Here is a 57,671-nt window from a genome sequence, read left to right on the forward strand (position 1 = left end):
GGGTCATTTTTTAACGTTATATGCTTGCTATGTAAGCATTATAACCTATTTTTATCGTATTTTATGTTTAAGTCCCGTTAGAGAGTATTGAGCTGGAAGTGGCGATCGAGGAATTATATCGCGGTGTGAGTTTCGATCGATTGAGCAACGGGTAATTTTGACGTTCGATCGCAAGGTGCAAAATATTATATCCCTTGCTGCTTCTGGACCCACCGCTTCCATGCCGCCTCTGATGCTTCTCTCACAACTAAGCTCAAATCACACTGATACAAGGCTGAACACGATAGAAAATTAATCTCTAGAACGTAAGCCAAATTACCAGAACAACAGAGATCTAGAACCCAAATTGGGTCAGGCTGCCATTGTTGTTGCGCCACCGCTTCGGCTACTTGTCGCACAATCTCAGGCATTCCGGATTGATAGTAAGGTTTCTCAATCTGCCGATATTGAGAAGCACACAAGATTTGCCCTTGGGCAATAATCACTCTCCATTCTGCTTCAATGGACTGTTCCGGTGCAACCACCACCAAAATGTTCGGGTCTTCGAGGTAATGGCGTTTCATAAAACTGTCTAAGTCCGTCACTTCTCTAGGAGAATACAGACTACCTGCAAAAGGTTTAAGTGGACTGTTGGGACGGATAAACAAACGTTTACTCTCCTCAAGATTGAAAAGTAATTTAGGCTTTTCAACCACAGAGGAAGACAACTCTGATAATGGCAAAATATAACCCCCTGCATTCAACAGCCAACGTTTAAGATGAGGATAATAGGCTGTGCAATGATAATGTTCAATAGTCCCGATAATTCCTGGTGTCCAAGACAAATCCCAACTGAGAATCTGTTCAGCTATATAGAGTGACCCATAGAAGATGACACACTCTGTTTGGGGAAAGAAGCGTTGATAGTCTGTTATGCCTCTGGTATAGTCAACAATCTTAACATTGTGTCCTTGCTTGCGAATCTCCGTTGCAAGTGGAGTCATAGAGCAGCCAAATACACCATCTTCTAGAATCCAGCTAACCATCTAGCTACCTTCGCCCAAGTCATATGGCAGATGAATTTATTATTGTAGCGCCAATTTCGACTAAAAACCAGGAGCGATCGCCCACACCAGTCTTGTTATCATTAAAATCAATGGCTGCAACAGGAAGCTTAGACTATGTTTGCCCTCGTCTCACCCGAAAAAATTCAATTGCCTGCCGGTTCTCTAGTGCGCTTACCTGCAACCTGGCAAGATTATCAGAGTTTGTACGATCGCCGAGGAGACACCTCTATTTCGCCTATTAATGAAAGGTGAATGCCATGCAAGCCAAACTTCAAGAACAACTTTCTCCTGCTGATGCCGAAGTCATCTTGAGACGCTTGCCAGAACGAATTCAAGCGGCTCCGATCGCGCGTGCTGCGGAAATTGAATATCCGATCGAAGCTGCGATCGCCATTTCGATCGCCAGTTTTCTCGACACAGAAGCATTAGGTTTCGTAGATTGCAAACCAGGACGCGGGCAGTAAAATCAAGAAGTCCCAGGCGATGAAGTTCGAGATAAGGTGAAAGCCCGATCGCTAAAATGATGAATAGATGTTGCTGCCAAGATAACCATGACCACCATCACCCTCAACCTCTCTCCCGAACTCGAACACCAGATCCGCACTGAAGCATCTCGACAGGGCGTTGAACCCGATCGCTACATTCTCAACACCCTGCAAGAACGCCTCCAGCCTAGACTTCCAACCACCCAACCTACAGAAGCCGACTTGCTGCAACAAATTAACATCGGCTTTAGTGCACAAACCTGGGAAGAATACCATACCCTCATCGCCAAGCGTCATGCCGAAACCCTGACACCCGAAGAACACGAGCAACTGATCCAAATGAGCGATCGCCTTGAACAACTCAATGTTGCCCGCATTCAAGCCTTAATTCAACTCGCAACCTTCCGCAACCAACCTCTGACGGAGCTCATGCAAACCCTCGGCATCAATCCTCATCCCGAGATCGTTGATTATGCCTGAATCCCGCCTCACACAGCAGCAGCGACAATTCATTAAACAACGCGCCAATGGTTGCTGCGAGTATTGTCTCAGTCAAGCTAAATTCTCTCCAGACCCCTTCTCCATTGAACACATTATCCCTCGCTCCAAAGGTGGCACCAGTGACTTGGATAATCTGGCGATCGCTTGTCAAGGGTGCAACAATTTCAAATACAGTCATAGTGAGGCGATCGACCCCGTTACAGGTGGCTCTGTCCCACTTTATCATCCTCGACAGGATAACTGGAGCGAACACTTTACTTGGAGCACCGATTCGACTCAAATGTTGGGTTTAACACCAACTGGACGCGCTACCATCGATCGGCTGCAACTCAACCGAGAAGGAGTAGTCAATCTTCGAGGAGTCCTGCATTCTATCGCTCTACATCCACCTCACAATGATTCGTAATTGAATATCCGATCGCAGCGGCGATCGCCATTTCGATCGCCAGTTTACTCGACACAGAAGCATGAGGTTTTGTAGATTGCAAACCAGGACGCGGGCAGTAAAACCGAGAAGAGGTGTCAAAGTTTACGGTATACTTCGTTAACGCACCCTACAAGAGCAGCGATCTATCTCACGTTAAGCTAGAAACAGACAACAGAGAGCCAACCTACGCAAAAGGTTAATATCAATGGTTGCCATCGCCCAAAAAACCCTTTCCTTCGAGGAATTTCTCAACTGGGATGACGACTCAGGTAGGTCATTCGAGCTAGTCAATGGAGTTGCCATGCCCCTGAGTGAACCCACAGCCAAACATGAGGATGTCGTCGATGGTTTATGTCGTCTCTTGGTAGATCATTGCCAATCCTTGAACCTTCCCTACGTTCCTCGACAAAGTAAACAAGTCAGATTGAACGCACCCCCGGGCGAAAGTGAATCGAGTCGTAAAGCCGACATTGTGGTGTTTGCCAAGGAAGAATGGGTCAGAATGCGTCAAAGTTCTGCCTCTGCTGCTGCCTATATTCCACCTCCCTTGGCGATCGAAGTTGTCAGTACGAATTGGCGGGATGATTACCGCATCAAATTGAATGAGTATGAAACTTTAGGAATCTTGGAGTATTGGATCGTTGATTATGCAGGGTTGGGAGGCGTTCAGTATATTGGTTCTCCAAAACAGCCTACGGTGACCATCAACCGCTTAATCGATGGTGAATATCAGGCACAGCGATATCAAGGAGAAGCCATTATTGTTTCTCCAACGTTTCCTCAGTTGGTATTAACCATCGCTCAAATCGTTGCGATGACAGAAGTTTAGTCTTTGCAAATTATTAGACTTGCAATCGTTAGTTGACGAAATGTACGAGCAATTGGGAGCCAATTATTTCATCGATTACGATAGCAATCCACCATCCCCTTGGTTAAAGTCAGAGATCCCGGAGGTCTGGTCCATTGATGGCGATCGCTATTATTTTAAGTTGACTGAGATTCTAAGAAACCGGGTTTTTGAGCAAATCTGCGGGCTGCAACGAAATATCTTCCTCAAAAACCCGGTTTCTGAACCCCCAAATTAATTCGACTGAATTTGCGAATTCAAAACCTTAGAAATCCGATCGCGCGTTTCCTCCAAATGAGCCCGCGTATAAGCATCCGCATTCCGATCCAAATTCCGAATACTCTTGCTCAAACCCTCCCGCAACTGCCGCAACTCGTACCAAGCCAAACTTCGCGCATCCTCTGGAACACTCGTTTTTCGCAGCACCATTCCGATCAAAAGCCCCAAATGTTCCCGCTGCAAAGAACGCCGAAAAGTTGAAATTTGCATCTTCTTTTCCGGCTGCAAAACCTCTTTCCAGATATCCTTTTGCACAGTATCCAACACTTCCGGCAACCTCAAAGCAGTTTCCGGCGCCGATTTTAACTCGGCATCCCGCAGCCTCGCCAGCCGCGTCGGAGATAGCAAAACTCGCAACACAAACCGCTGCAAAAAAGTAATTCGATCCCCGATCGGGTAATCTAGAGGAAACACCAAAGCCGGACTTCCCCAGTGCTCCCAGCGCGACGGCGCCAATTTGTTGAGCAATTCCGGCGCAAAACTAAACGCATCCGGGGCAAAAACGTACTTCTCTAATGTTGCCAAAGCTTCTCGCTGCTGAGAAAGTTCGATCGGCACAAACGGCAACTTCGCATTAGTATCTCCAGGGCGAATCCGATTAAACGACTGTCCCCCCACATACAAAGTCGCATTCATCACCTGCTGAAGATAATACCCGAACACCGAATCAAACATCACCCGCAGTTCGTTATAACCGTCTTCCCCAACTGGAGTTCGCTTTTCTAAACGCTTCCACATCGCCCTCGCATTATCCAATTGCCATTGCGAATACCTCAGCATATTGGCGCTGAGATCAAAGGTATTTGCAGCGGGATCGAGAATATCAACAGAATCCTCATCCGGCGCGTAAGCTAATTGCTGTTCCGCAGCGCGGCTGGCAATTTGTTGCAGCGCTGGTAAGTCGCTGTTCGGATTTGCGCCGCCAATCACCTTGTAACCGTACTCGATCGCCCAATCGTCATAAGGCCCTACAATCGTTGGATAATAGTCGCCCTGCACAGTTCCCTGCGGTGCCAAATTAACCGGCACATAATCCATCACCGACGCAATCATACCTTGCGTGCGAGTTAGCTGAGTATTGTTCAAATCCTCCGGTTGCAGCATCGTACTCCCGTGAAAATTGTGTCTCAAACCGAGAGTGTGGCCGACTTCGTGCGCCGTCAAAAATCGGATATATTCATTAACATAATTGTCAATCGTCCCACTGCTAGGCGCTGCATTTTCCAACAGATCCATCGACATTGCCCCGATCGCAAACTGTCGGCTCGATTCCAACCCAAAACACATATCCGAACTCGACATCAACCGCGATAAAGAGGAGCGCTGTTGCTCTTGGTATCTTTCTACCAAACTCGGCAAATCATCAGCAATTCCACCTTGACCATTTTCCCCGCTGCTTTTTCCTAAATCCCCATTTTCTAGCACCTTCAAATAGCGAGAATACATCCCGAACTGACACGGATTAGTATTAGAACCGTTTCCTCCTTGAAAACTCTTAGATAGCGATCGATTTTGTTCCACCAAAGACCGATAGCCCTGTTTGATTTCCCGGACCACATTAGCATCCAAAAGAATGTCAGCATCCAAAATTTCCCCCGTCAGCGGGTTAGTGCGAGACGGCCCGATGCCGGCAAACTGAGGCTCAAAAGAACTAGACCAGCGAATAGTATTGTAGCGAACGTCAGCCGGGTCCCATTTAGCATTGTCCGGCATTTGTTTGACCTGAATTGCCTCGGTAAAACCTGCCTTTTCAAAAGCTTTGTTCCACTCCAAAACGCCCTCGCGAATAGCGTTTCGGTATTCGCGAGGCACATTATTTTCAATCCAAAAGACGATCGGCTGCACCGGAGGCGACATCGGCGCTGTCGGGATTTGCTTTTGCAAATGCCAGCGATTGATATAGCGCACAAAAGGCTCCCGGCTGCTATTGTCAGAAAAGTCCTTATATGCTGTAAGAAAATAGCCCACTCGCTCGTCCGCAAGTCTGGGGCGGTAGCCGTTATTTAGCGGCACTTCCGAGAAACTGTAGTGAATGCGGAGGTTAAAAGCCCGACTGTCAGGAATCGAAGGTAAATAGTTAAGTTCACTGTCATTATCGCTAGAAAAACCGTAAATAGAAGCAATTTCCACATTCAGCGGAAACGCTTTAACATCTTTAAAATAAGACTTGTCTTCATCGATTGAGTAAGAAGCGCCCAAAATCATCGGCAAAATCGCTTTTACCCCTGGTAAATCTCGCTTTTGGCTCATCAGCAAATCGCCTAAATCGATCAGCAGAGTTTGTCTTTGCGAATGAATGCTTTTGAGCGGCAAAGAATAGAGAATCGACTCGCTAAATCCCCGTTCTACCGAACCTGCTTGCGGGTCGCCCGGCCTTGTGCGAAAATTTATATTTGGTATCACAAACTGCACCTTATTTTGGACGCGCCGCAGTTGAAATAAGAAATCGCCGATCGGCATTCCGCTCAAAATGCCCGCTTCCCCCAAACCCGATGCCAATGTCACAAAGCACAGGAACTTTTTGTCTAGTTGTTGCGGTGTAATTTCCAGATAAACTTTATTAGTTGTTTGATTGCGGTAAAGAGTAAATAGTCCCTCTAACTTTTGCGCGTCTTTGACAACCTCTTCAAAGGGTGCCATAGTTTGCTGTTCGCTACTTTGTTCGTTGCTGGGCGGCCCAGATGATAAAGCTAAAGGTAACCAGAAACCTTTATACAAACTGAAACAGAAAAATGCTAAAGATAATATAAAAAATATCAAAGGCAGATTTTTTCTAGGATTTTTTATCTGTGTATTTTTGCTATTTTCAGGAAATATCAATCTTTTCATTTTCAGTATTTAGCCGCAGCAAAGAATAGTTTTGAGATAGTCGCGCCGCACTCGCAACGTTGGGAGCATTTAACTTCTAAAATAACTCAAAACTCAAAAATTAGAACTATTGTTTCGCCGGCCAGGGAATCATGGGATCTTGAGCCAACCGCTTAGACACTGCAACAGCACCGTAACGGTTGAGGTGGCTGGGGTCGGAAAAAGATTCCCGCGCCTGGGGCCACAATAAACTATTATCTAGGAAAATTAGTCCGCTTTGGGCTGCTAATTCTTGCATATATTGCCGGAATTCTTGTTCGTAACCTGTCCGCACCGGGTCTAAATAATCTTCAGTCAGAGGCATATTCACAAACACGAGATTGATGTTGCGAACCTTGGTAAATTCGATCAGATTTTTGAGTGCTACAGTTTGTTCGCCTACCAATTTAAAATTTTGATAGTCGGAGTCGTAATAACCAGATACTTTCGGGTGCTTCTGAAAGTAAGTCTCGGGATTGAAGCGGATATCGATCGGCAAAAAGCCATTTGGTTGATACTCGCTGACTGGTTTACTCACAGCAGCGGGCTGGGCATTTTCCTTTGTTTGTTCCTCCAGGGCTGCGGGTTGGGGGCTGTCTATTGCAACAGGGGCTGAGGGATTAACGATCGATCGCAAAAACCCTTTAAGTCGATCGCGCTTTTTGTAAATTGCAGAACCCTCAACCAACTTTTGACTCACCAATTGCTGAACGTTAGCTTGAGTTTGTCCCAAATTGTTCAGCAATTCAGTGGCAGTCGCCACCGGATTGTTGGCGCTTTCGTTCGATGTTTCGGATTCTAATTGATTGGTGCGGATCAGAAAACTACCCCGGCTCAATTGCCTGTAACCTTCCGAAGAAGCGATCGCGCTAAAAGTCAAATCCGGCCGCCCGCTGTTGAGAGCCCTCGCCCCGTCCGCCAACACCAGCAATTTCGGCAGTTGTTGCGGTGGCAAAATCCGGCGGATGATTGAATCTACAACCTGGAGAGTAGCTCCATTAACCCCAAAATTGTAAGCCCTCAGCCCCGGGTAGCCCGACGCTGCCAAAGCTGTTTCCAAAACCGCCGGGTCGATGCCCCGCAGCGCCCTGGAACTACCGACAATTAAAATATCCGGCGGTTTTTTGTGCAGGTGAATGTACTCTTGATAGCGCGCTATCTGCTCGTCAAGCTGCTGGCTCCTCAAAGTTGGGAACACCGCAGGAGCAGAAACATCAGCTACAGGAACACTAATATTTCCCGGTTTCGTAAACCCAGAGCCATTGAAAGCCTCTTGCTGGTGCGCTTCCGGCGACGGCTGCAACGGAATTTGAGGCAAATTCACCTCCTCAGCAGGGGGAACAGGGTTCGGGGTTTCCTTCGGAACAGGGGCTGTAACGTCGTCCACAGCCTTGGGAGAGGGATTTTGACAGTTTGAACCCTTACAAACTTCGGAGGCGCTAGGAGCTTGACTGACCGCCACAGATTGCAGAAATAGACCCAGCAGCCAATCGGTATTGAAAGTCAGCAGACAGCCGGCGATCGCCCAAATCAAAGCCATTCCCGCGACGCGATCGGCTCTCACGCCTCCCGGCGCAGCAGCATTCGTTGATAAACCATCGTTGGGAACAAACAAACCCGAAGCGACAAGCGGTTGCACTGCAGCTTGAACTAATTGCTCGCCCAGATTGTATCCGGGGAGTCTGATTTTGAAACGCGGTCGCCAGGAATTGGGCATCGGAGCATCGAACACCAAATTCTCGCCCAAACCCGAAAAACTCCCATCCTCTGCCGGTGCAAACTCCGGCATCGGTTCCTTTTCCAAGACAGCGACTTGCGAGGGAGCAGGTGCCGGTGCCGTCCTTGATTCCTCGTCAACGGCCGTTCTGAGGTCGATTGCGTAGCGCCACAGGGGCAGCTTCTGGCCCGCGCGACGCCCGTAGACTCGCACCCCTGCCACTCCCGGAATTTGTAACTGCCGCAAGAATTTAGCCACCGGCGGCCCTACCTTCGACTGAGAAGGGCAAGTCAGAGCTTCAGTCATGACGTGCAGCACGTCGGCTTTTTGCAGCACGACAGCCCGAATCCCTCCTGTTTCCAGCTTGCGCCTGAGACTGGGGTTGAGCAACCTGTTCAATAAAAAAGTCAAAGCCAATTGGTCGCCCTCGGCCGCCAGCGTTCTGGTGCTCGCAGCCAAGTCGGGGTGGTGGGCGGCAGGCAAGTCCACCCAGTCTATCCAGACCGGCGACTCCGGCGCCGCCTGAGAGTCCTTGGATGGTTCTACGCCGTAGATAGTAGCTGCGCGGAGGCCTTGGGGTGCGAAGGAGGCTAACAAAGGGGCGATCGTGTCGGTGGTTTGCTGCTTGTCGGGGTATTCTTGCCGTTTAGTCTTTTGTCCTTTTTTGGCAGTTTTGCTGCAAAACAGATGGAGGGTTGCTTCTTTGAGGGTGGCCCGCACTTCGACTCTCGATGCAGCCAAGTGTTGATTTAGCAGTTTGGCGATCGCAGGTACGTCGCCCCACCTGGCCCATTCCTTGAGAATTTTGTCCGGCGAAGTCAAATCCACCCGCAGCACCCAGTCCGGCTTCGCTTCGCCGCTGACTTGGCTGCCGATTAATGCTTCCCGGAAATTCTCTAGTTGCAGTTTCCGCAGCCTGCCGGCGATGGGTTCTGCCAGCAATGAGGGGTCGGGGCTGTAAGCTGACTCGCACAGCACCAGCAGTCGGCGTTCTTTAGGCTTGATATTTTCCGGCGCCTGAGCCGGCACGGTTTCTCGGCTGCTTTTGAGTTCTTTTTCGCGAATGCTTACTTTCACGGAAACTCCCATCGGCCCGAGGATTTCGCTGAGATAGCTGGCGATCGCCTCTGGATAGCCCCGGCGCGCCAAAGTTTCCGGCGAAACCGTCAATGTTCCACCGCGATCGCCCTCGCCTGAGTCAGCTTCGGGGGATTGAATCAAAGCCACCGCGCCACGGTTCGCTTTCTGCTGCGGGGGAACGGCAGAACCGAAAGCTTCCCGCCTCGCAGCAGCCGAAGTGTCGATCGTCACGGCGGAAGTTTCAAAAACTTCTGGGTATTGAATCCGGGAGGCGATGGGCAGACTTTCGGCATCAAAATCCAGTTCTTCGCGTACTTGCGGCGGGTGGGCTGCTGTTTCTACCAGTTTTGGTGTCTGTTTGAGTTTCTGGTTGTCATTCTTAAATTTGCCGAAAAATCCGCCTCTTTTAGGGCTTGCTGGCGGTTCGTCGGGGGGACTCGCTGGCGGCGGCGGCACTTCGGCAACTTTTGGTTCCGGTTGCTGTGGCTGTTGCTGTCGCTTGGGACTGCTGCAATCGAGCCGGACTGTCCAGTCATTTTGTCGGGAACCGATTTTGCGGCCGCACAGAAACAACTGGTAAATTTTAGGTCGATCGGGCAGTAGTCGCGTTAAATCAGTGTGTTCGAGGGCGTTGGTGAATCTCGCCGTCACCAATTCTTGAGACGGACACTGCGCTGCTTCGCACAAAATGTGCAGGTGATTTCCCCGCAAACGCGCTTGTACTTGAACTTCGGGAAGCCCTAAAGCTTCTTGCGCCCACTGCGAGGCGCTCGATCGATTGTCTGCCAATATGCTCCCGTTGGCATTCAACATGAAACTCTAAATTTTGCCAAAGCTGGTTTTGTTTTCTAGAAATAGCACAGTTACAGATTTTACAGACAATTATTTGATTTGCCGAGCTTAACCGTTTTGTTTGGTTTAAGCCATGCTCGACTTAGTGTCTTGCCTTGTATCCCCTCGGCTTCGAGCCGTTGGTGAATATTTTTTTGATAATACCTCGACATTTTGGCACACATAGGTCCAACTTAAGCCAAGCAACAAGTTATTCGTCATTAGTCATATCGTTTCCGTTTGCATCCGAATAATAATTAGACCTCTCTCATAATTCTTGTGGAACAGGCATCCTGCCTGTTCAAGGCTGGCTTTTCTGGAAATGTCTATTATTTTCCGACTGTAGTGCTGTGGTTTCGTTGGGCTACGCGGAAAGAGTCGCACGATCGATCGCATTCGGGGAGTATCCCGATTTTATACAAAGCGTTTTTTCCGAGTGCGAGCTTAAGATCTCGCGAGAAGATATTTATAGACTTGGCTACGCGGGGACGATCGCTTGCAGGATATCATTCCGATGTCACCCGATTTGATCTCAGAAGTCATTAGTCAGAAAGCAGCGGTCAAGATGATTATTTGCCTTGTAAACTAAGGATTACGGATTGACACAGGAGAAATTTATGCCGTCGGAAAACCAAGACTTGCTCAAAACTAAAACATCTAACAGTCCAAATTTGCCAGTTCCCTCAGACATTTTATTGAGCTTGGTCGCCTTACCCATGCTGGGCGGGTTGGTGGTGGCTAAAGCTGCTGCTGAGTTTGTTGCGTCGATCGGCGTTGAAAGCGAAGAAGTCTTTCGGGGTTCGCGACTCCCCGTGCTCAACTTTCCTCAATCACAGGATTAGAAAGCACAAGGAAGGATGCTGCAGCTAGAAGTTAATTTTTTTGACCCCGCCCAAAAACGCATACCAGCCCCCGACTCCTGTCGGGGAGAGATAAAAATTTTCGACCCTAGTTCAACTCTCTAGATTCATCTTTGGAGTAAATCTCAAATTGTTCGACTTAGTGCGACTCGACGCTCGCGCTCGCCGAACGTCTCACGCCGAGCGTCTAAAATCTAAAATCCCAAGTCAACTGATATGAAAGCTTGACAATAGGTACAATCTGTGATCTAAAAATTAATCTTTCCTTATACTTTGTACATAAGTGCCTTCTACTTTCTAAGTTGCAATAAGTTGTCTCAAATTTGACTGCAAACAAAAGTGTTTTAGGCGAAACTAAACAATACAATTTTCACAGACACCCGCAGCTATTGAGGAACAGCCCGATGAGTTCAGTCCTCCAGTCTTCAGAACAGGCTATTGATGCAACATCTATTTCCCATTTTCCCGCTTACTCCAAATCAGACCTGTTTCTGCGAAATCGCCTCAAAGTTGTAGAGGACTTGTGGGAATCGGTGCTGCGACAGGAGTGCGGGCAGGAATTGGTGGATTTGCTCCAACAAATGCGATCGGTCAATTCCGCCGAGGGACAAGCCACTCACTTTCGCGAGTCGAATGTCGTACAGCTAATCGAAAAGCTCGACCTCAACGCCGCCATCCGCGCCGCTAGGGCTTTTGCACTGTATTTCCAGTTGATCAACATTGTCGAACAGCACTACGAACAGCGAGACCAACAGCTAGCTTACGCTAGCAGCAACGACGCTGGTGGGCGGATGTTTTCTAAGCTGCCAGGACAAGCAACGGATGCCCCCGATCGCCCGCGCCACAGGGAAGGCCCAGGCCCCGCCCAAATGGCTTTGAGCAAGGCAGACAGCAGCGAGACGATCGCCCGAGATGCCGGCACTTTTCACCAACTGTTCCCGATGCTGCTGCGCTTGAACGTGCCGAGCCAGCAAATCCAGCGGTTGATCGATCAGTTAGACATCCGCTTGGTATTTACAGCTCACCCCACGGAAATTGTCCGCCACACGATCCGCACCAAGCAGCGGCGAATGGCGAAGATTCTCCAACAGCTAGACCAAGTTGACGAGAAATTTCAGGTGCTCGGAACCGACTCTCAAAGCCCCTACCCGGTGTCTTGCTGGGAAGCGGCGGCTCTCCAAGAGCAACTGATGGAAGAAATTCGCCTCTGGTGGCGCACTGACGAACTACACCAATTCAAGCCGACTGTGCTCGACGAGGTGGAATACACTCTCCACTACTTCGAGGAAGTTCTGTTTGATGCTATTCCCGAACTCTACCAGCGCTTAAAGCAAGCGCTCCACGCTTCTTATCCTTATCTGAAACCGCCGAGTTACAATTTTTGCAAGTTCGGTTCTTGGGTGGGATCGGACAGGGACGGCAACCCTTCTGTGACTCCGAAAGTTACTTGGCAAACGGCTTGCTATCAGCGCCACTTAGTGCTAGAGAAGTACATCGCCGCGGTGAAGCGACTGAACGAACTTTTGAGTTTGTCGCTGCACTGGAGTGACGTGCTGCCGGAATTGCTCGAATCTCTCGATCGCGACAGATCGGAATTTCCCGAGGTTTACGAGCAGTGGGCGATCCGCTACCGCCAAGAACCTTATCGGTTGAAGCTGGCCTACGTGCAGCAGCGACTGGAAAATACGCGCGATCGCAATTGGCGGCTCTACAAAGGAGACGAGTTGCAACGGGAGCGCGAGGCTTTGTCGGAACGTCCCGGAATGACCGGTCTTTATCGATCGGGCGCTGAGTTTTTAGCCGAGCTGCAGCTCATCGAGCACAATTTAGTGGAAACAGGTTTGAGCTGTCGAGACTTGGAAAATCTGCTCTGCCAAGTAGAAATTTACGGGTTTAATTTGGCTTACCTAGATATCCGCCAAGAGTCAACAGTACACTCGGACGCTTTGACCGAAATTGCTGAATACTTGCAAATTTTGCCAAAGCCTTACAATCAAATGTCGGAATGCGATCGAATTATTTGGCTCGCAACTGAACTGCAAACTCGCCGCCCTTTAATTCCAGCAGAATTGCCATTTTCTCCCAAAACTTGCGAGACGATCAATACCTTCCGAATATTGCGGCAAATGCAGCAGGAGTTTGGTCAGGAAATTTGCGAAACTTACATCATCAGCATGAGCCACGATGTCAGCGATTTGCTGGCGGTTTTGCTGTTAGCAAAAGAATCAGGACTTTACGATCCGGGTACAGGAATTAGCAGTATTCAAGTAGTTCCCCTGTTTGAAACGGTGGAAGATTTGAAAAAAGCGCCGGAAGTAATGCAAAAAATCTTTGATCTGCCGCTTTATCGCGCTTTGCTAGCAGGAGGATACGCGCAGGAAATAGCGGAAAAAAGCGAAGAAAATATCCAATGTCCAATCGAAACTCTCAAATTGCAAGAGGTGATGCTGGGCTATTCGGACAGCAATAAAGATTCTGGTTTCCTCAGCAGCAATTGGGAAATACACAAAGCTCAAAAGGCTTTGCAAATGGTTGCGGAAAAACACGGTGTGGAGTTGCGAATTTTTCACGGCCGAGGCGGTTCTGTAGGGCGCGGCGGCGGGCCTGCTTACAAGGCAATTTTGGCTCAGCCTGGAAAGAGCATTAGCGGGCGAATTAAGATTACTGAACAAGGCGAGGTTTTGGCTTCTAAATATTCTTTGCCAGAGTTGGCGCTTTACAATTTGGAAACTGTGGCGGCGGCGGTAATTCAAGCTAGTTTGCTGCACACTGGTTTTGATGGCATCGACCCTTGGAATGAGATTATGGAGGAGTTATCGGCGAGGTCGCGATCGCACTACCGCCATTTAATCTACGAACAGCCGGATTTAGTCGATTTCTTCCACCAAGTTACCCCGATTCAAGAAATCAGCCAGTTGCAGATTAGTTCTCGTCCGGCCCGGCGCGGGGGCAAAAAAGACATCAGCGGTTTGCGAGCAATTCCGTGGGTGTTTAGCTGGACTCAAAGCCGCTTTTTGCTGCCTTCTTGGTACGGTGTCGGTACAGCTTTGCAAGAGTTTTTGCTGGAGGAACCGGAAGAACACATGAAACTTTTGCAGTATTTCTACTTGAAATGGCCGTTTTTTAGAATGGTAATTTCTAAGGTGGAAATGACTTTATCTAAGGTGGATTTGCAGATTGCAGAACACTACGTGCAGGAGTTAGCTTTGCCTGCTGATAAGGAGCGTTTTAACGCTTTATTCGAGCAAATTGCGGCCGAATTTCACTTGATTCGCGATTTGGTTTTAACGATTACCGGACACCAACGTTTGTTGGACGAAGATCCATCGCTGCAGCGATCGGTGCAGTTGCGAAATGCGACGATTGTGCCTTTGGGTTTGTTGCAGGTTTCGCTGCTGAAACGCTTGCGGCAGCACGGTAGTGGGGGGGTTCCGGGGGTGATTCACTCGCGTTACAGCAAGGGTGAATTGTTGCGGGGAGCTCTGCTGACGATTAATGGAATTGCTGCGGGGATGCGGAATACCGGCTAGAGAAATAGTTTTGAGTTTTGAATTCGTGGTGAGGTGCGCGCTTACGCACCTTGCTACTGGTAGTTTCAGAATTCAGGCGATCGCCCATTGTAGTCACAGCCATAGACAACTGTTCGCTATGCTAGCTGAGATTTTTTTATGTCTAAACGCAAACAGTCTGAAGGTTGTCGCCCGATGCTGCGGCGCACTTTTTTATTTTTAACGGGCATAGCTTTGGCGCGGGTTGCGGCTGACTATTTTGCGATCGCCCAAAACCGAGATAGTTTCTTGACTCTGGCGGGTCAACTGTGGCAAAAGTCACTCGCTTTTCTATCAAGTATACAATCAAATCAAACTCCTCAACCTCTCCCTAGCAATCCCATTGTAAAATCGGCAAAAACCCATCAACCTCTGGCGAGTAATCCTATTGTAAAATCGCCCGAAAATTCTCCTGCTGTGCAGCCGTCTCAACCTCAAATTATCAAACGTTCTGCTAAGCGAGCAAAACCTGTACAAGTCAGCCGCCAAAATGTAGCTGGCGCAAGTTTTTATCTCACAACTATTGACCTTGCAGACCCGGAAATTTATATCACAATTGGGTTAGCTAATAATGCAGATTTTGCAAATACTTCTAAAGTAACGCGGGGCGACGAACCTTTTGAAAATATGGTGTCGCGTTACCGGGCTGCTGTTGTTGCTAACGGGACTTTTTTTGGTAAGGATGAGCAGAAAGCTGTGCTGGGAAATATGGTGGCGGCGGGTAAGTTTCTGAAATATAGCCGATGGGAAAATTACGGCACGACTTTGGGGATTAAAGCGGGAAATCAATTGGAAATGGTGACGGCTAGAACTGAAGGTAAGCCGGATTGGAGTCAACATTGGTTTTCTCTGACTTGCGGGCCGAGATTGGTTAAAGGGGGGAAAGTTTCGCTGTCTCCTTTATCGGAAGGTTTTAAAGATTCTCATGTTTTGGGCGTGGGTTCGAGAACGGCGATCGGCTTTCCAGCTTCGAGAGATAAGTTATTTTTGGTGACTTTTCTTGACAGTTTGTCTTTGGAAGCAGAAGCTAAAGTTATGCAGGCGATCGGCTGTTTTGAAGCAATGAATTTGGACGGGGGCGCTTCGGTGGGTTTGGCTCATCAAGGGGAGATTTTATTGCCGCCGGGACGGAATTTGACGAATGTGCTGGTGGTTTACGATCGCGAAAATCCGGCTCCTGCTCAATTAAAACAGTCTTGGGAACGCTTTCAAAAGGGTTCTCGACCAACACCGGACAAATCAGTGTTTTTTGATTGATCTAGCAGAAGGAAATTCGGCAACGAAGCACTGTACGGGATGTAACGGATGGAAGGAAGAAGGAATCGAGGGAGCATCCCGATTTTGGGTAGTGATCCCGAGGGAAGGATGAGAGAATTAGAGACAAGGCTATAACCAGTGGTTGGGATACGTCCTTTCTGCCGCTAAATTATTAAAGATGACGGCGCACAAGACCAAGATTATTGATCCCTCAAAAGCAGGTGTTAGCAAAAATTTCCAGTCTGGTTGGGTCATCATGACGACTAAGGCAACTGCTCCCGAAGGCGGATGTAGAGTTCTGGTAATCTGCATAATTCCGATCGCACTAGAAACAGCCATTCCCATCGCCCAGGGAGAAGAACCGAGAAAATGCAGAATGATTAGACTGGTGAGAGCAGCTAAGAAATTGCCCCCAATGACATTCCGGGGTTGAGCCAAAGGGCTGTCAGGGACACCAAAGATCAGAACGCTTGTAGCGCCAAACGGAGCCATTAGTAAAGGAGAATTAGTTTTTACAGCAAGATAGGACGTTGCAGTAATTGCCAAAAAACTGCCAATCCAACTCCAAAAAATATGCCGAGGATGAGGTCTGTCTACTGGGCAGGTCAATGGACACGAGCGCCATCTCCCAAAGGTTTTAAACCAATAACTTTCCCATTTCAGTCGAATTTTTTTACTGTCAATCATAAATCAGGTTACTTGATAAGCAGGCTTCTTAAATTGTCTGAACTAGCCTCCGGTAAAGTTAAGATACCATAACAATTTGTCAAAAAGTAGTTAAAGGCACAGATTTTTTACTTCTATGCCACTTTAGCTGCGGCTAACCACTCGGTTGGAACCGACTAACCAGTTCGGTCGGTTTTGCAACAGACGTTATCGGCAGTCGCACAACTTCAGCGTTAGCCGTCAGAGGATAAGTATCGAGTTCAGAATGCGATCGCCCTTTTGTGGTGAGTGCGATCGAGACGATCGCACTCGGATATAATTACGAACTTAATCTTCGCTATGGAGAGTTTTGCCACTCGGCGGTAAGCTTGCGGAAATTGTATTGAGACGCGCCGGGGTGACAAGTAACGCAACTGCTGATATTTGCGGGTTGTGGCAGTTTTACTTTGGGGTGCAGTGCTTTGAAATAGCGAGAACTCGCGACTCGGTAGGCGAGTTCTTCGTCTTTGGCTTGGGGACGGGAAAAAGTTTGCAGGTAGTTCCACACTAGGATGCGGGGTGGGTCTACTAGCAGTTTGATGGTTTGTCCGTAGTGTTGGGAATCTTGCAGCAATCTGCGCCAAGTTTCTGTAGGTAATACTTGTGGCGGTAAAGCGATGTGACAGGTGGCGCAGTTTTCTAGGTACAGTTGCTGTCCGAGTTGGTAGCGTTCGGGAATGCGATCGACCGTACCAGTATCCTCGATCGAAGACACCTGAGCAAGTCGCGCGGGAGTTGCAGAATAGGCAGTCTGAGCTGCAACCCATCCGCCACAGGTACAGCAGATAATTATCAACACTAGCAACGTTGAGTAAAGCCCCCGCAAGCCTACTCTGCGACGTTTGCGGGGTTTTTCCTGTTTCATAATTCTGAATTTATTTTTGGTTAAATCACTGGTATGCTCATGCCTTCGCGGGCTAAGCAGGCATTGGCGAACGTTGCCTGCACCTCTGCTTCGACTCGATCGAGAAAATTGTCGTCGTGGCCCGGATCGTGGTGAAACATCACGATTTTTTTGACTCCGGCAGCTTTCGCTATTTCTACTCCTGCTTGCCAAGTCGAGTGTCCCCAACCGACTTTCGGGGTTTTGAAGTTGTAATACTCTTCGTTGGTGTAGTTGGCGTCGTAAATCAGCACGTCGGCGTTGCGAGCTAGGTGTAACACGTTGTCGTCCAGCCGATCGGGAAAATGTTCTGTATCGGTGCAGTAGACTGCTGTGTGTCCCTCCCAGGTGACTCGATATCCGATCGCGGTGTTGGGATGGTTCAACAGTGCCGTTTCAATTTTCACATCGTCGAGTTCGAGAATATCCCCAGGGGTCAAATCGTTGAATTTGAGGTCTGACTGCATCACCTGGATGGGGACGGGAAAATTGGGGTGCACCATTTGGTCAGCAAGACGCTGTTTGATGGTAGTGCCGTTGGGGGCGATCGCACCGTAAATGTGAAAGCAGTTCCCCGGGATAAAGGCGGGAGTAAAGAACGGAAACCCTTGAATGTGATCCCAGTGAGTGTGGCTGAAAAACATATGGGCTTCCACCGGCATTTGCCGCAGCAGATTGAGGCCTAGAACTCGCAGGCCCGTACCGCCGTCAAAAATCAGGCGTTTTTTACCCAAGCGCATTTCTACACAGGAGGTGTTACCTCCGTAGCGAAGTGTTTTGGTGCCGGGGGTGGCGATGCTGCCCCGCACGCCCCAAAACTGAACGACAAACTCGGTCAAAGGACTATTTTCCATAGTGGCTTTGTGATTGGAAGGCTGTGGATTGGGTAGAGAGGGTGCGGAATCTGGCATTTTTTTTAGTTTTGGCGGCAGGAACTTGGGAGTTGAAATCTTAGTTTTTACTTTTTAGTTTTTACTTTTTAGCAATCCGTACTATAAAGCGCTTTATCGGGGAACCATCCGAGTGCCGAACAATTGGGCTATTACAAGCCTAAACCGTACCGGTTGGTGTAGGAGATGTCACGCTGGAGAGATTATTTTTTGCACCCTGCGGGCTGCCCGGCGTCTTCTGTGTTCTGAGATTAAGATAGCGCCGATCGATCTAAGTATTAGGGTAAAATTTCCTCAAACGTAGAACGCATTCCCCAGGGGTATAATTTGCGCTTAATCTTACTCTAGGAGTAGTATTTTTTTCAAGATTGGGTCCGGAGCGGGGTTTTGAGGAATGCCGTTCCGGTGAATCGGCATTGACGACTGATTTGACCTTCTAGCTACCCGTTCCTCGACTGCATCGCCTGACGTGCAGCGGTTGCCTTAAGTTCGGCCTCCTGAGTTTTTAGTCGGGTTGTAGTCGAGGAGTGCGGGCTAGGGACTTATTTGCGATCGGCGGCGATGCACTTTTCCACTAAGGGCATGACTTGATCGACATCTTGCCAACCCAGAATTTCCGTGACTTTTTTCTCCAAATTTTTGTAGGTTCTAAAAAATTCGGCTATTTCGTCCAAGCGGTGGGGGGCTACGTCTTTGAGGGACTTATAGTGAGCGTAGCGGGGGTCTTTGTCGGGAACGCACAAAAGTTTTTCGTCCCGGTCCCCTCCGTCGATCATTTCCAGCATTCCGATCGGACGGGCTGCGATTATGCACCCTGGAAATGTGGGCTCATCCATCATCACCATGCCGTCGAGGGGGTCGCCATCATCGGCTAAGGTGTTGGGTATGAAGCCGTAGTCGCACGGATATTGGACTGAGGAAGAAAGCACCCGATCGAGAGCAAAGGCTTGCAAGTCTTTATCAAATTCGTACTTGTTTTTGCTACCGGCGGTAATTTCGATGAGGACGTTGAGCAGTCCTGGTTTCGGCTGTGCCGGAATTAGCGATAAGTCCACAACAATATCTCCAAGTTAACAGATGATTGGGATGAGTGCTACTTGCCAAATCCCTTTGATAGCATTTTACGGGCGATCGGGCTCGATGCTCCATGAGATTGACCGAAAGCGGACGAGTGCGATCGGGGTTACACAATTTGAGGATGATGCTTGTGGGGTGTCCCGCCTGCTGGGAAAATACACCCGAGGGGCGGGGCGCATCCCACAGCTTGAAAGGGTAATGCTTTGTTTGGGCGATGGTAATACAGCGGGAACCGCTGTATTACCATCTGTGCAAATTTTTTAGTGTCGTTAAGTATTTATTTTAAGTTGGTAACTCATCTCCCAACTTTTGATTTCCCAAAGCTTTTTACTTATGGCAACCTCTCACAAATCATTTAGGATTGCTATATAAGGATTGCTATAGGTTCTTTTAATTTTCAATCCCAACCACTGGCTCAGTTCTGTTGCTAACCACTCGATTTCTAATTCACTTAGTCCCTGCTTCACTCCTAGTTGATATTTTTGGTTGCCCGCTTGAATAATCACCTGAGAACCTCTGTATTTAATTTGTTCAATTTCCAACTGGCAAATGTCCTGTCTGGGAGCTGGCCGGGAATAATACCATTTCAATCCGAGCAGATGCCAACTATAGGAGATTTGCTGCCGATCAATTCTCAGACACACTTCCCGAAATAGTGCAAACAGAAACATGACTCCTACCGCACATAAAGAACTTCCTGATATTAGCATTACCATAATAAATTGGTTATTTATCCCTAAGCTATAGGTGAAAAACAAATTCCCCAATAACCAAATATTCGCAGGTACCGCCCCAGAAAGCAGGGCAATTAAACCAAAACCGATTCCTTGTGGCGGAATTACAATTTCTATAAACTCCGAATTTTGTGTTAGTTCAATATCGCTGCCTGGTGGCGGCTGCACCACTATAGGACTTTTGTTGATAGGGCGCGGATTTTTGAGCGCTCGCAATGCTTCCCCAGCGGAAGATAATCGTTTGTTCAAACTTGGTTCTGTCATCCACTCCAGCCAATCAATTAAATTAGAATTGAGATGCGTTACCCGATCGGCAAATTGAATTCTCAAATCCTGCTGTGACAGTTCAGTAGGATGCAAACCCGTTACCAAATAAATTAAAGTTGCACCTAAACCGTAGAGGTCAGAAGCCGGAACCGAGCGCCCGCCAAATTGTTCCGGTGCCATATATCCGTATGTTCCCACTACTGTAATTGTGCCGCCAAATTTTGCAGCTTGGTTCTGCACCGAACCGAAATCAACTAAATAAACTTGTCCCACCGAGTGACCTGATCTGCTGTGCAGTAAAATATTGCTAGGTTTAATATCGCGGTGAATAACAGGCGGATTTTGTTCTTGCAAATAAATCAAAATTTCTAACAACGATTTAGCTAATTCTTTTACCTCATTTTCGCTAAAAGTACGTCCCGATCGCAAATGATCTTCCAAAGTTTTCCCCTCTACATAAGTTTGTACCAGGGCAAATCCTTTATTGTCTGGTTCGTCAATTTCCAGGTAGTCGAGGTAGCGAGGAATTGCTGGGCTATCGAGTGCTTTTAAAGTTTCTGCTTCCCGTTCAAATAGCTTGAGGTCTTGCCATTCAAAATCGCTACCGAGGAATAGCTGTTTGATGACAACTAATTTTTGAGTTTGCAAATCACGAGCCAGCAGCGTTTGGCGACCAGTTTGTTTTCCCAGTTGTCGGTGCACTTCGTAGCGTTCTGCTAATATTTTGCTGCTCATGTTTTTTTACATTAATTTTAATTTGAGGTTATCATTGGAGTCCAAAAATCGGGTTTTTACGAAAATACTTCGTTGCAACTCCCAGATTCGCCAAAAAACCCGGTTTATTTGCTCGGAGTGAGTCCAGCGCTATCTAAATTTTAGATTACAGTCCACTTTCTTTTTGATACCACCGGGCAATAGACTTGCTAGTTGTCCCCATTGACAGTCCTGCAATCAGCGACGGTGGAAGCACGTAGATAATATAACTACTGGAATCATCTAGCACACCCAAAAGCATTATCCGAAAGTAGATGATGCTTGTCGAGGTACAGAGTAAGATACTAATGGCAGTTAAAACCTGTCGGTGAAGTTTAGGATTAGTTAGGGGGAAAAACCACAAACGCGTGACGATTCCTGCGATTATTCCGTTCCCCAACCCCAGCAGCAAGCCGAGAAAAATACCAATGACTCCTGCGACAATTGTGATTACTACCGGAAAAATAAAGGTGCCGTAAATTGCTGCACAAGCTCCTACACCTAGAGTTCCCATCTCAATGCTGCGTTCGATCGCATTCTTGAACAAACTAAAGGTATCCACGGTTTTTCCCTGTCTCAATGGCAGGGAATATTTATTTATTGTCTGTGGTTTTTCGAGAACTTCTTTTGCTATTTGGACTGAGGCGGGACGGCGTTCTAAACTGGGATGCGTCATCCACTTCAGCCAATTGGTAAAACCGGGACTCAGTTGGGTGAATTGCTCGAATTCGATCTGCAAATCTTTCTGCGGCAAGTCGGCAGGATGCTGCTTGGTAATTAAGGCGATTAATGTTGCTCCCAACCCGTACAAGTCGGAAGCGGGAACGGCCCTCCCGCCAAATTGTTCTGGCGGCATATAGCCATAAGTTCCGACAACGGTGACTGTTTTTCCTTGTTGCGTTGCTAGGGTTTGAACTGCACCGAAATCGACTAGGTAGACTTCGCCGACGCTGTTTCCCGATCGATTCTTGAGTAAGATATTGCTCGGTTTAATGTCGCGGTGAATCACCGGGGGCTGTCGCTGGTGCAGGTAGGCGAGGATGTCTAATAATGCTGTTGCTAATTGTTTGACTTCGCTTTCGCTGAAGGTGCGGCCGTCTGAGAGATATTCTTGTAGGGATTTGGCTTCGATGTAAGTCTGAACTAGGGCGAATCCTTTGCGGTTGGGGGTGTCGATTTCAAAGGAGTCTAGATATCGGGGAATTGCGGGATGGGATAGGGATTTTAAGGTTTCGACTTCTCGCTCGAACAGTTTTAAGTCTTCCCAGTTAAAATCGCTGCTGAATGAGAGTAGTTTGACTACTACTTGCTGTTGGGTTTTTAAGTCGCGGGCGAGTAAAGTTTGCCTTCCTGCTTGCTTGCCGAGCCGCCGATCGCACTGATAGCGATCGGCTAATATTTCTTTTGACAAATCGCCGATGTTTTGTCCGCTCATGTTCTCTTGCCCTAGAACCGATTAAACCTAGTGTAGTTGACAAAAGTGCATTAATCGGAAATGTTCGGGCTACGGCAAAAAATTTTTATGTCAAAGAGCACCTGTCTTTAAGAGCGAGCGAGCTCGCACTGCGGAAGACGCCCCTGAGTGAAGCTTGAATTTAATTTTGGATTTGCTTGTAAATTGACTGCACTACGTCGAGTAGGCTCAAGACTTGCTGCCATTCGGGGGCATCGGGGTTGTAGCTTTTGGCGCGCTGAGTTTTCAAACTGTGGTGCAATAGGGAAAGCAGCGCATCTGGAGACTGTGAAGAATTGTCATCTTCATCTGCTGGGGTTTGGGCTGCATTTTCTTCGATGTCTTCTTTAATTTTTTGTGCTCGATCGGCGAGGGCTAAAGATCTGCCTGCCAGGTTTTCCGGCATTTTGGGCTGTTCGGACAAAGACGCGCTGGTTAGTTCTACCAATAGTTGGCAGACTCGATCGACCCATTCGTGATCGTTTACTGAAAAGGAACCAGATTTGAACACTTGCCCATCAGGTCTTTGCTGAATGCTTTGTACCTTCTGGATCAGAGGGATAGCCTTAACAGTGATGTTTTCCGGGATTCTGGGGATATCTGACAGGGAGCTCCGAGCAATCTCCAGCAATAGTTGGTAAACCTGATCTACCCACTCAACATCTCCCGATTGCGAATTCCAATTATTCATAACTGACGCTAGTGGTTTTCTATATCTAAGACTAGAACATTGACTATCTGCGAAGGAAGCTCTTTTTATGAGCCACTAACGCTATTAAGACTTACGCGGGCGGGGTGAGAAACCCGGTTTTTGAGCGGATGTTTCGTCGGCTTTCTCCAAGATTTTTCTCAGAAACCGGGTAACGCTGCTGCCAGTCCTAACTATTTTTAAGCGCTTCAAATAATAGAAGTGCTAAGTTTGTTGCGGTAGGTAGTGCGACCGAAACACCTAGGGCGAAACCCCGGCATCTCGCTTGCAAATTCAAATCCGGTTATATAACCATAATACCTGTTGGAGCTTATTTACAATTACCTCAATAGGATATTCCGGTTAACTGGTGGCCGGATGGGAGGCGCACCCCCGATCGCGATCGCCCCCACCCGGAACCCTGGCGCCACCGCGAGGATTTGCTGTGGGCTACTGCTATTTTTCTGTGAGATTCCACACACCATCCCAGTTGAGTACGTCTGAAAAACTATGCTGAAATAACATACAGCGATCAACGTGCAATTTAGCTGCCTTGTTTTTCGGGTCAACTTTCAGAACGGCCTCAAATTCGCGTGCAGCGTCTTTAAAGGCTTGCTTGGCTTTTGGTTCTAAAGCTTTCTTAAACTCGCTCAGCAGTTTTTTCACCCGATCGAGTCCCAGGTTTTCAAATTCCTCATCTAACATTTCTGCAACTGTCTCGCTGGCCCGACTTTTAATTTTCCCCTGCAATAGCTGCCTGATCTCTGCGGGTTTCAGCCTCTTGATTTGGGGATTTGATGGTTTTAAGATGTCTGCTTCCAAGAGCTTTTTGACTTCGCCTTCTTGCAAGTATTTAATATCGTCTGCTGATAAGGGCTTGATTTTTGCTTGCAGCAGCATTTTGGCTTCGTCTTCCGAGAGGTTTTTGATTCCTTCCAATTTCAGCAGTTGGATTTCTGGCTGCAACAGTACGATGAGTTTGTCTGCTTCCGACAGGTTTTTCGGGTCGTACTCTGACAGCTTTTTCAGTTGATATAAGAGCTTCCTTAGTTCGTGTTCCAACTGTTGCTCTAGATTGTAGGACAGTTTCTTAATCTCTGCCTCTGGCATTTCGGCGACATCCTTTAAGATGTTTTTCACCTCACTTCCTGAGAGTCTTTGGCTAACTGGAGTTTTGTAATATTCGCGCCCCTTGGTGTAATGTTCTATAACTTGTTGCTGTTTTTCGGTTAGTGACTTGCCCACTGGCGAGTATCCCTCGCGGATGCCGACGAGTTCGTAAACGATTACGGGTTCGCTTTTGCCTTTGACAGTAATAAAGTCGAGTTCTCGCACGTACAGCCGATCGGCATAATCTCTGTAAGTATTGTCGCTGATGATCAAGTCGGTGCCGTACTGCTTGCTAGCGCCTTCTAAGCGAGAGGCGAGGTTTACGCCGTCTCCGATCGAAGTCAATTCCATGCGTTTGCTACTACCGATGTTGCCGCTGACAACTTCATCGGAATGCACGCCCATACCGATGCTGATCGGCAATTCCTCATTCGCCATACGCTCTTGATTGAACAGGATCAGTTTTTCCCGCATTTTCACTGCCGTTTGCATGGCGCACCAAGCATGATCCTCTAGGGGCGCTGGAGAGCCAAAAACTGCCATCAGAGCGTCCCCGATGTATTTGTCGAGAGTCCCTCCGTACTCGAATACGACATCTACCATCACTTCAAAATATTTGTTGAGCATCACTACCACTTGTTCGGCTTGCAATTTTTCGGTAAGTGTGGTGTAGCTGCGAATGTCGGAGAACAGTACCGAAACGTTTTTGCGCTTGCCGCCCAATCCATCATCCCCTGAAGCTAACAAAGCTTCGGCTACTTCGGGGGTCATATAACGGTACATCAAGTTTTTGACTTGCTTTTCTTTGCTAATATCTTCCATGACGACTAACGCGCCGTTGACCTTGCTGGGGTCGGTAGCGTCGGTCATTGAATTAATCGAGAGATTGATACTCTGCGATTTTGCTTCACAGGAAAGCAAAACTTGATCCGGGTAATATTGCTGGCGATCCTTATCGCCTTCTGGAGACAAAGACGCATCAAACCACTTGGTAAAATCTCCTTTTTCTAACTTAATTAACTCGCGCAAAGATTGGCCTTCGGCTAATTCGGCATCGCTGACACCCAGTAATTTTTTAGCACTGGGATTGGTCGCTACTATATTGCCTTTTTTATCTGTAGAAATCACGCCGTTAGTCAGGGCGTGCAGCATATCTTTTTGTCTTTGTTCTTGCTGTTTGACTTCGGCAAACAGTTTGGCGTTTTGTAGGGCGACTCCTGCTTGGATATTAAACGCCTCCATAAATTGTAGGTCGTTGCGATTGAAACTGGCTTTCCACTGTTCGGGGGCGTGCGGCCAATCTTCGGGGTTATAGGGAGGGTATTCTCCTTGTTTTTTTTTGTTGACTAATTGAGTAACTCCGATCAATTTGTGGTCTGCATTAAAAACTGGCATACAGAGCATACTGCAAGTACGGTAGTCAGTTTGTTGGTCGGTTTTTTTGGAAGTTTCTGCGCGGGGGTCATTGTATACGTCAAAGGGAATCAACAGCGGTTCGCCGGATTCGGCGACGATGCCTGCAAAACCGGCTGTTCTGGGTATGCGAAGTTCTTTCACGCTGTCCGCCGTCGGGATTTTCGTCCAGAGTTCGTCTTTATCTTCATCGATCAGCCACAGGGTGCTGCGATCGGCATTCATCAGTTCTTTTGCCTGATCCATCACCCTTTTTAGAGTATCTTCTAAGTCTAAACTGCTCTGAGAAAGAGCGTTGACGGCATTCATCAGCGCCGTGGCCGCCCGTTGTCTTTGAGTTGCTGCGTAGAAAGATTTGGAAGATTCTAGAATTAGGCGAATCGAGGGAGCAAATTCTTTAAAAACTTGTTCGTCTTCTTGAGTAAATCCTGCCTTGTCAATCTGTTCCTCTAAAATACCGTAATGTTCGTGGTTGGGCTTGAGTTTATTAATCAGTTGAACGACTGCTACTAACTCTCCTGTTTCTTCGTTGATCAGGGGCATCGCCAGCATTGTATAAGTGCGATATCCTGTTTCTTTGTCAGTTTTTTTTGCGTTAGTCGATCGGGGGTCGTTATAAAAATCATAAGGAATGTTCACCACTTTTTTTTCCGTGGCTACTTCTCCGGCAATGCCCACATGGGCGGGAAATCGGAGCTCTAGGTTTTTGCCATTTTCATCTTTAGCAACGATCGCCCAGAGCTCATTTTTCTCGTCGTCTAATAAAAATATCGTGCTGCGAGCAGCATTCAGCAATTCCCCTGTTTTGAGGGTAATCGACTGCAACATCTCGTTGAGGATGGCGTCAAATCCCTCGCTCTCCAGGATATTGTCGAGCATTCCCAAGGTTTGATTGACAACCTTAAGTTTGTCTTCTACTTCCTTAACTACTACTGTAAAGCTTTCCTTATTTAGGAGATCGAGAACACTGGATAATCCTGGACTTTTGGCAAGGGCGCTACTGCTAGAGGAAGGCTGAGAATATTTTTCCTGATGGTTTTCACTGACAACAGTAAAATCATGGTTTTCACTGACAACAGTAAAATCATGGTTTTCACTGACAACAGTGGCCTCTACTGTCACTGTCATGTTGTTTTCCATAGCTGGCCGATTGGAAGATGCAGATTTCATAGACCTTTACAGAAGCTTAAGTGTAAGGGTTAGTCTCTAAGCGAAGAGAGTGGGGAAGTTGATTAGTGAGTCACCGGTCGCACAAGACTCAAGTATGTGTGAAAGTATTACCCAGTTTACAGAACTCCGGCCACAAGGCAAGGGAAATTCAGTTGGCCTTGCTGCCCAACGGAGGGTGGGAGATTAACGAGGCGGTGGGAGTGCTGCAATCTTTTTAGAGATCGCGAATCCTGTTTAAATGGTTGATTAACTGATTTTGACATTGTGCGTGCCTGGTTGAAGTAGGTTCGGCCGATCTTTGAGCCGATCGCCCGCAGGAACATGAATGCGTACTGGCGGGAGGACTGCTGAAAGAGGGGTGGCATTGTGGGACTAGCCGCAATTGTGACACTACCAGTTGCTAGTGATGTGTGCCCTTCTCTACACAATTGTGGTTTTTAACTAGAATTTCTCTTTATTTTGCTGCTCTTACCATTCATCCCACTAAATTCACAGGGCTTTGAGCTTTTTTTTGTAAAATTTGCGGTTGATATTTTTAGTGTAACCTCCGACTCGGAAAAAACTCCGCCTTTTAACCCCCCGATCGGCTTGAGGGTGTGATCAGGGTTGGGCCGACTGAGTTTGGCGCAATCCGGCGGCTTCGACAAGCAGGGATTCGGCGAAGGCGATGGCTTCTGTTGCTGAGCGGCCACTGGCGAGTTGGGCGAGTTCTTCCCGCCGCTGCTCACTGTTGAGAGCGGCAACTCTGACTACTGTACGTTCGACTGGTTCGGAGTCGGCTGCGGGTTCGCCGATACTTGGTTCTGCTTCGATCGTCTGTTTGTTGACGCGAAAATGAAAATCAGCCATCGCGGCGATCAGCGGCTGGTGGGTGACGCATAGAACTTGGTGTTTGTCCGAAAGTTGGTAGAGCTTTTTGGCGATCGCCCCGGCGACTCTCCCGGAGACTCCGGCGTCGATTTCGTCAAAAATCAACGTACCGGCACTTTCTATTTGGGAAAAACAGGCTTTGATGGCGAGCAGAAAGCGGCTCATTTCTCCCCCGGAGGCGATCGCGCCTAGGGGTTGCAAAGGTTCGCCCGGATTGGGGCTGAAACAAAAGGCGATTTGGTCGGCACCCGTAGCGGTTGGGGTACAAGGCGAGATCTCGACTTGAAATTGCACTTTTTCCATTGCTAACGGCTTAAGTTCTCCTACGAGGTGCGTTTCTAGTTTGAGGGCTGCTTCGCGTCGCAGGGTGGTGAGGTGGCTGCAAGCGTCTTTTAATTGCTCTAAAGCGGTCTGATATGCGAGTTCTAAGGCTTCCATTGAGTCGCCTCCTTCTAAAAGTTCATTTAGTTCGTTTTGAATGCTTTGGTAGTAGGCGATCGCTTCTTTGAGCGGCCCGTATTTGCGGCAAATTTGTTTGAGCTCGCGAATCCGATCTTCTACTTCTTCAAGTCTTTCGGGATCTGCTTCTAATTGTTCGCCGTAGCTGCTAATTTGCCTGCTGGCTTCTGTGGCTTGAGCTAAAGCATCGCTGACCATTTCTAGGATTGGTTGCAACTGCACATCGTAAACCGCCATGTCGCTTAAAATTACTTCGGCTTTGCTCAACAAGTCGGCGGCTGATGCGGTGTCGCCGTCGTTTTGGTACAGGGCTTGGTGGACTTGGTAACTCTGCTGCTGCAATTCGACGACGTGGCCTAGCCGGATTGATTCGTGTTCTAGCTGTTGGAGTTCGTCGGCGTCTTCGATGTGGGCTTCGCCGAGTTCTCGGACTTGGTATTCTAACAAATCAAGTCTTTGCAGTCGCTGCTGTTCCGACTGACGCCTGCGTTTGAGGGCTGTTTTGGCGTTGTTGGCTCCCAGCCAAGCGGACGCGATTATCGATCGCGCTTCAGTAAGCTTTTTGCCGCCATATAAATCGAGCCATTCTCGCTGGAGGGTTTCTTGTCCGAGGTGGACGGTTTGGCCTTGGGCGGTCATTTCCACAAGCCGATCGCGCAGTTGATCCATTAACTGGCGGTTGACGAGAATTCCGTTCAAGCGGGATCTGGTGCGTAGAGCACCGCTAGAGGCATTAATTTCCCGGCTGCAAACGGCTAAATTTCCGTCTATGGGTTCGATTTCTTGCTCGCCCAACCACAGAGATGCGGCTTTGTCGAGTTCAAAGGTAGCTTCCAATATTGCCCGCGTTGCTCCGGTGCGAATCGATCGGCGATCGACCTTGCCGCCCAACACTGCATCGATCGCATCTAGGATAATGGATTTACCGGCGCCGGTTTCCCCTGTAAATACGTTCAAACTCGGGCCCAATTCTAGATCCAGGCAGTCAATTAAGGCAAAGTTTTCTATTCTGAGGTATAGCAACATGAGGAATTGGGAATTGGGAATTGGTAATTAGTAATTGGTAATTGGTAATTAGTAATTGGTAATTGCTAATTGGAGGGATAGCAGGGAAAATTATTGGTATCCAATAACAACTGTCAACTGTCAACTGACTTCTGCTATAGTTTTAACCACCCAAACAAATCTCCTACCGTCAGTCGCAATTCTGCTGCCCAATCTGGAACTGGCAACAATTCTTCGGGTTTTGCTAAAATTTCCGGTTGCTGTCCAGGGGGATAAATTAAGACCGAGCGCACCATCGGATCGATCAGCCAACCCATTTTAGTGCCGTTTTTCAGACAGTGTAAAATATTCCCAGTTACTTTGGTTTGACTCTGACCTGGAGACAGAATTTCAATTGTCCAATCTGGGTAAGTTTCAAATACATTAGCAACATCCCCATTTTCATCAACTGGTATTCTTTCCCAAGTAAATACTGTGACATCTGGCACGATTGATCTGCTACCAAAAGTACACCGCAATTCAGGAAAAGCTAAGGCAATTTTCTTACTTTTAACTGCGACATTGATGGCTGAGACTAATTCACATTGAATTCTGCTATGTTTGCCTTGTGGCATAGGCTTTTGGATGATTTGACCGTTTATATATTCGCTAGCTGGTTCTGTTTCTGGCAGTTTGAGAAACTCGGACAAATTTAGTGTTTTTGTTTGTTGTATCTGTACCATTTTTTACTACTTGTCATCGACTAAACCTAAGTGTTTCCAAGCAGCCGCTGTGGCAATTCTTCCCCGACTTGTGCGCTGCAAAAATCCAATTTGCATTAAGTACGGTTCGTATACATCCTCAATTGTTTGAGTGTCTTCTCCTGTGGAAGCTGCGAGAGTTTCTAAACCAACCGGACCGCCGTTAAAGTTTTCGATCATTGCTGTCAAAAGGCATCGATCTGTCCAATCCAAACCTAGCGGATCGACGTTGAACAATTCGAGGGCGACTGAGGCAATTTCGGCATTAATTGGCTTTAAGTTTTTGACTTCGCTGTAGTCTCTAACTCGCCGCAGCAAACGGTTAGCGATCCGGGGCGTTCCGCGAGCTCGGCGGGCAATTTCTGTGGCTCCTTCTGGGGTGATTTGAGTGTCGAGAACTTGGGCGCTTCTTTGGACAATTAGACTGAGTTCGTCTATTTCGTAGTAGCGCAATCTTTGGATCAATCCGAAGCGATCACGCAATGGAGATGTCAGCGACCCGACTTTTGTGGTTGCTCCTACTAAGGTAAAGGGTTTGAGGGGAATGCTGCGAATTTTGGCGCTTTTGCCTTGACCGATCGTAATATCTAAGCGACAGTCTTCCATCGCCGGATAGAGGATTTCTTCTGTAACTTTAGATAAACGGTGAATTTCGTCGATAAACAGCACGTCGCCTGCTTTGAGGTTGATCAGCAATCCGACAATATCTCGCGGTTTTTCTAAAGCTGGGGCGGTGGTGATTTTGCATTCCACTTCCATTTCTGCTGCTAAAATTAGCGACATTGTGGTTTTGCCCAACCCTGGCGGCCCGTAGAGTAAGAGGTGATCCATAGGTTCGCCACGGGATTTAGCGGCTGCAATTGCGATCGCCAAAACTTCTCTCAAGTCTTTTTGCCCGATGTATTCAGCTAAGCGCTGGGGGCGGATTTTGTCGTCTTGTTTGCTGTTGATTTCGTCGGGTAGTTCTTGCGATTCTAGCAAAGATTCCGCCTCGGGTTTGGCCACTTTTTTGCGACGGGCCGGGGCTATGTCTTCGGGTAGATTTTGGTCAGAGGGTTGTTGTTTGGAGGAGATAATAGCCATATTTATCTGCGCTCGGGCAGCGGGAATTGTTTACAATTATTGGCAGAATCTTGACAATTATTGAGTTCGTTATGAGTATTCCATCTTCTTTATTAGCATCGGAAAGCATAACTTTTGAGGGGGCGATCGAGCTGACTCAATCTTTACTGTCGTTCATTGAGGCCGATCGACTTTTACAAGCCGACATCCAGCAAGCTGTTACATCTCTGGTGAAAACACAAAATGGTGCTAGGGGGTTTTTTGTCACCTATCTAACGGACGATCGACAGGAGGCAGATCACCCGTCACCCGGATTAGTCGAGGCGCTGCGATCGGCTCCTGAGATCGTAGCAGAACTGCTGGTGAAAAATTTGGCGATGTCGGCGGCAATGGTTGTACATCATTCGCGCCAGCAAAAGGAGGAAATGGCGGCCGATTCTGCTAGAGTGCAGGAGCGATCGCGCAATTTAATTCAAATGCTGCAAATGCCAGCCTGTCAAACTAGAGCGTCGCAAATGCTAGAAAGTTTGCAGAGTGCCAACGGCGAGTATGAAAAATTTTTCCAGCGGTGGGGGTACGACGACGAGCAAAAACTAGCGATCGGTTCGGCAGTTCGATCGGCGATCGGCTAAAATAACCTCCGAAGGAAGAGGAAAGAAGAAAGAAAGAAGCAGCCGAAGCTAGGGTGGCAGATCCTTGATCAAAGCGGCGGGGCTGTGGAATAATTGCGGTTTAACAAAAGCTGCACAATTGTAGCTTGAGTTGATTTAGGTGTGAAGGTAGTGAACGAGGGCGAAAAAATTGCTGAGAACGGTGAAAGGAGTTGCCCAAAAGGCCCGAAGGCTGGGCGGCAGGCGGCCGGCAAGTACACGCGAACGGCGGTGGGCGAAGCTGAATCTGCTGGCAACATTGGTGCGCCGGGACTTGGAAGCTCAATACAAAGGCTCGATTCTGGGCAATTTGTGGCCACTGCTGAATCAGCTATCGCAATTGGTGATTTACACATACGTATTTTCGATCGTCCTCAAGGTAAAGCTCAGCCTTACAGGCTTCCCAGAAAACAGCGACATTACATTTGGAGTCTGGTTGTTTGCAGGTTTGCTGCCTTGGACTGCCTTCACCAGCGGTTTGATCAAGTCGGCAGTATCCGTGGTGGGGCAGCCGAATTTAGTGAAAAAAGTGGTATTTCCTCTCGGTTTGCTGCCCCTAGTGCCGATTTTTACAGCTTTTCTTGAAAGTTCTCTGGGTTTAGCAGCTTTGATTGTGATAGTAGCCGTGTCGTCGCAAAAGCTCAACGCTACTTTATGGTTGCTGCCGTTGGTGTGGGTGCCTCAGTTGCTGATAACTGCTGGTTTGGGATATTTGACAGCCGGCTTGACTGTATTTTTGCGAGACATTCCTCAGACATTAGGTGTTATTCTAAATTTTTGGTTTTATTTGACGCCGATCGTCTACCCAGCATCAGTAATCCCCCAAGAGTGGCGAGTGTGGATATTTTGGCTGAATCCAATGGCGGCCATCTCGGAGGTTTATCGAGATCTCATACTGCTTGGAGAAGTTAAGCATTGGGGGGAATGGGGTGTCGCCACGGTAATTTCTGCTGCTATATTTTGTGGAGGTTTGGCGGTTTACCGGCGTTTGCGTCCCGCTTTTGCTGACGTGCTGTAAATTTGTTTGAGATCTACAGTCAATCTAAAATCTAAAATCCAGGGTGCTGTAAATTTGTTTGAGATCTACAGTCAATCTAAAATCTAAAATCTAAAATCGACTGTGCTGTAAATATGTTTTAGATTTCAAGTCAATCTAAAATCTAAAATCTAAAATCTAAAATCGATTGACTGCCGCCCATGACAGAAAATGTAATTTCACTCAAAAATGTTTCCAAATGCTTTAAGCGGTACGATCGTCCAGGAGACCGCTTAAAGGAAATTATTTACCCCGGGAAAAAACTTGCTGACGAATTTTGGGCCCTACACGACATCAATCTGGAAATTCCTCAAGGACAAACTCTGGGAATCGTCGGTCGCAACGGTTCGGGAAAAAGCACTCTCCTGCAAATAATTGTAGGGACGCTGACTCCTACCGCAGGAAGCGTGGATGTTAAAGGGCGAGTCTCCGCTTTGTTGGAACTCGGAAGCGGGTTTAACCCGGAATTTACCGGGCGTCAAAATGTGTTTTTTAACGCTCAGTTACTGGGATTCAATCAAAAAGAAACTGCAGAAAAATTTGACGATATAGCTGCTTTTGCTGATATTGGCGATTTCATCGAACAGCCAGTCAAGACTTATTCTAGCGGTATGTTTGTCAGGCTAGCTTTTGCTGTTGCGACTAGCGTCGAGCCAGATATTTTGGTGGTTGACGAGGCGCTTTCGGTGGGCGACGAAGCTTTTCAGCGCAAGTGTTTTGCCCGCTTGCAAAGCATTCAGGAAGGTGGCGGAACGATTTTATTTGTTTCTCACGCTGCTACTTCTGTGGTGCAACTTTGTACCTCGGCGATTTTAATGGATAGCGGTGAATTGCTGCTCGCTCACACGCCGAAGGTGGTAATTTCTAAGTATCAAAAGCTGATTTATGCCGATCCGGATCAGGTTCTGGGGTTGAAGTCAGATATTCGAGCTCTGAACCAACTGACAAAACAGGAAAGTCAAGACCACCTTCAGGAGGCTAATTTAGAAAGCACAAAGAGGGAAGTTAAACCAGAGCAACATCTCTCTAAACCCAAGGAATATTATGATGAATTTTACGATCCGGGGATGATACCGTCAAATACGGTAAGGTATCCGTCTCGCGGAGCGGAAATTATCAACCCCCACATTGAGACGCTGAAGGGAAATGTGGTAAATCACTTGATCGGCCGTCAAGATTATATTTATACTTACTCTGTCACTTTCTCCCGGTCAACTTCCAAAGTTAGGTTTGGAATGTTGATTAAAACAATTAGCGGTTTTGAGTTGGCGGGTGCTTCTTTGAAGGCTTCTACTCAGTCAGTTAGGTATGTGGAAGCGGGAACGACAATTGTAGTTAAGTTTAATTTTAAATGCTTGCTGAATCCCGGGGTTTATTTCTTGAATGCTGGCGTTGTGGGAACGGTAGATGGAGATTTAACTTATCTGGATCGCTGTGTTGATGTGGCGATGTTTAGAGTTCAGTCTTGTACTGAGTCCTGCGGTAACGGCATCGTTGACTTGCTGATCGAACCGTGTTTAACTGTTGTTAATGCTGATTCTCTAGTGAAAGAGCAGTCAACAGAGGTTATCTAAAATTCTGTAAAAACAATGAGCGATATCAATTTAGATTTAGTCGAAAATCCCGTAATCAAAGCATTTATTCAAGATCAAACTAAGTTTCCCGAAAATTTTAAACTGAATATCTGCGAAGACGATGAAATGTATTTGTTCAGCTTGAACAACGTCAAAGACGATCGCGATCGGGCTTTGGTGCGCTATTATTCGATCGGGCGTCGCATCTTGGATACGGTTAAACAAGTTGTGGAATGGCATTTTGGCAGTTTTGAAAAGGTACCCTCTTTTCTAGATTTTGCCTGCGGTTACGGTCGATTTACCAGGTTTTTGATTCAGGAAATACCGCCGGAACGAATTTGGGTTTCTGATATTTATGCTAACGCGGTTAAGTTTCAAACTGAATACTTGGGCGTCAATGGTATTGTCTCAACTGGAAAACCAGAAAATTATTTAATTGACCGCAAGTTTGACTGCATTCTGGCTAATTCTTTTTTCAGCCATATGCCGGAAAGAACTTTTACAAGTTGGTTGCAAAATTTGTACGATTTGTTGACTCCTAACGGCATTTTGATGTTCAGTGTTCACGATGAGTGTTTGCGCCTAGCCAATATAGAAATGCCGGCTAATGGTATTTTGTTTAGTCCTCAAAGCGAAAGCCAGTCTTTAGATAAGGAGGAATACGGCACAACTTATGTAACTGAAAAGTTTGTGAGAGAATGTGTCGCGCGAGTTAGCGGAGGCAAAGCTTTTGTTCACCGCATCAAAAAAGGCATCTGCCGATTTCAGGATTTGTATGTTGTCACAAATGAGCTAGTTAGAGATTTTTCGGAGTTAAAATTCAATCATCACCCGGAAGGATATATTGATGTTGCTGCTTTTACGAATAAGGAGAATTTGTATCTGGAAGGATGGGTGGCTGATGTGAATTTCGACGGTCGAGTTGAGGAGCTGCAAGTGCTGGTAAATGGGGAGGTGGTACAGAGGTGCGAGCCTTTTTACGATCGCCCGGATGTGGCTGGATATTTTGAAACTGATGGGGCTTTGCAGTCGGGGTGGAGCTGTTATTTACCCAAAAACACTGTGGCGCTGGAGGATGTGTTAATAGTCAAAGCAATCAATAACTATGGTTGGGAATGGATTCTGGAAACTTGCACGGTTAAATCGCTGGTTAACCAAAGGCAATCGCAGTCTTTGTTGGGGTCTACTCAGACAAAACTCAAATTACTCGAGACTCAGTTAGAGTCGGCTAGGATAGAATGGGAGCAAAGTCAAAGTAAGTTAATGATTACTCAAACAAAGTTGCAAGAAACTCAAACTCAATTAGTATCTGCTCAAACGCAATTGGAGCAAACTCAAAATCAGTTAGTATCTGTGCAAATGCAGTTAGAGAAAACTGAAAATCAACTAATTAATGTCAAGCAAGAACTAGAGCAAGCGAAGTGTCGGGTTTTGGCAATGGAAAGCAGCAAGTTCTGGAAGCTGAGAACCGCGTGGTTTCAAGTCAGGCAGTCCTTGGGCTTGGCGGGAGAGTAGCGAGTAAATTTGGTTCGTGTGGGAATTAGGGCGAGGGAGAGAAATTGTGAGTACAAATGACAGCAAACCGTCGGTTTTTATTGTTACCGGAATGCACCGTTCCGGTACGTCTTTAACAGCTTCTTTGTTTCAGAAAGTCGGGGTTGATATTGGCAAAAAATTAGTGGGCCCGGCCGACGGAAATGTGAAAGGTCATTTCGAGAATGTTGATTTTGTGGAGTTTCACAAAAGTGTTTTGCGATCGCACGGTATTGATGAACTCGGATGTACGTTTGAAAAAACGATTCCCGTAGCAGCAGAATACGTGGAAATCGCCAAACGCGCGATCGACCAAAATCAACAAACTCACAAACATTGGGGTTGGAAAGACCCGCGAACAGCCCTTTTTTGGGATTTTTGGCTGACTTTACTCCCCGAAGCTAATTTTATCTGTGTTTATCGATCGCCCTGGGAAGTAGTCGATTCCCTTTACCGCCGGGGAACCGATGTTAGCTTGCTGCAAAATCCCGAAATGGCAGTAAAAATGTGGATTCACTACAATCAAAAAGTTTTAGAACTTTACGAAAGTTTCCCCCATCGCTGTCTGCTAGCCAACGTTTACCCGATCGGCAACACTCCTGAACTTTTCCTCGATCGAGTCAACGAAAAATTTAATGTTAACTTAGGTGCGATACCGGGCGACAATTTTGAAGAATCTTTATTAGTCAACGATATTGTCAAAAGTCACAGACCGAGTTTAATAGAAAAATATTTTCCCGAAGCATTAGAACTCTATGAACTTTTGGAAACCCAATCTGGTAATCTGAGCAGCGAATCGAAAGGTGCGAGTGCTCAAGTTATTCATTTCCCAGCATCTCCAGTCTGGCCATTTGAAGATTGGCTCAAAATCCGCTTGCTGGAAAAACAGCAAAAAACTAGCTCTTCCGAACTCAAACAGTGGCAAGAACAATTTCACCAGGCCCAGGCGAAAGTGTTGGGATTAGAGACTGAATTAGGAGCAACTCAGGTACAGCTTGCAGGCAAAGAATCAAATTTTCAAGAAGCTTTAGCAAAACTCCTCGGATTAGAAACAGAATTAGGACAAACTCAGGTACAGCTTGCAGGCAAAGAATCAAATTTTCAAGAAGCTTTAACAAAAGTATTAAAATTAGAAGCAGAATTAGGGCAAACTCAGGTACAGCTTGCAGGCAAAGAATCGCAATTTCAAGAAGCCTTAGCGAAAGTATTAGAATTAGAAGCAGAATTAGGACAAACTCAGGTACAGCTTGCAGGCAAAGAATCGCAATTTCAAGAAGCCTTAGCGAAAGTATTAGAATTAGAAGCAGAATTAGGGCAAACTCAGGTACAATTTGAAGAGACTGAATTTATATTGCAGCAAAAGTTAGCTGAGTTAATTCAGCTAGAAACAGCACAAAGTCAAAATCAGGAAAGATTAAAGGATACTCAGGAAAAATTAGAACACTCCCGCCAGGAAAATGAAAATTTTCGGGCAGAACTTGCTATCATCAAGTCTTCAATATGGTGGCAAGTGAGAGAAAAGCTGTGGGGAACTCAGCGCCGAATCCGCGACTTGTTCCCTAAATTTATTTTTTCGTTAGACCAACCCACTACTTGGCAAGTTTGCGATTCCCACCTGCTAATTGTGGGCTGGGTTTTTCACCAAAAAAGAGAGACTACAGCAGTGCGAGCCAGAATTAAAGACCAGAGTTTCGCAGGCGTTTACGGCATAGAGAGAAGTGATATAGCGCTAGCACACTCTAATATTCCGGCTGCAAAGACATCAGGTTTTACAATTCAATTGGAAGCGCCTGCCGGACGACACGAAGTGCTACTGGAAGCGCAAGATGATCGAGGTAAATGGCATTTGTTGGCAGCTTATCCGTTGTTAGTTTCAACCATTCAAGCATCGTTAGATGTACCGATGGTATGGGAACAGCGTCAGGGTCAAATTTTGTTTGCAGGTTGGTGCTGCCACCACGATCGCAAAATTGGTAAATTAAGCTTATTGTGCGGCGATACTTCTGTAGAATGCGCCTACGGTTTACGGCGAAAAGATGTCGGCGAAGTGTTTCCCGACTGGGTTAACAGTTCGGAAAGCGGTTTTGAGGCCCTTGTCGATTTGCCTCCTGGCGAATGGCACGTTTCTCTCCAAGCTGAGTTAGAAACCGGGGAAATTTTGTCTTTTCAAGCGCCTAAAATATTGACAGTGCGGCGCTACCATATCTGGCAGCGAAGTGCAGATAAGTTTGAGGAGTTATCAAGGTTTACAGCCGCAATTCAGCAGCGGGCGAGGGAAAGAAAACAGCGTCTCGGCAGAATTGTGCCGATGCCTTGGGAAATTGTGAAGGTGATTCGCCAGTTGGGGAAGATTTATCGGCAGCAAAAACAGTTTAGTGCGCCGGGAGATTTGCTGCCGCCTGCGGGTTTTGTTGTGCCTCAACCTATTGATAGGTATGACGCTTGGCTGGAGGTGAATCAGTGGAACGATCGCGCGCGCGATTACTTAATTTCTCGGTTAAAATCCTGCCGGGAACCGCTGCCAAAAATTTCGGTAGTAATGCCAGTTTACAACCCGCAGATAGATTTTTTAGAAAGTGCGATCGACAGCGTAATCAATCAAGTTTATCCAAACTGGGAACTCTGCATTGCCGACGATTGCAGCACCGATTTCACTGTTGCTGAAAATTTGAAAAGCTGGGTTCAAAAGGACGATCGTATCCGCATCACATTTCGTACAGAAAACGGCAACATCAGCGCAGCAACTAACAGCGCCGCCGCCCTCGCAACAGGCGAAATCATCCTATTTTTAGACAACGACGACGAACTAACTCCCGACGCATTAGGCGAAGTTGCCCTATATTTTGCAGCGCATCCAGCCACCGATTTTCTCTATTCCGACGACGATAAAATTGACACCAAAGGTCGCCGCTTCGCCCCGCAATTCAAACCGGAATGGTCGCCGGAACTCCTGCTTTCCTATATGTATCTCGGTCATTTGTGCGCCGTCCGAAAACACATTTTTGAACAAATAGGCGGTTTGCGACTAGGTTTGGAAGGCTCGCAAGATTACGATTTTGCCTTGAGAGCAACCGAAATTTCCCGCCATGTCGCGCACCTGCCGTTAGTGCTGTATCACTGGCGAACTGCACCCGGTTCTACAGCCATATCTGGGGCCGCGAAACCCGCCAGTTTTGCCGCAGGTCAAAAAGCCATTCAAGACGCACTAAACCGCCGAAAAATTAACGGCAATGTCGCTCAGCACGCATGGGCGATTAAAGAAAATTTGGGCATATTTGCCCAGGATTTCCCGGATAACGGCCCATCAGTAACGGTAATTATTCCTACTAAAAATCAGCTAAAATTGCTGAAACCCTGTCTGGATTCTCTAGAAACTACAACCTACAAAAATTATCAAGTTGCCGTCATCGACAACGAAAGCGACGACCCTAAAACTCTGGAATACTTAAAGGAATTAAAGTGCCAAGTTTTGCGGATAAAAAATCCTGGGGGCAAGTTTAGTTTTGCAGCCATTAACAACCGCGCTGCGGAACAAGTTGACAGCGAATATGTGTTGTTTTTGAACAACGATACTGAAGTAATTAACCCCCGCTGGCTGAGTCAAATGGTGGGATACGCTCAAATTCCCGCTGTGGGTGCAGTCGGCGCGCGGCTGTTATATCCAGATGGCAGAATTCAGCACGCGGGCGTAATTCACGGGCTGCATCACGGTTTGGCTGGTCACGCTTTTAAGCTGATGAACAGCGAAAATCGAGGCTATCTTTCTCAAGCGATGGTAACGCGAAATTACTCTGCGGTAACAGCGGCTTGCATGATTACTCCGCGTCAATTGTTCTTAGAAGTGGGCGGTTTTGATGAGGAAAATTTTGCTGTTGCTTACAATGATGCAGATTACGGATATCGCCTGTTAGAACGCGGTTATCGGTGCGTATATTGTCCCGATGCGGAGTTGTTGCACAAAGAGGGAACTTCTAGGGGTTTTACCGACAATCCTCAAGAAGTGGCGGCTTTTAGACGTAAGTATGCGGGCAAAAATGACAGTTTTTACAGTCCTCATTTGTCTTTAGAAGATGAGTATTTTCATATTCAACCTCGACGGGTTTTTATGAAAGAAGAAGAGAGAAGGAAGAAGGAAGAAGGAAGAGGGAAGAAGGAAGAAGGTTATACATTGGAAGTTTCCGATTCTGGTTTGTTGGTAGCAGAAGCAGAGAATTTGATTCATCCTGTTAGAGTTTTGATGTGCAGCAATTCGCTGGATTTCACTGGTGCACCGCTGCATCAGTACGAAATCGCGGTGAAATTGGCGGCTGAGGGTGTGGTTAAGCCGATCGTACTTTGCACAACAGACGGGCCCCTGCGTCAAGCTTACGAACAGCAGGGAATTGAAGTAATTGTGCGCGACAATCCTCTCGAACACATCTATCAGCGCGATGCTTATGATGAAGCAATCTGCAGTTTTAGCACAGAAATTGCAAGTTTAAAAGTAGATGCAATTTATGCCAATACTTTAGAAAACTTTTTTGTAGTTGATGCGGCGCGGCAAATCGGAATTCCTACAGTGTGGAACGTGCACGAAAGCGAACCTTGGCAAACTTATTTTAACAGGTTTGGATCGGAGATTGCGGCGAGAGCTTTAGAGTGTTTTCGCTTTCCTTACAAAGTTATTTTTGTGGCAGATGCAACGCGGGACAGGTATTTGCCTCTCAACAGCCACCACAATTTTACAGTGATTCACAACGGCTTAGATTTGAGCAAACTGGAAAATTCGGAGAACTCTGAATTGGGTAGAAAAAATTTAGGTGTTACAGCGGAAGATGTTGTGATTTTGCTGCTGGGAACGGTATGCGAACGCAAAGGCCAGCAGGATTTAGTTAAAGCACTTTCACTTTTACCTGACAAATGGCACAATAAAATTAGGTGTTTTATTGTGGGCGATCGCCCTAGTATTTACAGCAATAAATTAGCCGAGTTGGTGGGGGAATTGCCAGCAGAGTTGCGGCAAAGGGTGACAGTAGTCCCGGAAACTGGGGAGACGGGAAAATATTACAAGGCGGCTGATATTTTTGTTTGCACTTCTCGCGTCGAAAGTTTTCCCAGAGTGATTTTGGAGGCGATGGCCTGCGATTTACCAATTGTTACATCGCCGATTTTTGGGATTAAAGAACAAGTGCGGCCGGGAATTAATGGTTTGTTTTATACGCCCGATCGCCCGGACGAATTAGTTGCAGCTTTGATTAGTTTATTGGAGGAGAAATCTTTGCGCCAGCAGTTGGCTGAAAACGCTAAATATGTCTTGGATTCACTTAATACTTTTGAGGAAATGACTCAAGCTTATGCAGAGATTTTCTGCGAAGCATATTTCAGCCGTCATTAGTCATTTTACAGTGCCAGCGTCCCCGCCAGTGAAGGGCAGTAACTCACCTCCTAGACTTTTGGCAGGATTTAATATAATTTGCCAAGAATTGCGGAACATATTGAAAATTGAGCCATCAATACTATAAAATAATCAAAAATGAACGATGAAAAAATGACCGATCGCCCAAGAGTAGATTATGAAAGGGCCTGGGACAGTTACGCCCAACAGTGGCAAAAAACTAATGCCGAACTTGCCCATATTGGCGACGAATGGATAGGTAAAGCTGCCGGTGCCGCCAACTCCTTAGCCGAATACGAAGCGCTAATAGAACAACAATTTATTGCACCGTACATCAAAAAAGAACATAAGGTTTTAGAAATTGGTATCGGAGGGGGAAAAACCGGTTCGCTGCTGCTGAAATATTGCGATCAACTAATTTGTGCCGACATTTCCAGTCAAATGCTGCAAGCCGCCCGATCGCGCTTGGGAGATGATCGCGTTTCTTACGTCAAACTCGACGGTTTAACATTGGACGGCATCGCCCCAGGTTCAGCCGATGTCTGCTTTTGTTACGATACAATGGTACACGTAGAGCCGGTAGATATATTCAACTACCTGACTCGAATTCCCAAACTGCTGCGGGGCGATCGAATTTGCGTGTTTCACCACACAAATATTTTTAGCGAATTAGGGTGGCAAAAATTCGCCAGCGAGTGGGACAAAAACTTGCTCGGGCACAGAGACGGCACAGCATTTTCAGTTATGACTGATACAATTATGGAAAAATTTCTCAACCATTTAAACTATCAAATCATCCTGAAAAATACATCTTCAGTACCGCGAGATTGCGTCTGGATATGCAAAGCACCAACCCCCAATGAATAAAACCAAAGCTTTTTAGCCGAATCAAAATATTTTATTTCAACAGACAACAGTCAACAGACAACAGACAATGAAAGCATTATTTCTCCATCCCAACTTCCCCGCCCAATACCGCCACATTATCACGGCTTTAGGCGCAGATCCCAAAAATCAAATTGTTTTCGGCACTAAAAACGAGCGCCCAGAGTGGAACATTCCCGGCGTTCGCAAAGCAGCATTTACCCCCAGCCGGGAACCCCACGCGCAGACTCACCAATATGTCCGCCCTTTAGAAAGTGCCGTCATCTACGGACAAGCCGTGTTTAGAATGGCAGAACAACTCAAAGCAGACGGTTTCGTACCCGATATTATCTGCGGACATTCCGGTTGGGGGCCGACATTGTTTGTCAAAGAAGCTTTTCCAAATACGCCTCTTTTGTGTTATTTTGAGTGGTTTTATCATGCTATTGGTTCCGACGCAGATTTCGACCCAGCGGAACCTTTAACAGTTGACGATATGGCCAGAATTAGAATCAAAAATGCGCCGATTCTGATCGATTTATATTCTTGCGATTGGGGTTTGTCGCCCACTTATTGGCAGCGATCACAATTCCCGCCAGAATTACAACAAAAATTATCCACACTCCACGACGGCGTAGATACCGATTACTTCAAACCAGACCCCGGTGCTAAACTGGTTTTGCCTAACTTAGACTTGTCTGGCGTTGATGAAATTGTCACCTACGTATCACGGGGAATGGAACCTTACCGGGGTTTTCCCGAATTCATTGAGTCGATCGCCTATGTACAAGAACGCCGCCCCAACTGTCACGTGGTCATCGTTGGTTCAGAAAGAGTTTGTTATGGGCGTTCTTTACCCAACGGCGAGTCTTACAAAGACTATATGCTCAAAAAAGTCCCCCTAGACTTGTCGCGAGTTCACTTTGTCGGGCCCCTACCTTACGGACTTTATCTAAAAGTAATTCAAGCATCCGACGTACACGTTTATTTGACCAGACCTTTTGTGCTATCTTGGTCCATGATTGAATCTCTATCAACCGGATGTTTAGTAATTGGTTCCGACACAGGGCCAGTCAGAGAAGTTATCCGCGACGGAGAAAACGGTTTGCTAGTCGATTACTTCTCACCGAAACAAGTAGCCGATCGCATTGATGAAGTTTTAGACCATCCTACCCGCATGGCAGAAATTCGCATCAAAGCCCGTCAAACCGCCCTAGAACGCTACAGTTTAGCGAAAATGCTGCCGCAACATTTACAACTAATTGAGCAAGTAGCAAATCGTTCCATGCCACCTACAGTTGGTATGGAACCAGAACGGGAATTAGCAGCATCTTTTGCAGTGAGAATTTAGCAATAAAGTGGGTCAAGACTAAACCCCTGGTCATAAGCTCTCCTGTGCGACTACATGGCACAGGAAACTCCACCCACTATACGATAAACATTGGAACATCTGGACGTTTTAGTTACCCAATTAAATAATTTGACATATCTGAAGTTTGGGTTCAGTTGTATTTAAGGTGGTAGCTAAAAAATCCTGATTACGGTCTTGAGTGATTATGATTGCAGTATCCTAAATTTACGCACATCTACCCTCTGCTTGGTCAGCTTTGAGAATAGCTATATTTATTTTATAGATTTGTGCACGGTCTGCAAGAAAATATGAACGTATTTATTGCGTATCAAGCCCGTTTGGGATTTATTTGGGATTAAAATTTGTTTAAGTCTTGTTAAGTTAAAATCAACTAAGAAATACCCAAAGCTGTTTGCGACATTGTAATTAAATTATTAGCAAAAATTTTCTGGTGAATTGGAATATCAATAATAAAGATTGCCCCCTGATTAGGAGCTGAAATACAATTGATCTGGCCCCCGTGTTTATCCACTACAATCTGATGGGAAATTGACAGCCCAATACCAGTACCCTTCCCGATAGGCTTAGTAGTAAAAAATGGCTCAAATAGGTGTTGGCTAATTTCTTCGGTCATCCCAGGCCCGTTATCCTTAAAATGAATTAACACTCGATTAGATTCCGTGACCTCAGTGCGAATGAAAATCTTAGAAGGATTAGCTTTCATTTCACTTAACGATCGCGTCGTATTATAATCATCTATTGCATCAATAGCATTAGCAACAAGATTCATAAACACCTGGTTAAGCTGACCCGCATAACACTCTACCAGAGGCAGATTGCCGAATTCTTTAACCACCTCAATTGCAGGTCTATCGCCCCTTCCTTTAACACGGTTATGCAAAATTAACAGAGTGCTATCAATACCCTGGTGAATATCCACCGGTTTCATTTCCGATTCATCCAATCGCGAGAAGATTCGCAGCGACTGAACAATTTCGCGAATCCGGTCTACGCCTACCTTCATTGAACTCAGCAATTTAGGTAAGTCTTCAATCAAAAAACCTAGTTCTATTTCGTCTATTTTCTCTTCAACTTTTGGCCCGGCTGCCGGAAATTCTTGGTGATAAAGATTGACGAGATCAATCAGATTTTGGGTATAATCATGGGCATAAGAAAGATTCCCAAAGATGAAATTAACGGGATTATTGATTTCATGGGCGACACCTGCAACAAGCTGACCGAGAGAAGACATTTTTTCGCTCTGCACAAGTTTAGTCTGCGTGATTTGTAAGTCTCGAAAAGCCTTTTCTAAACATTGAGTTTGGGTTCGCAATTGAGCTTCCGATTCTTGCAATCCCGCCTCTGCTTGCAGACGCTCTTGAATCTCCTGTTTGAGCAATTGATTGGATAGAAAAAGTTCAGCCGTCCTTTCGTCAACTCGCCTTTCCAACTCCGATGCTAGCTTCAAGAGCGAAGATTCCGCTTTGACACGCTGTTCGATTTCTGCTTGTAAGTACACATTTTGCTCTAAGAGTTTCTTCGACAAATTGCGGAGCTTCATGTGGACATTAACACGAGCTAAAACCTCTTCATGCTGAAGAGGCTTAGCGATATAATCCACCGCACCCAGACTCAAACCTTTAACCTTATCCACCGTATCAGCAAGAGCCGTCATAAAAATCACGGGAATGTCTCTCGTTAAATCATTCGCTTTCAAACGGCGACAAGTTTCAAACCCATCAATTCCCGGCATAAGGACATCCAACAGGATCAGATCGGGCGCAGCATATGCGACCTTCTGGAGAGCACTTTGGCCATCCCTAGCTACCAATACTTTAAAGCCAAAATCAGCCAAAAAATCGAACAGGACACCTAAATTAGTCGGAGTGTCATCTACGATTAAAATGGTGCTTTGTTCGGCAAGTTCACTACTCATTGGTTGTCGTCCTATACTGTTTAATAAACTCTAGAATTTGTTGTTCTTCAAATCCTTTGGCTAACTGGCGCAGATGGGTGGCAAAGGGCACCCATTGCTCATTGAGCTGTTCGAGTTTTGCAGCTCCCTCCGCAATCCCTCGGAGATCCCCCATCATCGCTAGATCGAATAGAACGGCGATTTCCTCATCGGGGGGAGCTACAATTTCAGAACTTAGAGATTTTGTTTCTCCTTCTGCTTTCCTAATCTCTTCCTGGTTTTCTTCATAAATCCATTCTAACCCTAAATGAGTACGTAATTTTTCTAAAAGCTCCTCGATTCGTATGGGTTTGGGAATAAAATCATTGCAACCTACCTCGACACTTTGTTGTCGATCGAAATCAAAAACGCTGGCCGAAGTAGCAATCACCACTAACTTAGTCTGACCTAGTGATTTGCGAATCCGGCGCGTTGCTTCTAAGCCACTCATTACTGGCATCATCAAGTCCATTAAAATACAGTCTGGTTTAAACTCTGCCACCTTGTTTAAACAGTCCTGACCCTCCGTTGCTTCCAGAATTTCAAATCCTAACGGCTGAAGCATTCCCGCAATGATCGAACGATTCTGCCACTTATCGTCAGCTATGAGAATTTTTCGCTTTCCGCCTTTGAAACCAACGATTGTGTGGGCATTGGCTTTGGCTGCATTAGTCGCCCATTCCGATACCTCTGGCAAATCTAAATCGAAGAAGAAAATGCTCCCTTGTCCTAATGTACTCTTCACCTTTATTTCACCGCCCATCATCTGGACTAATTGGCGGCTAATTGCCAGTCCCAACCCGGTCCCTTCAACCTTGCGGTTGGCATCCCCTACTTGGTGAAAAGGCAAAAATATATCTTGCAATTGCTCTGGTGCCATACCAACTCCGGTATCTTCAACTTGAAACCGGATTTTGCCATTTTGATATCCTACTTTGAATGCCACCCCACCTTTTTCGGTAAACTTAATCGCATTGCCGAGTAAGTTGATTAAAACTTGCCGCAACCTTTTTTCATCACCCTGGACGGCAATAGGTAGTTGAGTAATTGCCTCGTAAATCAGGGAGATTCCCTTTTGTTCTGCCCGAATATTGCAAATTTCAGCCAGGCCTTCCAAAAATTCTGATAAATGGAAATTACTCAGGTGGATTTCCATTTTTCGGGCTTCGATTTTAGAGAGGTCTAAAATATCGTTAATCAGGGTTAAGAGGTGATCGCCGCACTGACTAATGACGTTCAGACCATCTTTTTGCTGGTCAGCCAAGTTTTTTTGTCGTTTGAGGATTTGCGTGTAACCCAAAATGCCATTAAGTGGAGTTCGGAGCTCGTGGCTCATATTAGCAAGAAACTCACTCTTGGCAGAGTTGGCGGCTTTCGCTGATTTTTCTGCTTTTTGTAAATGGATATTTTTTTCTTGTAACTGTTGCGTTCTTTCTGCCACCTTCGCTTCTAAAGTAGCGTTGGCTGCTTCCAAATCGTTATAAAGACGGGCATTTTCAATCGAAATAGCTGCTTGAGAAGATAAAAGTTGTAAAACTTCTAAACGCTCGGGAGTAAAAGCACCAGTTGTGAGATTATTTTCTAAGTACAGAATCCCAGTAAGTTTTCCTTGATGAACGATTGGAGTACATAATACTGACTTGGGTTTTTGGTTGACTATATAAGTATCCGCTGTGAAGGTTCCCTCACAAGTTGCATCGCTTAATACAACATTTTCCTGAGTTCTTGCAACATAATTAATCAAAGATATGGGTAGTTGCTGACTATTTTCCACTGGTATTGTTTGCAGAACTTCTACATCGCTATCTACGGTTCCATAAGCTTCTATTAGTAAAGTTCCCGCTTTTTCTAAAATGAAAACGCCACTTTGAGCGCCCGCATTCTCGATCGCAATTTTCATCAATTTTGCCAACAGCTTACTCAGTACAATTTCACCAGAAAGAGCTTGGGATGCTTTGATCACAGTAGCTAAATCTAGAGATCCTGCACTTCCTCCACTCGTCGAGCTAGTGATCGTCGTCACCGGGCTACCTTGACTTTCGGGCTTCGCTATCCGGGAAAATATTTGAGGATATCTGGCTTCTAAATCTTTGACTATAGCTTTCGCTCCCCAGCGACTATATCCGTAGTAAGCATCGGTTAAATAAATCCGAGCAATTTTATCTTTAGCGCGGGAAAAATAAAACTCTGCTGCTAGTTGGTTGGCTAATGCTTCTTCTTGGATATATCCCTGTTCTTTGGCTCCGGCTATGGCGCGATCGTAATAATCGCTCGCTTCTAAAGGTTGTCCCAAAATCCGCGCTTTTTCTGCTTCTACTAACTCATACTTGTGCTGAAAATTGCACGGCGCATGGAACGCCCAAGTCTTCATCCTTTCTTGGTTAGCTGCTACTACACTTAGATATTTTTCTTTATCTTTTGGCCAGGCTTTTGGATACAGTGCTAGGAGGGAAAGAGAATGGTAAAAGTTGTCGATACTCATGTGCATTAATCCTGCACCCATGCTGGCGTATTTTAATGCTAAATGAGCAATTATCACTGTTTGATTAAACTCTTTAAATAAATAAGATAGCATCATTTTGCCGGCATAATAGGCATAGAGCAAAGTCCCATTGTTAGAAGCTATAATTCCTGGCAGTAGTTCTTCTTCATTAAAGCTTGCACCTCGTAAATGGTATTTGTCTGAATTTTTGTCCAATAAATTGTCAACTATTTGCTGGTGAACTTTCACAAAAAAAGTATCATATTCTTGTTTGAGCTGAATGGTCATAGCAACATATTTTGCCTGTTCTTGCTCAAGTTTTTGTAGTTCACCCCCGCTAAATAATAAGTGATTGCAATAATTTGCTATACTGTGACAAGCATATTCTATATCTCCAGTTTCTATACCACTTTGAATTGCCTCAACCAAAGATTCTAGGGTTTCCTTAAGCGGATCTTTCCAAAACCTTGCTAGACAATTAAATATACAAACTATTTTTGATTTAAGGGTAATTGCGTTAAACTTTTCTAGTAAATAAATAGCTAAGTTGCCAAAGCGATATCCAGAATCTATGTCTCCTAATCGTCCACAGAGTAGCACTCCATACCAAACATAAGCAAAAGCAGATTCAGGCGAATTCCCATACTTCATAGACAAGGCTATTTTTGTATAAAGAATTTGCGGAAACATCGCAGGATTTACAATAAAAGCTGGTGTTATAATAAGATTTAATATTCGCATAGCTGCAAGTTTATCGGGAGCTGTCATTGTCGGCAAGTTAGCTAAATCATCAACTATCAGTTCTTGAGGTGGTTCTGGCTCTAGGCTAATTCCGAACATTTCCAGAACGGCGAGTCCATTATCTAGAGCTGATATTCTCCGATTTTGAGACATCTCTAATTGAATTCTAAGTTCGTAGACCTTGCCTTTTTCCAGAAGGGTTTTCGCTTGTTTCAGGCTCGTCTCCGACAACTGTTGAGATCGCTCAAAGTTAGTGTTTATATATTCAGTTTCGGCTGCTTCTAAATGGAGGTTTAATGTCAGCTCATATTGACTCTGCCAGCTATCCTCCGCGAGAAGTCCTAAACCCACATTCAAATATTTGACAGCAGACTCATAAGCAGTGGCAGCTTTGGCTTTCTGTCCGGCGATCAGATTGAGTTCGGCCAACTCATATCTTTCCAACTCCAAAGTGATTAAATCAGTTCCATAATTTAGTTGGTTAACCAGTGCAAAGATATTTTCTTTTCGTTCTTCAGGGGTTGTGGAATTCAGCAGTAGTTGACCAATTTTGCGGTGAGTTTCTTTTTTCTGCTCGTCGGGTATCAGAGAATAAGACGCCTGTTGCACTCGGTCATGCAAAAACTTGTAGGTGACATTAAACTGCTCGGTTGACTGTTCTGTAGATATTTCCGAGTCAAATAGCAGGGGGATTTTGTAGGAATTATTGAGTGGCAGAACGAAACCAGCTTGCAGCGCTTCCCATAAATCCCTTGCCGTCTCTGACTGAGATTTTTTATTAGCAATTGCCAAAACGTCTAAACTAAATTTATCTCCTATACAGGCAGCTAATTTTAAGACATTCTGCGTCGGGGACGATAGCTTTTGAATTTGGCTGACCATCAATTCGACGACATTATCGCTGATATCAATGCCTTGAAGCAGTTGGATATCCCACTGCCAACAAACTTGATTGAAATCAAAGGAGAGGAGTTGGTCTTGATAAAGGGATTTGAGCAGTTGAGTTAAGAAGAAGGGATTTCCCTGGGTTTTCTTAAAAACTAACTCAGCCAGGGGCAAAACTTCGGAAATGTGACTGCGAAGGGTTTCGCTCACTAATTGGTTGACATGAGAGAGTTCCAAAGATTGGAGGATAATATTATTTACTGTTGCCCTGGTATTTTGAATTTGCTCTAATGTATAAATTAACGGATGAGTTGCACTGACTTCATTATCCCGATAAGCGCCAATTAATAGCAGATATTTACTATCGGGATGGGTCATAATTAGCTGAATAAGCTTGAGGGAAGCCGAATCAGCCCACTGCAAGTCATCCAAAAATATCACTAGGGGGTGTTCGGGTTTACTAAACACCTGTATAAATTTTTGAAACACTCGATTAAATCGGTTTTGAGATTCAGTGGGTCCCAAAGTCGGAACCGCAGGCTGTGGATCAATAATCTTTTCTACTTCGGGAATAACCTCAATAATAATTTGCCCATTGGCACCAAGTGCTTCGAGAATTTTAGCTTTCCAAATTGCTATTTGAGCAGAATTTTTAGTGAGCAGTTGCCGCATCAATCCTTGAAATGCTTGAATTAAAGCAGCATAAGGAATATTCCGCTTAAATTGGTCAAATTTACCGGAAATAAAATACCCTCGTGCTCCGACTATAGGTTTATCAACTTCGTTAACTAAGGAAGATTTGCCGATACCTGAATAACCGGAAACTAGCATCATTTCCGTTGTCCCACCACTGACGCGAGCGAAGGCTTCTAGCAAATTAGCAACTTCTCTTTCCCGCCCATAGAGTTTTTGCGGAATCATAAATTGGCTGTAGGAATCTAGTTGACCTATAATAAATGGGAAAATCTCTCCAGCAGAAAGCATCTGCTGGCAGTTTTCCAAGTCAATTTTTATTCCGAAAGCACTTTGATATCTATCTTCAGCAGTTTTAGATAATAATTTCATTACAATTTCAGAAACTGCATCCGGTATTTCGGGAGTCAGCTTTTTAGGTGGTATTGGTGCTTTAGCTATATGGCAATGAACGAGTTCTAGGGGGTCTTTTGCGGAAAAAGGTAGCTTACCCGTCAGCATTTCATAAAATGTAATACCCAGGGAGTAAAAGTCGGTACGGTAGTCCACTGAGCGGTTCATTCTGCCGGTTTGTTCCGGCGACATATAAGCGAGAGTTCCTTCTAATAAGTTTGGATTTGTGACGGTTTGATTTTCTCGCTCTAAAAGAGAAGCAATGCTAAAATCAATAATTTTTACTTCCTTTGTATCGGGGTCAATTAAGATATTTTGGGGCTTAATGTCTTTATGGATTACATTACTGTGATGAATGTCTCCAAGAGTTGTTGCTAACTGAATTGCGATTTTGAGGAAGGCGTCTATAGCCAAGGGTTGATTGTTAAGATAATCTTTCAAGGATTGACCTCTAAAATTTTCTACTATCAGCGCTAAGCCGTTATGATAGTTTTCTAAAGCTATGGGTTTGACTATTCCTTGACTGTCTAAATGTCGAAGTATTTTATATTCGTGTCTTAATCGGGAAATTTCTGCGATTGTCGGATGCTCAGCTTTGAAGGTTTTGATAATTGCTGAGGTTCTATCAATGTCTTTTGTGCCGCGATAAATAATCGTACTGACACTTTCGTAAATAGCTTCGCTTAGGTTGTAACCGAAAATAGTAATGCTCATGTGCGTAATTTCACTAAAAATAAATTGAAGAGCAGGCGGTATTTCAGTAGGTCTACTGATATTTATGACAGAACCGAATTAAAAAACTATTTTCTATGCACTCTAAATAAGTATAATCTAAGCTTTTTGAATAAAATTTAATTTTTAACAAATCTAAATATGCTTGTTCGGTACTTGATAATATGCGAGAATCTTTAAATTTTCTTAAGTATTTAAATAAACTCCTGAAAAAATTAACGACAAAATTGCTGAATCTACCCGGGGTGATAGTAGAGGATAGCTTGGACACAGAAGAGACGATTATTTTATCGGTTAGAGTAATAAAGAAAACAGCAGTTGGGCCACATCGTGGGCCAACCAATTATTGTCTTTATCAAAATAAGGTAGTCCTGCATAGTCAGGACTACGCCAATTTTAACAGGAAAAAGTGGCTGTACTTGCTTGAAAGTACCGATTTTTGTTACTATTGTTAAAACCCAACTCAATTCCTATGAAATCAACTACTAGGGCCCTGAAAGAATGGAATGTAGCAGTTAATGCTTTGGAACAAGGTCAAACGATTGTGCTGTTGCGGAAGGGGGGAATTCGCGAGCAAGCCGGACAGTTCAATGTCACTGACAAACAGGTTTTGCTGTATCCAACTTTTGAACACCAACAGCCGGGTTTATTAAAGCCGGAGTTTGCACATCAAGTCAAGGCTGTCGAATCTGGTTGGCATCCTGAAGTTATTAGAATTGGCAGTTGGGCGGAGATTACTGATGTTTTTTTGGTAGCTTGGGAACCGGCAATTACTGCGCTATTTCCGTACCATATTTGGAACGAAAATTTTGTCAGCGATCGCCTAAAATGGAAACAAACTCAGCCAATTTATATTTTATTGCTGCGGGCTTACCGCCTTGCAGAAATCCGCGAAATTCCCTACATTCCTGAATACGGCGGTTGCCGTTCTTGGATCGATTTGGCAGATGCTATTTCGCTGGAGGGAAGTCAAGCTGTTTTGAGCGATCGCGAGTACAGTGAACGCTCAAATCAAATCCGCAATCTGATAGCAAATCCTGCGAATGCTTCTGGTTCGCAGACAGTGACAACGCTAACGGAAGGTAGCCAGGATTTTAGTCCTAATTAATAGTTTTTAAGGTACTTTTCGAGAGGCGCGCTTCTACCAAACCCAGCCCAAAATCCGCAGCTAAGGCCATTAAAGCTGCGGGAATTGCCCCAGCCAAAAGTAACTGATTGTTGACGGTAGCAACGCCGCGAAAAATAAACACCCCCAAGCCACCCGCGCCAATTGCAGCCGCGATTGTAGCGAGTCCGATCGCAATTACCGCAGCAACTCGCACGCCCGCCAGAATCACGCCCAGCGCCAGGGGAATTTCCACTTGCCATAACAGTTGCATATCAGTCATTCCCATGCCTCTTCCTGCTTCCGTAATCGCTGAATCGACGCCGACAATACCAGTATAAGTATTGCGGATAATTGGCAGTAAAGAATACAGAGTGAGGGCGATAATTGCCGTGCGATCGCCTATTCCACCCAATACCGGCACCGGGATTAGCAAGCCAAACAAAGCTAAACTGGGAATTGTTTGCATAATATTAGCAAATCCCAAAATTGGCTTTTTCAATTTAGGTTTTCTCGTGGCTAAAATTCCCAGGGGCATCCCCACAATAATAGCGATAAAAATTGCAACAGTTACTAAATATAAGTGTTCAGTTGCGCGCTGAATTATCTCAGCGCCATAGCGGTTGATAAAAATTATCATTGGGGAATTGGTTAGTGTTGATTGCTGTCAACCTTATAAATCATTTTCTATTTCAGGACTTGGTTCACCAGGATAGAAGCGAGAATCCAGAATTTCCTCTAAGCTGTAAAGGCAATTTTGAGGAAATGTTTTGAGAGGTAAATCGGTTTCTCCTACTGCCAAATCTCTACCGTTTTGATAAGCTTCTTGGAAAGCTTCTTGCAAGTAAGGTTTCAGACTTGGGTTATCCTGTATCAGTCTCTGAGTGTCCCGTCGCTGCACTCGAATTGTAGACAGCCAGCTACGACTCCGCTGCTGGGGCTGATATTGCCACTTCAACAAATGCCCCAGCAAAATGCTCAAACGATTTCTAAGTTCTTGGCGTTCCTGTTTGCCCAAAGATTCAATCTCCTCAATTAAATTTGGCAAGTCAAGTTCACTCCACTGACACTTGCGAAGTAACTTGGCTTGTTCTTGCGTCCAAGCATAGAAATCTGTCTCGTAAAGACTGTGCATCGTTTGATTATCAGCTTACTTACTAAAACTATATTATCAAATTTTTGCTAAATCATTCAAATTTAGCTACTTGCAAACATTCAAGAAATGCCCCAGCTTCGGGATGCTGAGATTTGAGAAAATTATCGGGCGATCCCAATTCAACCAACCGTCCGTCTTGCATCAAACCAATTCTAGAAGCTAACAAAAAAGCTTCTTGAATCCCGTGAGTCACAAAAATCACAGTTTTGCCGAGTTGCTGCTGCAATTGACCGAATTCCCGTTGTAATTCCAGACGAGTAATCGGGTCTAAAGCACCAAACGGTTCGTCCATTAACAATATCGGAGGGTCAGCCGCCAGTGCTCTTGCGACGCCTACCCGCTGCCGCTGTCCGCCGGATAACTGATGGGGATAGCGTTTGGCAAAGTGCTGGGGGTCGAGGTTGACTAATTCTAACAGTTGGCGGACGCGAGATTGAATACGATCGCCCTCCCAACCTTCCAATTTCGGCACTAAACCGACGTTTTGCTCGACGGTAAAATGGGGAAATAAACCGATTTCTTGAATCACATAGCCAATTTTTCGGCGTAGTTGAATAGGGTTCCACTGAGTTGTCGGTTTTCCCATGACAAGAACTTCGCCGCTGCTTGGCGTTAGTAAATTGTTAATCAATTTCATGGTAGTAGTTTTGCCACTCCCGCTGCGTCCCAGCAATACTAAAACTTCTCCTTGCAGCACTTTGAAATTGAGTTTGTCTACTAAATGCCTGCGGTTGAGGCGATATGTCACGTCGAGGCATTCGACAGCAACTTCATTATTGAGAGGCATGATTAGTTCCGGTGATTTGGGTTTTCAGGAATTTTAGAACTTACAGACAAGGGGCTAGAAACCCGGTTTTTTTCTTAGATAATTTGCTGCTTAACCCAAGATTTGTCAGAGAAACCGGGTTTATGAGCGTAAGTCCTAAAATTTAAATCAGCGAGCATCGGGGGACAATTCCCAATTCTAAAATGTAAAATCTAAAATCTAAAATCCATTTGATTTTGCCATTCTAGCAGTAATGCTCGACATTGCAGGCAAGTTAATTCTTTGAGCAAGTCGCGAATTCCGTCTGGGGTGACAGGATATGCAGCACCGATAAGTTCGGGGCTTACTGTTGCTGTAGGGTGCAATTCTGCAACAAAACCGTAGAGTTTTTGATTGGAGAAGGAACTGTTTATTGCCCAGCCGACGGTGTTGATCGGTTCGATGCGGGCGATCGCGTTTTCTGTCACGCCTAGTTCCCTCTTTATTATAGCTGGAATGGCTGCTGCTGGCGTGGCTTCGGCTGGTACGCGACCGCCGGGAAAATCCAGGGTTGCGGATGCCACGCCGGGGCGATACATGGGTGAGGGAAACACAAATTTTTCAGCTTGAATTGTCAAGATTACAACTGAATCTGCTCTTTCTACTCGCCAATATTCTACTGTTTTTCCTTCGGTTGTTTCGAGATGTTCGGCGATTAGTTTTACCCAATGAGACTTGATTTCTACAAAGCGATCTAGAGTTTTCCACTGGGATTTGGCAGTTGGGTTCATGTGGGAATTTTTGAAATAAATCAGATGTTGTTTGCTATGGTAGTCGATTTTTGCCGAGCTGAACAATAGCCGATCGACCTTTTCAGCTTTGAGCCAGTTTTTTCCTCTCGATTGTAAATTTTTGCTACAACCTTACACATTCGCCTAGATAATTCGGTAACATAGACTACATAATCAAAGTTTATCTGCGCCTTGGCTCTGGGTTGTTTCAACCGCGCTCTGGTGCAGACTCTTAGCTAGACAGGAGTAGTTATGCAACTGCAAACAGATATTCGTACTTGGCAATCCCAATCAACACCCGGAAGCTTCGCCGGTGTCCGCGACTGGGAAAAATTTGGCTGCGCCGTACCTGCACCAAAATTGGCTCCTTCTATGTGGGTTAAATTGTTCAATCCGCCAACCGCATTCAGCTTTGACGAAGCGTGGCTGTTGTGTGAATGTTCGGAAGAACAGTGGCTAGCTTGGATTCCTGATTATGGCGAAATTTTACTGAGTACACATGAATTTTGTGCTACTAAATCGTGAATTACGCAGACAAACTTTCATAAACCAGGTTTTAAAATCCATATTCTTCGGGTTGCACGGGATTTTTTGGAAAAAAGCTGGTTTCTGCGTAATTATGTCGTTTGCAGTGAGGAATGCAAGTCCTTAAACTTTGATAAGGACTTGCATTCCTCACTACAAACCTCTTATATGATGTCGTTTCAGCCGATATCATAGAAGCCCTAATAGCTATTAATTGAAATTTCGCCAACAAAAAGAGCAATAGGTTTTCTATTGCTCTTTTTGTTCAAAAACACTCTCTAGTTTTTATCTTTAAGATAGCGGAAGTTATATCAAGTGGCATCGAGTGACCCCAATATCGCTGCGGTGACGGGTTTACTGTATCGATGCTTGCATGGGAGATATTTGTGAACCCGCCCTTACAGCAATTACGGTCAATTTAGCCCCTGTGATATTGCTGGCTTATTTGCAAACTGCACGGTTATTTGCGTTTCTGACAATCGTGCCTACTCTACCATTAATCTGAATCGGGTTCTTAGTGCTGGCTCGAATCAAGAGTGGTTGTTTCGCCAGACATTCTCTGATTGATGTTGCCCAGGCGGTGAGAGCTCCGGTGTATTCTGTACGACCCGCTGGGGCGCGAAACTGATCGGTAATTAGGAAATCCGAGGTGATGCTAGTGTCAGTACCAACATTGGTAATAATTGGAAAGTCAAAGGCTTTGGGCAAGGTTCTGTCCTGGATTCTGCCCGGTAGCAACTGGTAATTCTTCGAGCCACCCTTGTAGTCAATACCTGCTTGAGGGCTTGTGGGAGGGCTTGTTTGAGCCAAGGCGGAAACAGGCAAGCTTGCTACCAAAACGGTGCAGCAACTCCAAAATAATTTCGATTTCATCCGATTCATCTCCTCAAATTTATGACGATTAGCACTAATTTAGGTATGCTCAAAAGACACTAGCTTTTATTGAGAAAGCGCCTGATGATATTGAGCTTTTGAGTTGGAGTTCAACTTACCTAAGTTATTACCACACACCTTCAAAAACGTTAAAACTGGTTTGCCTGACAAACTGTAGAAGAGTTTCAGTTGAGATAAATATTTACACATCTGAAGTTGTTACAGCATTGGGGAGTCGGTTTTACCAGAATGATTCATTTTCGATCGATGTCATTGGAACTTTATCAAATTTTGTCTCAGATATCAAGTTTTGCCGATCGCGTATCACGTTTTAACACTGGTTTGCGGCTCGATCGAGCTTTGACTGTTGCAAGGTATACCAAAGCGAGAAAGATGCTAGAGTGCACCAATGGGCGTTTGAGTATTTTCAGGCGACAATAGACAGAGAAGGGGCTTGAAAATAGGTGATTTTAGTGGAAGATAGTAAATTTATCGACGTATCGGACATTATGGGTGTTCCCGTGGCTCCGGCGGGTTACAAATCGGGTTTTGTGGGTATTGTCGGACGCCCGAATGTCGGAAAATCAACGCTGATGAATCAGTTGGTGGGGCAGAAAATTGCGATTACTTCGCCGGTGTCTCAGACGACACGTAACAGGCTGCGGGGCATCCTAACGACACCGGAAGCACAAATTATTTTTGTAGATACTCCCGGAATTCACAAGCCACATCACCAATTGGGCAAGGTTTTGGTGCAGAATGCCCGCACAGCGATTAAGTCGGTGGATGTGGTGCTGTTTGTGGTGGATGGTTCGGTGGAATCGGGAGGGGGCGATCGATATATTGTCGAAATTCTCAGCAATATCGGCATTCCGGTGATTTTGGGGATGAATAAGTTGGACGAACAACCGTCGGATTGCGTGTTGATCGATCGAACTTACGAGCAAATTGTCAATCCTGAGTGGCCTGTAGTGAAATTTTCGGCTCTCACGGGCGAGGGTGTCGAGTCGCTGCAACAATTGTTAATCGAACATTTGGAGGTTGGGCCTTATTATTATCCGCCCGATTTGGTGACTGACCAGCCGGAACGCTTTATTATGGGCGAATTGATTCGGGAACAGATTTTGCTGCTGACGCGGGAAGAAGTGCCGCATTCGGTAGCAATCGCGATCGACATAGTTCAAGAAGAAGCAAAAATTACTCGCATTCT

At 45.8% G+C, this 57,671-nt stretch carries 40 protein-coding genes (1 of these 40 running past the window's edge); 19 read left to right on the top strand and 21 right to left on the bottom strand.

Annotated features, from left to right (window positions below; genetic code table 11):
- Positions 1–185 precede the first annotated feature (185 nt).
- Complete coding sequence (locus QUA04_RS10140) at positions 186–1,025, bottom strand: ATP-grasp domain-containing protein (protein WP_333256239.1); 840 nt, start codon at positions 1,023–1,025, stop codon at positions 186–188.
- Positions 1,026–1,160: 135 nt separating this feature from the next.
- On the opposite strand from QUA04_RS10140, the gene QUA04_RS10145 reads away from it, so the two are divergent.
- The 5 genes from QUA04_RS10145 to QUA04_RS10165 all read left to right on the top strand — a co-directional run bounded on the left by QUA04_RS10145 (position 1,161) and on the right by QUA04_RS10165 (position 3,288).
- The gene (locus QUA04_RS10145; RefSeq protein WP_333256242.1) at positions 1,161–1,298 is read left to right on the top strand and encodes a hypothetical protein; all 138 of its coding nucleotides are present in this window, start codon (positions 1,161–1,163) and stop codon (positions 1,296–1,298) included.
- A gap of 5 nt (positions 1,299–1,303) precedes the next feature.
- Positions 1,304–1,510, top strand: coding sequence for a hypothetical protein (locus QUA04_RS10150; protein WP_333256244.1), 207 nt, complete (start codon positions 1,304–1,306; stop codon positions 1,508–1,510).
- Between the two features lie 87 nt (positions 1,511–1,597).
- Positions 1,598–2,011 carry a hypothetical protein gene (locus QUA04_RS10155; protein WP_333256246.1) on the top strand — a complete coding sequence of 138 codons (414 nt, stop codon included), beginning with the start codon at positions 1,598–1,600 and terminating at the stop codon, positions 2,009–2,011.
- A complete protein-coding gene (locus tag QUA04_RS10160; protein WP_333256248.1) occupies positions 2,004–2,438 on the top strand; it encodes an HNH endonuclease in 435 nt (144 codons plus the stop codon). Before QUA04_RS10155 ends, QUA04_RS10160 begins: the two co-directional genes overlap by 8 nt.
- A gap of 226 nt (positions 2,439–2,664) precedes the next feature.
- Positions 2,665–3,288, top strand: coding sequence for a Uma2 family endonuclease (locus QUA04_RS10165; protein ID WP_333256251.1), 624 nt, complete (start codon positions 2,665–2,667; stop codon positions 3,286–3,288).
- Between the two features lie 252 nt (positions 3,289–3,540).
- Here the strand turns inward: QUA04_RS10165 and QUA04_RS10170 are convergent, their stop codons facing one another.
- Entirely contained in the window at positions 3,541–6,414 is a 2,874-nt protein-coding gene (locus tag QUA04_RS10170) for a zinc-dependent metalloprotease (RefSeq protein WP_445242309.1), read from the bottom strand.
- 106 nt (positions 6,415–6,520) lie between these two features.
- Positions 6,521–10,042, bottom strand: coding sequence for a hypothetical protein (locus QUA04_RS10175; protein WP_333256257.1), 3,522 nt, complete (start codon positions 10,040–10,042; stop codon positions 6,521–6,523).
- Between the two features lie 635 nt (positions 10,043–10,677).
- On the opposite strand from QUA04_RS10175, the gene QUA04_RS10180 reads away from it, so the two are divergent.
- The 3 genes from QUA04_RS10180 to QUA04_RS10190 all read left to right on the top strand — a co-directional run bounded on the left by QUA04_RS10180 (position 10,678) and on the right by QUA04_RS10190 (position 15,725).
- The gene (locus tag QUA04_RS10180; protein ID WP_333256260.1) at positions 10,678–10,902 is read left to right on the top strand and encodes a hypothetical protein; all 225 of its coding nucleotides are present in this window, start codon (positions 10,678–10,680) and stop codon (positions 10,900–10,902) included.
- A 422-nt stretch (positions 10,903–11,324) separates the two neighbouring features.
- Positions 11,325–14,450 carry a phosphoenolpyruvate carboxylase gene (ppc, locus tag QUA04_RS10185; RefSeq protein ID WP_333256263.1) on the top strand — a complete coding sequence of 1,042 codons (3,126 nt, stop codon included), beginning with the start codon at positions 11,325–11,327 and terminating at the stop codon, positions 14,448–14,450.
- Positions 14,451–14,588: 138 nt separating this feature from the next.
- A complete protein-coding gene (locus QUA04_RS10190; RefSeq protein ID WP_333256266.1) occupies positions 14,589–15,725 on the top strand; it encodes a phosphodiester glycosidase family protein in 1,137 nt (378 codons plus the stop codon).
- Between the two features lie 129 nt (positions 15,726–15,854).
- Here QUA04_RS10190 and QUA04_RS10195 read toward each other — a convergent pair whose 3' ends face one another.
- From QUA04_RS10195 to QUA04_RS10210, 4 genes are all read right to left on the bottom strand, one after another.
- A complete protein-coding gene (locus QUA04_RS10195) occupies positions 15,855–16,412 on the bottom strand; it encodes an HPP family protein (protein ID WP_445242310.1) in 558 nt (185 codons plus the stop codon).
- A 316-nt stretch (positions 16,413–16,728) separates the two neighbouring features.
- Positions 16,729–17,295 (bottom strand): diheme cytochrome C, encoded by a 567-nt coding sequence (locus tag QUA04_RS10200; RefSeq protein WP_333256272.1) that lies wholly within the window; start codon positions 17,293–17,295, stop codon positions 16,729–16,731.
- A 20-nt stretch (positions 17,296–17,315) separates the two neighbouring features.
- Positions 17,316–18,224, bottom strand: coding sequence for an MBL fold metallo-hydrolase (locus QUA04_RS10205; RefSeq protein WP_333256275.1), 909 nt, complete (start codon positions 18,222–18,224; stop codon positions 17,316–17,318).
- Between the two features lie 521 nt (positions 18,225–18,745).
- Positions 18,746–19,258 (bottom strand): inorganic diphosphatase, encoded by a 513-nt coding sequence (locus QUA04_RS10210; protein WP_006634582.1) that lies wholly within the window; start codon positions 19,256–19,258, stop codon positions 18,746–18,748.
- Positions 19,259–19,289: 31 nt separating this feature from the next.
- Between QUA04_RS10210 and QUA04_RS10215 the strand changes: the two genes are divergently transcribed.
- Complete coding sequence (locus QUA04_RS10215) at positions 19,290–19,544, top strand: hypothetical protein (RefSeq protein ID WP_333256278.1); 255 nt, start codon at positions 19,290–19,292, stop codon at positions 19,542–19,544.
- Positions 19,545–19,624: 80 nt separating this feature from the next.
- Here the strand turns inward: QUA04_RS10215 and QUA04_RS10220 are convergent, their stop codons facing one another.
- The 7 genes from QUA04_RS10220 to ruvB all read right to left on the bottom strand — a co-directional run bounded on the left by QUA04_RS10220 (position 19,625) and on the right by ruvB (position 31,025).
- Positions 19,625–21,016, bottom strand: coding sequence for a serine/threonine-protein kinase (locus QUA04_RS10220; RefSeq protein ID WP_333256281.1), 1,392 nt, complete (start codon positions 21,014–21,016; stop codon positions 19,625–19,627).
- 145 nt (positions 21,017–21,161) lie between these two features.
- The gene (locus tag QUA04_RS10225) at positions 21,162–22,469 is read right to left on the bottom strand and encodes a serine/threonine-protein kinase (protein WP_333256284.1); all 1,308 of its coding nucleotides are present in this window, start codon (positions 22,467–22,469) and stop codon (positions 21,162–21,164) included.
- Positions 22,470–22,629: 160 nt separating this feature from the next.
- Positions 22,630–23,178, bottom strand: a complete 549-nt coding sequence (locus QUA04_RS10230; protein WP_190656946.1) for an inorganic pyrophosphatase — start codon at positions 23,176–23,178, stop codon at positions 22,630–22,632.
- A 453-nt stretch (positions 23,179–23,631) separates the two neighbouring features.
- A complete protein-coding gene (locus tag QUA04_RS10235) occupies positions 23,632–26,868 on the bottom strand; it encodes a GAF domain-containing protein (protein WP_333256287.1) in 3,237 nt (1,078 codons plus the stop codon).
- 600 nt (positions 26,869–27,468) lie between these two features.
- Positions 27,469–29,223: a DNA repair protein RecN gene (recN, locus tag QUA04_RS10240; RefSeq protein WP_333256289.1), complete on the bottom strand. Its 1,755-nt coding sequence runs from the start codon at positions 29,221–29,223 to the stop codon at positions 27,469–27,471.
- Positions 29,224–29,357: 134 nt separating this feature from the next.
- Positions 29,358–29,924, bottom strand: coding sequence for a Uma2 family endonuclease (locus tag QUA04_RS10245; protein ID WP_333256292.1), 567 nt, complete (start codon positions 29,922–29,924; stop codon positions 29,358–29,360).
- Between the two features lie 6 nt (positions 29,925–29,930).
- Complete coding sequence (gene ruvB, locus QUA04_RS10250) at positions 29,931–31,025, bottom strand: Holliday junction branch migration DNA helicase RuvB (RefSeq protein WP_333256296.1); 1,095 nt, start codon at positions 31,023–31,025, stop codon at positions 29,931–29,933.
- A gap of 71 nt (positions 31,026–31,096) precedes the next feature.
- Here ruvB and QUA04_RS10255 point away from each other — a divergent pair, with 71 nt between their 5' ends.
- From QUA04_RS10255 to QUA04_RS10285, 7 genes are all read left to right on the top strand, one after another.
- Positions 31,097–31,636: a hypothetical protein gene (locus tag QUA04_RS10255; RefSeq protein ID WP_333044922.1), complete on the top strand. Its 540-nt coding sequence runs from the start codon at positions 31,097–31,099 to the stop codon at positions 31,634–31,636.
- Between the two features lie 181 nt (positions 31,637–31,817).
- Positions 31,818–32,672, top strand: a complete 855-nt coding sequence (locus QUA04_RS10260) for an ABC transporter permease (RefSeq protein WP_333044920.1) — start codon at positions 31,818–31,820, stop codon at positions 32,670–32,672.
- 179 nt (positions 32,673–32,851) lie between these two features.
- On the top strand, positions 32,852–34,264 hold the full coding sequence (locus QUA04_RS10265; RefSeq protein ID WP_333044918.1) for an ABC transporter ATP-binding protein: 1,413 nt from the start codon (positions 32,852–32,854) through the stop codon (positions 34,262–34,264).
- A 15-nt stretch (positions 34,265–34,279) separates the two neighbouring features.
- Positions 34,280–35,779 carry a methyltransferase gene (locus QUA04_RS10270; protein ID WP_333256300.1) on the top strand — a complete coding sequence of 500 codons (1,500 nt, stop codon included), beginning with the start codon at positions 34,280–34,282 and terminating at the stop codon, positions 35,777–35,779.
- A 46-nt stretch (positions 35,780–35,825) separates the two neighbouring features.
- Entirely contained in the window at positions 35,826–41,171 is a 5,346-nt protein-coding gene (locus QUA04_RS10275) for a glycosyltransferase (RefSeq protein WP_333256303.1), read from the top strand.
- A gap of 138 nt (positions 41,172–41,309) precedes the next feature.
- Positions 41,310–42,038, top strand: a complete 729-nt coding sequence (locus QUA04_RS10280) for a class I SAM-dependent methyltransferase (RefSeq protein ID WP_333256306.1) — start codon at positions 41,310–41,312, stop codon at positions 42,036–42,038.
- A 67-nt stretch (positions 42,039–42,105) separates the two neighbouring features.
- Entirely contained in the window at positions 42,106–43,386 is a 1,281-nt protein-coding gene (locus QUA04_RS10285; RefSeq protein WP_333073645.1) for a glycosyltransferase family 4 protein, read from the top strand.
- Between the two features lie 391 nt (positions 43,387–43,777).
- Here the strand turns inward: QUA04_RS10285 and QUA04_RS10290 are convergent, their stop codons facing one another.
- The gene (locus QUA04_RS10290; RefSeq protein WP_333256309.1) at positions 43,778–45,322 is read right to left on the bottom strand and encodes a response regulator; all 1,545 of its coding nucleotides are present in this window, start codon (positions 45,320–45,322) and stop codon (positions 43,778–43,780) included.
- Positions 45,315–51,248: an AAA family ATPase gene (locus QUA04_RS10295; protein ID WP_333256311.1), complete on the bottom strand. Its 5,934-nt coding sequence runs from the start codon at positions 51,246–51,248 to the stop codon at positions 45,315–45,317. The genes QUA04_RS10290 and QUA04_RS10295 overlap by 8 nt, the downstream gene beginning before the upstream one ends.
- A 490-nt stretch (positions 51,249–51,738) precedes the next feature.
- Here QUA04_RS10295 and QUA04_RS10300 point away from each other — a divergent pair, with 490 nt between their 5' ends.
- Positions 51,739–52,374 (top strand): DUF1802 family protein, encoded by a 636-nt coding sequence (locus QUA04_RS10300; protein WP_333256314.1) that lies wholly within the window; start codon positions 51,739–51,741, stop codon positions 52,372–52,374.
- On the opposite strand, the gene QUA04_RS10305 is transcribed toward QUA04_RS10300, so the two are convergent.
- The 4 genes from QUA04_RS10305 to QUA04_RS10320 all read right to left on the bottom strand — a co-directional run bounded on the left by QUA04_RS10305 (position 52,367) and on the right by QUA04_RS10320 (position 55,063).
- Complete coding sequence (locus QUA04_RS10305; protein ID WP_333256316.1) at positions 52,367–53,011, bottom strand: ABC transporter permease; 645 nt, start codon at positions 53,009–53,011, stop codon at positions 52,367–52,369. The two genes, QUA04_RS10300 and QUA04_RS10305, sit on opposite strands and share 8 nt — an antisense overlap.
- Positions 53,012–53,044: 33 nt before the next feature.
- Positions 53,045–53,506, bottom strand: a complete 462-nt coding sequence (locus QUA04_RS10310; protein WP_333256318.1) for a DUF29 domain-containing protein — start codon at positions 53,504–53,506, stop codon at positions 53,045–53,047.
- A gap of 52 nt (positions 53,507–53,558) precedes the next feature.
- Positions 53,559–54,314 carry an ATP-binding cassette domain-containing protein gene (locus QUA04_RS10315; RefSeq protein ID WP_333256320.1) on the bottom strand — a complete coding sequence of 252 codons (756 nt, stop codon included), beginning with the start codon at positions 54,312–54,314 and terminating at the stop codon, positions 53,559–53,561.
- 191 nt (positions 54,315–54,505) lie between these two features.
- On the bottom strand, positions 54,506–55,063 hold the full coding sequence (locus QUA04_RS10320) for an NUDIX hydrolase (RefSeq protein WP_333256323.1): 558 nt from the start codon (positions 55,061–55,063) through the stop codon (positions 54,506–54,508).
- 252 nt (positions 55,064–55,315) lie between these two features.
- Between QUA04_RS10320 and QUA04_RS10325 the strand changes: the two genes are divergently transcribed.
- Entirely contained in the window at positions 55,316–55,588 is a 273-nt protein-coding gene (locus QUA04_RS10325; protein ID WP_333161866.1) for a hypothetical protein, read from the top strand.
- Positions 55,589–56,029: 441 nt separating this feature from the next.
- Here the strand turns inward: QUA04_RS10325 and QUA04_RS10330 are convergent, their stop codons facing one another.
- Positions 56,030–56,461 carry a hypothetical protein gene (locus QUA04_RS10330; RefSeq protein WP_333256326.1) on the bottom strand — a complete coding sequence of 144 codons (432 nt, stop codon included), beginning with the start codon at positions 56,459–56,461 and terminating at the stop codon, positions 56,030–56,032.
- A 509-nt stretch (positions 56,462–56,970) separates the two neighbouring features.
- Here QUA04_RS10330 and era point away from each other — a divergent pair.
- Positions 56,971–57,671: the 5' portion of a GTPase Era gene (era, locus tag QUA04_RS10335; protein ID WP_333256347.1), read on the top strand. 211 nt of this gene lie beyond the right edge of the window; 701 of the gene's 912 nt are visible here — the first part of the coding sequence; the start codon lies at positions 56,971–56,973; its stop codon lies off the right edge, out of view.

The sequence above is a fragment of the Microcoleus sp. S13_C5 genome, assembly GCF_036700845.1.
GTDB lineage: Bacteria > Cyanobacteriota > Cyanobacteriia > Cyanobacteriales > Microcoleaceae > Microcoleus.

Coding starts and splice junctions, on each gene's coding strand:
- QUA04_RS10140 (WP_333256239.1), bottom strand. CDS start 1,025: ATGGTTAGCTGGATTCTAGAAGATGGTGTATTTGGCTGCTCTATGACT.
- QUA04_RS10145 (WP_333256242.1), top strand. CDS start 1,161: ATGTTTGCCCTCGTCTCACCCGAAAAAATTCAATTGCCTGCCGGTTCT.
- QUA04_RS10150 (WP_333256244.1), top strand. CDS start 1,304: ATGCAAGCCAAACTTCAAGAACAACTTTCTCCTGCTGATGCCGAAGTC.
- QUA04_RS10155 (WP_333256246.1), top strand. CDS start 1,598: ATGACCACCATCACCCTCAACCTCTCTCCCGAACTCGAACACCAGATC.
- QUA04_RS10160 (WP_333256248.1), top strand. CDS start 2,004: ATGCCTGAATCCCGCCTCACACAGCAGCAGCGACAATTCATTAAACAA.
- QUA04_RS10165 (WP_333256251.1), top strand. CDS start 2,665: ATGGTTGCCATCGCCCAAAAAACCCTTTCCTTCGAGGAATTTCTCAAC.
- QUA04_RS10170 (WP_445242309.1), bottom strand. CDS start 6,414: ATGAAAAGATTGATATTTCCTGAAAATAGCAAAAATACACAGATAAAA.
- QUA04_RS10175 (WP_333256257.1), bottom strand. CDS start 10,042: ATGTTGAATGCCAACGGGAGCATATTGGCAGACAATCGATCGAGCGCC.
- QUA04_RS10180 (WP_333256260.1), top strand. CDS start 10,678: ATGCCGTCGGAAAACCAAGACTTGCTCAAAACTAAAACATCTAACAGT.
- ppc (WP_333256263.1), top strand. CDS start 11,325: ATGAGTTCAGTCCTCCAGTCTTCAGAACAGGCTATTGATGCAACATCT.
- QUA04_RS10190 (WP_333256266.1), top strand. CDS start 14,589: ATGTCTAAACGCAAACAGTCTGAAGGTTGTCGCCCGATGCTGCGGCGC.
- QUA04_RS10195 (WP_445242310.1), bottom strand. CDS start 16,412: ATGATTGACAGTAAAAAAATTCGACTGAAATGGGAAAGTTATTGGTTT.
- QUA04_RS10200 (WP_333256272.1), bottom strand. CDS start 17,295: ATGAAACAGGAAAAACCCCGCAAACGTCGCAGAGTAGGCTTGCGGGGG.
- QUA04_RS10205 (WP_333256275.1), bottom strand. CDS start 18,224: ATGCCAGATTCCGCACCCTCTCTACCCAATCCACAGCCTTCCAATCAC.
- QUA04_RS10215 (WP_333256278.1), top strand. CDS start 19,290: ATGAGTGCTACTTGCCAAATCCCTTTGATAGCATTTTACGGGCGATCG.
- QUA04_RS10220 (WP_333256281.1), bottom strand. CDS start 21,016: ATGAGCAGCAAAATATTAGCAGAACGCTACGAAGTGCACCGACAACTG.
- QUA04_RS10225 (WP_333256284.1), bottom strand. CDS start 22,469: ATGAGCGGACAAAACATCGGCGATTTGTCAAAAGAAATATTAGCCGAT.
- QUA04_RS10230 (WP_190656946.1), bottom strand. CDS start 23,178: ATGAATAATTGGAATTCGCAATCGGGAGATGTTGAGTGGGTAGATCAG.
- QUA04_RS10235 (WP_333256287.1), bottom strand. CDS start 26,868: ATGAAATCTGCATCTTCCAATCGGCCAGCTATGGAAAACAACATGACA.
- recN (WP_333256289.1), bottom strand. CDS start 29,223: ATGTTGCTATACCTCAGAATAGAAAACTTTGCCTTAATTGACTGCCTG.
- QUA04_RS10245 (WP_333256292.1), bottom strand. CDS start 29,924: ATGGTACAGATACAACAAACAAAAACACTAAATTTGTCCGAGTTTCTC.
- ruvB (WP_333256296.1), bottom strand. CDS start 31,025: ATGGCTATTATCTCCTCCAAACAACAACCCTCTGACCAAAATCTACCC.
- QUA04_RS10255 (WP_333044922.1), top strand. CDS start 31,097: ATGAGTATTCCATCTTCTTTATTAGCATCGGAAAGCATAACTTTTGAG.
- QUA04_RS10265 (WP_333044918.1), top strand. CDS start 32,852: ATGACAGAAAATGTAATTTCACTCAAAAATGTTTCCAAATGCTTTAAG.
- QUA04_RS10270 (WP_333256300.1), top strand. CDS start 34,280: ATGAGCGATATCAATTTAGATTTAGTCGAAAATCCCGTAATCAAAGCA.
- QUA04_RS10280 (WP_333256306.1), top strand. CDS start 41,310: ATGAACGATGAAAAAATGACCGATCGCCCAAGAGTAGATTATGAAAGG.
- QUA04_RS10285 (WP_333073645.1), top strand. CDS start 42,106: ATGAAAGCATTATTTCTCCATCCCAACTTCCCCGCCCAATACCGCCAC.
- QUA04_RS10290 (WP_333256309.1), bottom strand. CDS start 45,322: ATGAGTAGTGAACTTGCCGAACAAAGCACCATTTTAATCGTAGATGAC.
- QUA04_RS10295 (WP_333256311.1), bottom strand. CDS start 51,248: ATGAGCATTACTATTTTCGGTTACAACCTAAGCGAAGCTATTTACGAA.
- QUA04_RS10300 (WP_333256314.1), top strand. CDS start 51,739: ATGAAATCAACTACTAGGGCCCTGAAAGAATGGAATGTAGCAGTTAAT.
- QUA04_RS10305 (WP_333256316.1), bottom strand. CDS start 53,011: ATGATAATTTTTATCAACCGCTATGGCGCTGAGATAATTCAGCGCGCA.
- QUA04_RS10310 (WP_333256318.1), bottom strand. CDS start 53,506: ATGCACAGTCTTTACGAGACAGATTTCTATGCTTGGACGCAAGAACAA.
- QUA04_RS10315 (WP_333256320.1), bottom strand. CDS start 54,314: ATGCCTCTCAATAATGAAGTTGCTGTCGAATGCCTCGACGTGACATAT.
- QUA04_RS10320 (WP_333256323.1), bottom strand. CDS start 55,063: ATGAACCCAACTGCCAAATCCCAGTGGAAAACTCTAGATCGCTTTGTA.
- QUA04_RS10325 (WP_333161866.1), top strand. CDS start 55,316: ATGCAACTGCAAACAGATATTCGTACTTGGCAATCCCAATCAACACCC.
- QUA04_RS10330 (WP_333256326.1), bottom strand. CDS start 56,461: ATGAAATCGAAATTATTTTGGAGTTGCTGCACCGTTTTGGTAGCAAGC.